This window comes from Streptomyces sp. NPDC029956, assembly GCF_055574655.1.
Map to the genome: position 1 here is coordinate 1 of NZ_JBVHZJ010000035.1, position 55,945 is coordinate 55,945.

Sequence of the window (55,945 nt, forward strand, 5' to 3'; positions counted from 1 at the left end):
ACACCCTTAGCTCACCTCTCGCTCCCTTCTGGGGTGGGGAGGGGGGTGATCCGGGCGGCGTCCTCTCTGGGGGGGGGGGCGCGCCCCCCCCCCCCCCCCCCCCCCCCCCCCCCCACGCCGTCGTCCGAGCGGACTCCAAGCCCCGACCGCGCCGTGTCAGATGGCACCGGTGCCGCCCGAGAACGGTCCGCCGATGCGGTAGTACTGGCCGATCTCCTCGCGGAACTGCCGGTCCGCGAGGTGCTTGTCGGAGACGAACTCAGGGGCGTCCTTCACCTGTTCCCTGGACAGGGCCAGGTGGACCGTGAACTCCTCCAGGTCCACCCGGGTCACCGCACTCGCCGGGATCAGCGCCTCCTTGCCGAAGATCCAGACGCCCGTGTCCACGACCAGGTAGGCGTCGTCCACCTCGTCGGAGTGCTTGTCCACCTTGCCGATGTGCCCGTCGGCCGCCTCGACACGCCATCCGGTGAGGTCGGTGCCCGCCAGGTGGCCGGACTCGCTGCTGTAGGACCAGATGTGCTCGGTCATCACTGTCACTCCTCTGTCGCTGTTCGTCGTGTGCGTCTCGGCACCGCCGGTGCGGACCCCCTCAGAGCAGGTCGCGCCGGTCCTGGTCCGTGACCGTGGGGGCCACGGGCGGAACCACCATCCGGCGGCGGCGAAGGACGCTTGTGTACACGGCGGTTCCGAGGAACCCGACCGCCATGAGGATCAGGCCGACCAGATCGAGATCGACCGCTTCGAGCTCCCAGTCGGACGCGAAGGTGAGGATGGCGCCGACGGCGATCATGATGATGAACAGTCCCAGACCCATGGTTGCTCCCTCCCATGCGGGTTGGACAGCGTCCGGGTACCCGGCCTTCCGGGGATCATGCCGCGCTCCCGGGCTCGGTCGGCTTCGCTTGCTCAGTCGGCTTCGCTTGCTCGGTCGGCTTCGCCCGCGCGCTCGCCGACCCGCGAGGGCCGGACGCGCCTCCCCCACCTCTCCTGGACGTGCCGTCCGGGGTGGGAGGCAGGCGGGCGGCTCGCCATGTCCCCGACCCGCCGGCCGGAGGACTTTGCGATCCGGCAGATCCCGATGGTGTGCGACGGCGACGACGGGCAACACGGAGTAACAGAACACGAAGTCACGAACACGAAGCCACCGACCCCGGTGGCCTCGTCCTCGACGGAAGAAGGTAGCCATGGCCTACGACATCTGGACCTACAGGGAGACCGCGGCCCATGCGGCGCATCTCGATCTGACCGGGTACGGGGTCGAGGCCACGGACGGGTTCGCAGGCACGGTCGACACGCACGAGCCCACGGTCGGCCGCGCCCACGTCGTGGTGGACACGGCCCCCTGGATCCCCGGCAGACGCGTCATCGTTCCAGCGGGGGTCGTGACCGCGGTCGACCCCGGCACGGAAAGGGTCCACATCGGCTGTTCCAAGCAGCAGATCGAGGCGTCCCCGCCGTTCGAACCCGGCCCCGACCGCGACCGCGACGACGAGCAGCCGCACCGGATGAAGCTCGTCGACTACTACCTGGCGTTCTTCCGGTAGGCGATCCCCGCAGGAACATCCCGCCCTCGCGATCCAAGGAGATTCCCATGAGCGCACTGCTGACCCGTATCAAGCGATTCACCCACAGTCCTCAGGGCCGTAGCGCGGCGGCGTCCGTCCGCCGGGCCGCCGCCGACCCCCGCAGGCGCACCCAGGTGCAGCGCCTCGTCTCCAAGCTGCGCGGCCGCCGCTGACGGCTGCTCACCCGGTCCGGCGGACCGGTCGAACGACGCCCCGCGCGACGTACGGCGCGGGGCGTCGCCGTGCGCGGCGACACCGCCGGACGAGGCAGCGAGCGAGCCTCGGCGGCGGCCGGCCTCGCGGAAGGGACCCGCCCAGGGCCGCTGCGTGCCGACGCCGGCGGAGGAGGACCGGGCTCGGGACCAGGCCGGGGCCGGGGTCGGGACCGGGCTCGGGTCTCAAGGTCGGCGACCTGACCTTCACAGCCTCACAGCCGACGTCGCAGCCCGCGACCGCGAACGGAGTCAGAAAGCCCGCTCTCGTGACCGAGGGGCCGGCTCGAGCAGGCCGTTGCCGAGCCAACGACGGAGCACGTTGTGGGTGGTGTCGTCGAGGGTGCACAGCACCTCGATGGCGTCGAGGTCGCCCGGCAGGGGTGCGATACCCGCCGTGGTGAGAGCGGCCTGCAGTTCCAGTCGGCGGCGGTCGGTCGGCTGGAGCCGGTCGGCCGACCGGCGGCGATCGGTCGACGGGAGGCAGTCGGACGGCTGCAGGCGGTCGGCCAGGTTGCCCGAAGGCGCGGGCTCCGGCTCGAGGTAGTCGTCATAGTCCATGATGCCGAAGGCCGCCGATGTCTCTCCGGTCCGGTCTTCGACGTACACGGCAGGGAATCGGTACGGGTCGAGATCCGACAGTGCGCGCGGAGTCGTGGTGAGCGCCTGGAACTCGGTCATGAGCGTCTCCTCGGTCGTCGTGCAACGTGCAGATGACGACGACGTGAACGCCGCGTTCCGTTGCGAAGCGGGGAGAAAGACACCCGGATGACCCCTATGGCATCTCGTCACAAGTGAGATGAGCCAATGGACGGCGGTATCACCGCCGGTAGCGATCCGCCGTGTCGAACCGGCCGAACCCGCCGAACCGACCGAACCGACCGAACCGGCCGAAGCAACGAGGCTCCGGCCGGCAACAGAAGAGCGGCAGGAAGAGCGGCATGCGCGCGCAGCGTCCTCAGCCGGGAGCGGGATGCCCGTACAGGGGAGGGCGGATCAGACCTCACGCCACTTCGACTGGCCGAAGGAGAACGCCCCGAAGAGCACGAGACCGGCGGCCACGGCGACCAGCAGCCACGGGCCCACCGGGGCCTCGGCGAACGAGCGGATCGCGTCGTCCATGCCCTTGGCCTCGTCCGGATCGGACTCACTCGACGCCTTCAGGCCGAAGAAGCCGACGGCGGCGAACACGAGCCCGCGTGCGACGCCGCCCGCTGTACCCGTCACGTCCATGAAGCGCCGCTGCAGCATGGACATCCGCTGCCACTCCAGATGCTCGCGATACTTCCGCAACGCGGCCCGGCCTCCGATCCACAGCCCCGCGCACAGGATTCCCGCGGCCACCGCCCCCACCCACCACGGGCCGCCCGGCAGCGCCAGGAGGCGGCTCGTGAGGTCATGGCTCTGTCTGTCGGTCGAGCCCGCGCCACTGTCCCGGTCCCCTGTCGCGAAGGACAGGACGAGGAAGCAGGACACTGCGTAGAACACGAACCGGCCACCGGACAGAGCGCGTTTGCCGGGCCGGTCGCCCTTCGGCCCCGAGGCCCCGAAGACCGCCTCCGAAAGCCGCCACAACGCCATCCCTGCGAGGCCGATGCCGAGGCTCCAGAGCAGGATGGACCCGAACGGCGTCGAGGCGACCTCCACGAGGGCCCCGCCTCGGTCGGCCTGCTCGCTCGTGCCTGTCAGGCCGATGCGTACCGCCAGGACGCCGATGAGAAGGTACAGCACCCCTCGCGCCACGAAGCCCGCGCGAGCACCTGCCCGTACGACCCGTGCGCTGTCCGCTCGCCCCACCACTGCCGTGGACGGCTCTCCTGTGGTCATGACCGGTCACTCCCCTCGGGTTGGAACCTTCGGCTGCCCCGTCCACGCCGGTCGAACCACCGCACTTCACTCGACAGCGTTCTCGACACGTCGCCGAGACGTGCTCTCCGGGGACCGCCAGCGCTGTCGTGACCATCCGACCGCGGATTCGACCCACGGGCTCGGCCCACGCCCCGGTGTCTGCTCGATGCCCCCGCTCGGAGCCGGTGAACAGACTCTCCCATCTGACCCGTACGGGTGGCATCTTTCGCTCGTGCTGGGTATCGCTGCTGCTCAGATGGGGTGAAAGAGCCGCGTGCCTCGAATCCCCACACCGTGCGCAAGGCGTTGATGGGTCTGTGAGTACCTCAAGCACGGCCCCGATACTGCCCGCCTCGCTCGCTGCCCCTGCCCTTCCCGTCGTGCGTGACTCGGGCGCGGACAACGCGCCCGGCGTCATAGTCGTCGACTCCTGCACGACGCTCGGCACCACGCTGGTCGTCCGCCTCATCGGAGAGATCGACTGCTACAGCATCGCTCCGCTGCGTGCGTTGTTGGCCTCGGCAGCGGCCGACGGCTACACCGGGCTCGTACTGGACACCGCGCGGGTCGCCTTCTGCGACTCCAGCCTCCTCGCCGTCCTCGACTGGTGGCCCCGGCACGGACGCCGCCTCACACTCGCCAACCGCTCTCGGGCCGTTCATCGCCTCCTGGCGGTGGCCGCGGCCGACCCCTCGGGACGGGCGACGGCACAGGCGGACCCGCTGACGGCAGCGGCCACGTCACGACCTCCATCCTCATGGCGTGCGGCCCGACGCCGGCAGCGGTCCTCGTTGTTCCTTGGCAACCCCGCACCTCTCGCCACGGCCGTCGCGCCCTCTCCGCCCCGCACACGCTCCGCAGAACGCTGATGTACTGCCGCGTTGCGCTCTCGATCGCGTACTCGGCTCCATAGACGAGGAAGGGAGTGGGGCCCGCACGAACCACCTGCGGGCCCCACTCCTGTGCCACCACCGGCACATGGCAACAGGCCGGTCGAAAGCAGCCCCGATGCTATGCAGTGTGGCGCGCGCTGGGTCAGGTGGATCAAGTGGATCCTCAACAGCAGCGTCCGGGGCCACGAGGAACGTGACGATGGTGCTCGCTCGCGCATCATCCCCCGACCGCCCACACCCGTGATCGACCGGACAGGTCCTGGCCGTTTCCTTCGGATCTTGATTCTGTGCGCGGGGCTGGCATCGTGAACCTGCCCGAGACTGCCGGAGCAAGGAAACGACACGTGGTGGCGGGTCTGCCACGCTGTGGACGGCAAGCGTGGCGCAAGGGTGGAGCAGGGAGTGCAGTGGTACGGACGGAGTCCACGGCCTGGCAGCATGCCGCGACGCGGAGCGGCTTCCGGCGGTACTGGCGCATCGCCTGGGTGTGGCTCGGGGCCGGCCTGGTCGGCACTGTCGGCAGTCCGGCGATCGGCGTTGCCGCCGGCCAGGCGGGCGTGGAGTGGCTCGGTTCGCTCATGGCTGTTCTCTGGGTGCTCTTCATCTCCGCAGCGATCTTCGGGGGGTGCACGGTGTTCAACGCGGTGCGCATACGCCGTCGGCTGCGCCACCATCCGTGGACCTCGCACCCGGTCGCGGTTCTGCCCTCTCTGTGGGGAGGCCCGGTGGTGCAGTTGCGCCCGGCGAACTCCGGAACGATCTTTGTGCGGTCTGTCGTGGCCCTGAACTTCCGCTGGGACCATGTGGCAGGCATGAACACCCTCTGGTTCTGCGGCGTGCCGGGCCGGGGCGGGGTTCTTGCTCGTCCGGGAGGAGTGCCGCTTCTCTGGGGCAGGCGGATTCGGATCCCCTGGATCCGGCACAGGTACGAGCGAACACCCTCCCCAGCCCGCACCATCAGCCCGACGATCCGATGAGCGGAAAGACAATCGCGGGTGACCACTCGCCTTCGTTGCCCGGGCAGGCCGTCCCGTTCGGATCCTGCGAGGCCCGTCATACTTCGCCGGTGGAGGTGCGAGGTACAGAGGCGGCGCGGCGTTGGCTAACCGATCAGGGCGTCCGGCAGGTGCACGAGGGATGGGTGTGCGACGAGGAGCCGGACGTGCTGCTCACCGCCGCCCAGGTGGCGCAGTCCTGGGCCGGCGATGTGTTCGCTGAAGACCTGGATCCCGCCGACCAGGTGAGTCTGGCCTTCGGGCTTCTCGACCTTCTCGACGCGTACTGGGTCACCTGTGAGATCCGATTCGCGGACCGGAGCGCTCAGGGTCCGCTGCCGGCCGACGTGCTGTGGGACGGCTACCGTCAGCGCCTGGAGGCGGACAGGGACGCCGAGGCCGTCACGTACTCGCTGTGGGTGGACTGGTTCGAGGACCACACCACATCCGCGACGGCCTTCGCCGAAGTGCTCGGCAATGACATCGACCGCGTGGTGGCCGAGCGTTCGGAAGCCGTGCTTCGCCGAGCCGGCCGGGTGCTGGAGTGCTCCGGCCCGGTGCGCTGGTCCGTGAAGGAGCCGACGTACCGCACCGCCGCGCGGCTCCCCGCCCTGCACCCGGCCCTGTTCCGCGGCCTGCGGGCGAGCTACCACGACGTCTACGGCGACCTGGAACCTGCCGTCGCATTGACCGTCCTCAACCAACTGGCTCTGCCCCGGGGCACCCCGCACGTCGCGGAACTCCGCCACGTCCTCACCGCAGGACACAAGAACCACTACCGCAACCCCGGCGCCTGGGACTACGCGCTGCGCCCCGGACCCTGAGTCGTGGCCCTGCCGTCCGGCTCCGGGTGCGCCCCTTGAGACGAACTCCTCAGAACAGCGTGTGGTCGTCCAGCCGGTAGCGCGGGAACCGTGCCCGTCCTGTCCGCGGCGCATGGGGAATGGCTCGTGACAGCGGTGACCGAGGCGATGACGCGTCCCCGGCGCTCGCGACACGGTGATGGGCCGCGTCGGGCGCCGGGTCGCACCCCCAGGTGTCAGATGGGTGTGGGGGCGGTCTTGTCCGTCGCCGTGCCGTCCTCGTCCTGTGCCTCCGCCTCAGCGGGCTGTTGCGGAGCGGGCGGCGTACGGACCAACAGCGCGACCAGCACGGCCAGGGCGCCGATCACGGCGCCGATGCCGAATCCCCATCGGATGCCCGTGGCCAGGGCGCCGGTGGCGCCGGCACCATCGGCTGCCGCCGTGGCGGCGTGTCCTGTCATCACGCTGATGACCAAGGCGGTACCGGCGGCGGCGGCGACCTGCTGGAGCGAGCCGAGGATGGCGGAGCCGTGGGGGTAGAGGTGCGGCGGCAGCACGGACAGGCCGGAGGTGAAGACGGGGGTGAAGACGAACGCCATCCCGGCACTCAGGGCCACGTGAAGGGCGAGTACCAGCCACGGCGAGGTCTGTGCGCCCGTGAGCGCGAACAGCGCGAGGCACAGCGCTGTGAGGACGGCTCCGGGTACGACGAGACGTGGTGCGCCGAATCGGTCGTAGAGCTTGCCGACCTGCGGTCCGAGCAGGCCCATCGTCAGGCCGCCGGGGATGAGGAGCAGCCCGGTCTCCAGCGAGCTGAGGCCGCGCACCTCCTGCAGATAGATCGGCAGCAGGATGAAGGCACCCATGAGCGCCATGAAGGACAGGCACATCAGGCCGAGCGCCACGGAGAAGTGACGGAATGTCAGGGCTCGCAGGTCCAGCAGTGGCGTGGACGAGCGCTGAAGCGCCAGCTGTCGCCATACGAACAGGCCCACCAGCAGGACTCCGGCCGGCGTCATGACCTCCGGCGGGATGGGGGCCTGCGCCGCGTCCCCGGCACCGAGCCCGCTCAGGCCGTAGACGAGGGAGCCGAACCCCGCAGCCGCCAGGGGGACGGACGGCCAGTCGATCGGCCCGGCCTGCGGCTCACCGATGTTGACCAGTTTGCGCCGACCGAAGATCGCCATGGCTCCGGCGATGGGCAGCACGGCCAGGAACAGGAGCCGCCAGGAACCCAGCTGCAGCAGCACGCCCGAGACCGCAGGGCCCAGTGCGGGTGCGACGGAGATGACGAGGGTGATGTTGCCCATGACGCGTCCGCGGTCGTGCGGGGGCACGAGGGTCATCAGCGTCGTCATGAGCAGCGGCATCATGACCGCGGTGCCGCCGGCCTGGATGACGCGGGCGGCCAGGAGCACGGGGTAGGCGGGCGCGGCCGCGGCCAGAGCCGTACCGGCGAGGAACAAGGCCATGGCCAGGCTGAAGGCGGTGCGTGTCGTCACACGCTGCAGGAACCATCCCGTCACCGGGATGACGACGGCCATGGTGAGCATGAAGGCCGTGGACAGCCACCCTGCGGCTGCTGCGGTGACCTCGAACTCGCGCATGAGCCGCGGGATCGCGTTGACCATGATCGTCTCGTTGAGGAGGACGACGAACGTGGACAGTACGAGAATCCGCAGCACGGCGGTGATGTGGGCGGGCGAGAGGGTGGGCGTTGCGTGTGGTGCGGGTGTTCCGTGTGATGCGGGCATGGCGCCTTCCGTCATGTGAGTGTCCTCCGCATGTGGCAGCTCACACTGACGGACCGCGGCGCCGGGAAGAACTCATGGGCGGTCCCGATCCTGTCGGGGGCGCCACCTGAGCACAAACCAATTTCCCGGTCCGGGATGGCGGGTCGGGCCGGTCGGGGCGCGTCACACGGGTCGGGTCGGGGCCTGTCGGGGTGCGTCACACGGGTCAAGTCGGGCCTGTCGGGGCGCGTCACACGGGTCGGGTCGGGGCCGGTCGGTTACGTCGGGTCGCGCCGCGCCGGGGCGCGTCAGGGCGGTCGCGTCTGGCCAGGGGTGTGCAGAGCTCACGAATCGTCGACTTGGACACCTGCCACCGACATGGTTCCGTCCGCCGAGGCCGGGACGTCTGAGGGCGGCGCCCTGGAAGCGCCGCGTCCAGGGCACCAGGCCGCCGGTGCGGTCAGGCGGTCACCCGTTCATCACGAGGACACGAGGCCGCGGTGGGGTCAGGCTGCGGGCGGGGAGACGAAGACTCGTTCCAGCAGGGTGTACAGGGCGTCCCGGTCCTGACCGCTGAGGCTGTCCAGGCCCTCCCGCGTCGTGCGCATCTTCGCGCGGATCGCGTCAGTGACGCGCTCTCCCTCGGCTGTGAGGATGACGTTCTTGACGCGCCGGTCGGAGGCGCCGGCCTCGCGGCGCACCAGGCCGCGCTTCTCCAGCCGGTCGATGATCCCGGTCATGTTGGAGGCGTCGCAGGTCATGGTCTCGGCCAGGGAGCGCATCGCGGCGGGTCCCCGGCGCAGCACGGTCAGGGCCCTGCCCTGGCTCGCCGTGAGGTTCTCGCTCGCCGCCGCGACGGTGAAGTCGCCGTAGTAGACGCCGAGCGACACGGAGAGCAACTCCATGAGCTGGGCCGTGTCGGGGCGGGGAGCTTCTGTCATGAGGTTCACTCTAGCCGGTGATACTTGACGATCTCAAGCATCGACCTCTACCGTCTTCGTGTTGCATGAAGTTCTCAAGCATCAAGGTTGTCAAGTAATTGCCACGAGGAGCGTCCCTGTGACCGTCACCGCGTCCCCCACCTCCCGCGCTGCCGAGATCCTGTCCCGGCCCGTGTCCCTGAACGGCCTGACTGTCCCGAACCGCATCGCGATGGCGCCGATGACGCGGATGTTCTCCCCCGGCGGAGTCCCCGGCGAGGATGTGCGGTCGTACTACGCCCGCCGCGCCGCCGCCGGCGTCGGCCTGATCGTCACCGAGGGTACCTACGTCGGCCACGAGTCGGCCGGGCAGAGCGACCGCGTGCCGCGGTTCCACGGCGAGGAGCAGCTGGCCGGATGGGCGAAGGTCGCCGCGGCCGTGCACGCGGCGGGCGGCACGATCGTGCCGCAGCTGTGGCACATCGGCATGGTGCGCAAGCAGGGCCAGGCGCCCTACGCCGACGCCCCGTCGGTCGGCCCCTCGGGCGTCCGCCCCGACGGCACCGAGGGTACGGGCAAGGCCATGACCCAGAGCGACCTGGACGACGTCATCGGCGCCTTCGCCGAGGCCGCCGCGGCCGCCGAGCGCATCGGATTCGACGGCGTCGAGCTGCACGGCGCCCACGGCTACCTGCTCGACCAGTTCCTGTGGGCGGGGACGAACCGCCGTACCGACGCCTACGGCGGCGACCCCGTGGCCCGTACGAAGTTCGCCGCCGAGATCGTGACCGCGGTCCGCGAGACCGTATCGTCCGACTTCCCGGTGATCTTCCGCTTCTCGCAGTGGAAGCAGGACGCCTACGACGCGCGGCTGGCCGAGACCCCGCAGGAGCTGGAAGCGATCCTGGCCCCGCTCGCCGCGGCCGGCGTCGACGCGTTCCACGCCTCCACCCGCCGCCACTGGATCCCCGAGTTCGAGGGCTCGGACCTGAACCTGGCGGGCTGGACCAAGAAGCTCACCGGCAGGCCCACCATCACCGTCGGCTCGGTCGGCCTCGACGGCGACTTCATCCACGCCTTCGCGGGCGAAGGCGCCCCGGTCCAGGGCATCGACGATCTCCTCGACCGACTGGAGCGGGACGAGTTCGACATGGTCGCCGTCGGCCGCGCACTTCTCCAGGACCCGGAGTGGGCGGCGAAGGTGCTGGCAGGGCGGACCGACGAGCTCAAGCCGTACGACGCGGCCGCGGTGCAGACGCTCAGCTGAGCCGTGTTCTGGAAATCGGTGAGCTGACTGGTCGGCCGTCCGGGGAAGGCGCGGGCGGCCGAACGGAGTTGAGGTCGTGGGCGATGCCGTTGATCCTGGTCGCTGTGGTGGCCTCGTGCTCGTTGCGGGTGGTGTCGCGACGGACGATCTCGTAGCCGCCCTCGTCCAGGACGGCCACCGACGCGAACCGGAGCGGGTCGTCCTCGTCGGGGGGGGACGAGGACGCAGGTGTTCCCGGCCAAGCTGGTGACGCGCCCGCGTTCCCCGATGTGACGGCGCGCCCGCGGGTGCCGCAGCCGGCCGGACGGCCCGGGACCACTCCGGATGTGGCCCTGGCCGACGCGGCGTACTCGTCCCGCGCGATCCGGACCCATCTGCGACGGCGTGGAATCCCTGCGGTGATCCCGCAGCCGTCGACCAGGCCACGTACCGCAGGTGAGCGTGGTGCCGGCTACCAGTGGTGCCAGACCGCTTCGGGGGCGTTGTCGCGCGTCACCGAGTGGTCGTCTCCCGCCACGAAGAACAGGGCCCAGGACACGACGTGGTCGCCGGCGCGCTGGGCACCGAGTTCGAGCTGGAAGCCGTCGCAGAAGAAGTCGCCGGTGGGGCCGAACCGCAGGTCGGAGTCGTTCTTGGTCGCGTAGGCCTCCATCTCCTGCGCGAGCTGCGACGGGACACGGCCGATGAGTCGAATTCCCTCGCAGGTCACCTGGGGGCCGAGACGTCCGTCGACGTGAACGTAGGCCAGCTCTCCGTCCGAGTAGAAGTAGCACTCCACCGCTGCCCGGCTCGTGGAGGCGGTTTCCTTGGCGAAGCTCACGGGGACCCACTCTGAGCTGCATCCGTCCGGCTGGGCGGTGAAGCCGTGCGCAGCCAGGGCTGCGATGACCTCTTCCTGGTGCATGTCCATGCGCAGCGGCCCCAGGGTCCGCCCGGGGAGGTAGTTCCACTGATCCCGTTCAGCGTCCGGGAGCACCGGCCACATACCCGTATCCATCGCATGATCATCGCTCACCCGGCTCGTGACCCGCGCGTCAGCCCTCTCAGGGCCCGTACGTGCGAGGCGTCGCTCGCGACATCGTCCATGTCCAGCAGACCGGCCTTGCGTAGCTCGGCCAGGAGCACTTCGTGCAGGCGGGGTCAGGCACCGGCTTCGGTCCAGCCCCCCGGCGCCGCCAAACGGTCCTGCCCTCTTCCAGCCGTGACGGCCGTGCTGGAACGGTGTCGATCATGCGCTCGTGCGGGAGGACAAGCGGATGAAGGCGACGTACGGGATCGTCACGGGATTCTGGGCAACCGGGCATGGGGGTACTCCGGTTCGGGCACCCCGGTCGTGCCCCTCACCGACGCGGCTGGCGCTTGAGGTACTCCTGGACTCGTGCGACGCCAGGATGATCCCGGGGCCTGACGCCCTACGAGATGACCGTGCTGGTCACAGCTCGGCGAGTGGCTGTGACCAGCACGCGGTCACAGCCGGCAGGCGGTCACGTCTCAGGCCCACACCGCCTTGACCACGGCGTGGCCTGCCGTAGCCGCCTGCCCGTAGAACTCTCGGAGGCCTCGGTGATGTTCGAGGTGCTCTTGCCTGGTCCAGCCGAGGTTACTGAACCGGGCATCGACGACGTTCCACAGGTCGTCGAAAGAGACTGTCTCCAGGAATCGCGCGGCCTGTGACACCTCGGGCGACTCCAACAGCATCATCGGGGGATCGAAGAGGTCGGCGTCAGCGTCGTGGAGCACAGGGCGACCGCCGTAGATCACCAGATTCCAGGGCTCGTCGGCGTCCTTGTAGAGGGCATCGGCTGCGGCATAGAGGTCGTTGACAGCGTCCCAGCCCTTGTTGATCGAGTGGGCTATGCCCGCCGCGTACTCGTCGTCGGCGTTTTCCCAGGTCTCCGACATGAACGCAGCGAGCCAGGTGTGGTCGTCCCGGATCTCGGACTCAGCCACAGCTCGAAAGTGCAGGTAGATGCTCACTACGACGAATCCCTCAGCTCATACGGTCACCGGTCGGGCCGAACGGACAGAACCTACCGGCAGACACTGACAGCCACGTTCCGGCGACATCGCTCTCGCCACCCCCGCCCGCAGGACCCTGCCGGCTGGGCGATCGGTCGGTCCGATACGGTCCTGGACGCGACCGGAGCAGCAAGACCCGCGTCCACCTGCCCCTCACGGCAGGGGAACAGCCACGGAGCGATGGCCACTCCGACCGCCGTCAAGGCCACGCCGAGGATGACGTTCAGGAAGAGCGCGGGAGTAGTGAGAGTTCATGGGAAGCGAGGCGACTCCGGCGTCACCGCTTGCATCACGTCTGGAGCGGATCTTGACCGAAAGCGCTAAGGCGAAGGCCTTCTACTGGGCGAGCCACTGTGATGCGCCACGGGGCATCGCCACGCCGGATGATGTGGACAGGATGATCGCCGATCTGGCTGCCACCGAATCACCTTACGGTCCTTCCGGAACCCTCGCCCAGGTCTTCTCCACGGAACGCGAACGCCTCGAAGGCGGACACTTCGACCACGAACTCATCGTCGGAGTGGACAGAGACACCGGGTTCGGCGTTCTCACCTTCATGGACGAGAAGGGCAATTTCGCGACGGTCGGATCTCCCGCGACCCGCGAAGAGCCCATCTACACTCTCGTGCACCACATGCGCGAACTGCCTGAGCACTGCGAGATCCCCGTGGATCTCGTCAGGGCGGCGACCAGGGAATTCATCGCAACTGGCGGACAGCGCCCTACCTGCGTCGCATGGAAGCCGGAGTGGTAGAGGTACATGGTCTTGTACCAGGATGAGGAAACCGCGTCGCGGAGTCGAATCGTCGACGTCGCCAGGCGTGACGAAGACGGTCCGGGGCAGGCTCCGGCCCTCGCAGACGAGGTGGACCTTGATGGTCAGCCCGCCGCAGGACCGGGCCCCACTCCCTGCAGCAGAACCGCTCTCCGCCCCCACGCCTCATCCGTCAGCTGATCACGACCCACCACAGGATCAATGACCCGAGCAGGTGTCGAGCTGTCCGGGGGTGTGGTCGGGTGGCAGGACCCCGTGATCTGTGAACGCCTTGGTGAGGGAGACGTACTGGTCGGCTGTCAGCCGGTCGCGCTTCCAGATCACCTGTGCCGTCAGCGTCGTACGGGAGATGGCCGATCGTAGCCCGCCCCGGCGCCCGGCACGGGTGACCGGTACACCGGCCGCCTCGACCCGGGCTACACCCGCCGCGGCCCCGCGGTCGCCGGCGCCTGCTTCGCCGAGGTCGGCCAGCGCGGCTCGTTCCGGGGTCTGCCCGACTGCGGCGATGTCACGAAGAGCCATGCCGCCCCTTGCTCGCCTTGTGTTGCCCACGTACTGCGGGAGCATGAACGGGATGAACAAGCTGTGGCCGGCAGCCCCGGAGAGATCCGGAGCGACCGAGCGGCGGCTAGCGTCCCTGTCAGAGCCGTTCCGAAGAGCCACCGCCACACGGAACCAGGGCCCGGCCGCACCATCGGCTGACGCCGCGTCGGCTCGTTCCACAACGTCCGCCGCTCCCCCACCACATCGGTAGCTCCCACAGCGCCCGGCACATTCGCAACGCCCGCCACACCCGAGGCACCCGCCCGCCTCACGGCGCTCGTCGGTGCCGTGCGCAGCTCGTCGCACTGTCCGCAGCGCAACATTCTTCAGCTTCTCCCTCCCCCTCTCCCGAGGATCCCCGATGCCGTTCTCCCCGCCCGCCGGCGGGCGCCTCGCCGCGCTCGCCCTCGCCCTCGCCGTGGCCCTCAGCGCCGCCGGGTTCACGGGCGCCCCCGCCTCCGCCGCCGACCCGGCCGCTCCGTTCGGTCCCCAGCCACCACAGAACCCGGTCACCGCGGCCAACGGCGCCGCGACGATGCACGGTGACAGTGCCTCCAGCGGCACCACGCCCCACCCGGGACCCGGTACTGCCGCCGTCAAGTACTCCCGTACGGCGCTGGCTTCGGCCTGCCCCACCGTGGTCGTGGGGAGCGACGGCTACGTGGTCACCCTCTGCACCACCATCTTCGGCCAGACGCCGACCGTCCACCTGCTCGACCCCGCCACCGGAGCGGACCTCGCCTCGCTCGCCCTGCCCAAGGGCAGTCTGTTCGGCGGCGTCTACGCCTACCTCGACAACGAGGACCGCCTGGTCGTCGTCGACGGCAACAACGATCTCGTCCGCATCGGCCACCAGCGCACCGGATCCGGCTGGACGCTCCGGGTCGACCAGAGGACACCCCTGGGCAACGCCGTCCCGGCCGGGGACAACATCGTCGGACTCACGCCCGCCTGGGACGGCAAGGTCTGGTTCGCCACCAGCGGCGGTGTGATCGGGACCGTCGACACCGGAACCGGTGCCGTACGCAGCATCAGCACCGGCGAAGGCGTGCAGAACAGCATCTCCACGGTCCCCGGCCGCACCGCCGTCGCCACCGACCACGCCCTCTACCTCCTGTCGTCCGCCCCCGACGGAACTCCCGTCGTGGACTGGAGGTCTCCCTACGACCGCGGCCCGGCACGCAAGCCCGGCCAGCTCAGCTGGGGCACCGGGACCACCCCGAGCTTCTTCGGACCGGGCAACGGCACCGAGTACGTCACCATCGTCGACAACGCCGCCCCGCACGGGAACCTGCTCGTCTACCGGGCGGCCGGCGGACCCGAACCGATCTGCCGGATCCCCGTGCTCACCCAGTACGCCCGCAGCGGCACCGAGGACGCTGTCATCGCCTCGGGCCGCAGCGTGTTCGTCACCAACACCTACGGATATCCCTACCCGGCCCTGCCCGAGGGCGCTCCCGCAAGCGAGCCGTCGTCCGCGAACTTCGACGGCGGTCTCAGCCGGATCGACGTCAACGCCCAGGGAACCGGCTGCGGCGTGGTGTGGAACAGCTCGGTGAAGTCCGCGGCCCTGCCGCGGCTCTCCCTCGCCGACGGGAAGATCTACACCGTCTCCGTGACCGGGCCGACCGGCAGCGCCGGACTGAACACCTTCGCCCAGTACCACCACGCCGTCCTCGACCCGACCACCGGTGTCCAGCTCGGCAGCTCCTATCTGGGCATCGGGCTGGTCTACAACCCGCTCCAGATGCGGGGGACCGCCGCCCCCGACGGCACCCTCCACCAGGGCACCGAGACCGGCGTGGTCCGCATCTCCAGGCGCTGACCGGGACACCCGGCCACCCTCGCCGCACCCTTCACCCCCCACCCCCATCACCCTCGTCCTTCGCCCGCATCCATCGCCCTCACCCCCACCTCCGAGGAGACCCATGAGCCCCTCCATCGACGCCCTCACCGCAGGTCACACCCCCGAGAGCGAGCCCGCCGGAGCCGGGACGCCGACCTGGTCCTTCGAGACCAAGCAGCTGCACGCCGGCACGTCCCCCGATCCGGCCACCGGCGCCCGTGCGGTCCCGATCTACCAGACCACCTCCTTCGTCTTCCGCGACACCCAGCACGCCTCCGACCTCTTCTCCCTCGCCGAACCCGGGAACATCTACACCCGCATCCACAACCCCACCCAGGACGCCTTCGAGCAGCGCATCGCCGCCCTCGAAGGCGGCGTCGCCGCCGTCGCCGTCGCGTCCGGGCAGGCCGCGGAGACCCTCGCGATCCTGAACCTGGCCTCGGCCGGCGACCACATCGTCTCCAGTGCCTCCCTCTACGGCGGCACGTACAACCTGTTCCACCACACCCTGCCGAAGTTCGGCATCGAGGTGTCGTTCGTCGAGGACCCCGACGACCTCGACGCCTGGCGAGCCGCCGTACGGCCGCATACCAAGGCCCTGTTCGCGGAGACCCTCGGCAACCCGCGCGGCAACGTCCTCGACGTCCGGGGCGTGGCCGACGTCGCACACGCGGCGGGCCTGCCGCTGATCGTCGACAACACCGTGCCCACGCCGTACCTGCTGCGTCCCATCGAACACGGGGCGGACGTGGTCGTGCACTCGGCCACCAAGTTCCTCGGCGGACACGGCACCACGCTCGGCGGTGTGGTCGTCGACGCGGGCACGTTCGACTTCGGCGCGCACCCCGAGCGCTTCCTCGATTTCACCGAGCCCGACGCCAGTTACCACGGTCTGCGCTACTGGCCCGATCTCGGGGCGGGCGCGTACGCGGTCAAGCTGCGGGTGCAGCTGCTGCGCGACCTCGGCCCCGCCATCGCGCCGCACTCGGCGTTCCTTCTCCTGCAGGGCGTGGAGACGCTGAGCCTGCGCCTGGAGCGGCACTCGGAGAACGCCCAGGCGCTGGCCGAGTGGCTCGAGCAGCGCGACGAGGTCTCGGCGGTGCACTACCCCGGTCTGCCGTCCAACCGCTGGTACGAGGCGGGGCGCCGCTATCTGCCGCGCGGCGCCGGGGCCGTGCTCTCGTTCGAGTTGCGGGGCGGACTGGAGGCAGGCCGGCGGTTCGTGGACGGACTGGAACTGTTCAGTCACCTCGCGAACATCGGCGACGTACGCAGTCTCGTCATCCACCCCGCCTCCACCACGCACAGCCAGCTCGACGAGGCGCAGCTCGCCGCCACCGGCACCACACCGGGGCTGGTGCGGCTGTCGGTGGGCATCGAGAATCCGGCCGATCTGACGGCCGATCTGGAAGCCGGCTTCCGCGCTGCGAAGGAAGCGTCCTGAACTCCGACTCAGCCACCTCGGTCACCTCAGCCACCTCAACCGAGTCGGCCGACTCGTCCGACTCAGTCGCCCCGGCAACCCCGATGACCTCAGTGACCTCAGTGACCTCGGCCAACGAAGTCCCCCTGCCCGCCACCGGCGCATGGCGGGAGGGGGATCCGCCCGGCCGACGTCAGTGGCACCAGCGTGCGCACCCACTGGCGTTGGAGGCGGGCGGCGAGCTCCCGCGAGTGCGGCTCGCCTACGAGACCTGGGGGCGCCTCGCGCCCGACCGTTCGAACGCCGTGCTCGTCCTGCACGCGCTGACCGGTGACAGCCACGTCGCGGGCGCCGCCGGCCCCGGCCACCAGACCGCCGGCTGGTGGGACGCGCTGGTCGGCCCTGGCCGGGCACTCGACACCGACCGGTGGTTCGTGGTGGCGCCGAACGTACTGGGCGGCTGCCAGGGAAGCACCGGGCCCGCCTCCACGGGGCCCGAGGGGCGCCCCTGGGGCGGCGCCTTTCCCCGACTGACCCAACGCGACCAGGTGCGTGCCGAGACAGGACTCGCCGACGCGCTCGGCATCGAGCGCTGGGCCCTGGTGATCGGGGGTTCCATGGGCGGGATGCGCGCGCTGGAGTGGGCGGTCGGCGAACCCCGGCGTGTGGCCTCGCTGTTGCTGCTGGCCTGCCCGGCGGCGGCGAGCGCGGACCAGATCGCCTGGGCGACCGCGCAGCTCCACGCCATCCGCGCCGACCCCCACTGGCGGGGCGGTGACTACCACGATGCCGGACCCGGGCACGGACCGCACGCAGGGCTGGGGATCGCCCGCCGTATCGCCCACATCACCTACCGGGCGGCCTTGGAACTGCAGGACCGCTTCGGCCACGAGGCCCAGGAGGGGGAGCAGCCCTGGCTCGGCGGCCGGTACCGCGTCGAGTCCTACCTCGACCATCAGGCCGTCAAGCTCCTCCGGCGGTTCGACGCGGCCAGCTACGTCACCCTGGTCGAGGCCATGAACACCCACGACATCGGGCGGGACCGCAACGGTCGTCGTGCGGCCCTCGGCCGTGTGCAGGCGCGGACTGTGGTGGCGGGGGTGGACTCCGACCGCCTCTATCCCCTCGCCCAGCAGGAGGAACTGGCGGACGGGATTCCGTCCGCGGACGAGGTCCGGGTCATCCGGTCCCCCTCCGGGCACGACGGTTTCCTGCTGGAGACGGACCAGGTCGGCGCGCTGGTACGGGAACTCCTCGACGGCGCACCGGACTCACTCGCCCGCCTCACCGGATAGGACCGTCCGCGCACCCGAGCCGCTCCCCTGTTCCACGGGACGACCCATCCCCTCGTGGTCCCCTCGTAACCTCCCGTAGTCCCCCCTGTAGTCCCCTCGCAGTCGCCTGAGCGTCCCCTCAGCGCCCCTCGCCATCCCCCGCCCCAAGAGCCACGAGGCGGCGCACCGCCGCACCCCCGCTCGATCAGGGCAGGAACGTCACGGCCGGGAAGGCCGGGGACGGCCCGTCGAGCAGATGCCCGCGGCGGTGGCGCAGGTGCTCGTCGAAGAACGCGAGCGGGTACGCCTGCTGGATCTTCACCGCCTGGTCGGGATCGAGGGTCCCGATCACGTCCTGGAGTTGTTTCCCGCTCCATCCCAACAACTTCGCCACCTGCGGGAACAGCGCCTCGTTGTCGCCGTACGAGAGGTGGGCGGCGCCCTGGGCCCGGATGTCCAGCCGCCTGCCCCGCAGGTGCGACCAGAACGCGGCGACCTCGGGAGCCGTGGCCCGGGTGAACTCGGCCGACATCATCATGAACGGCCGGTGCAGGTCGCCCGCGAGGGGCGGGTTCATCTGCATCGGGCCGTCGAGGCTCAGCCCGGCCCGGATGCGCTCGTCCGCGAGCATGGCGCAGGCGGTGGCCGTCCCGCCCTTCGACCAGCCGAGCGCGCCGATGCGCCGCGGGTCGAGGGAGCCGAGGAGCCCGGTCGGCAGGTCCTTGCGGTCGACGTCGGGGTTGCACCCGGCGGCGAGCCGCCCGACGCAGTCGAGGAGGAAGCGCAGGTCGGCGGCGAAGTCCCCGGGCAGTGTCGGGGCCTGTCTGTCGCGCCGCGGGACGGCGACCCGGCCGTCGGGGAACTCGGTGTACGTGTCGTACTGGTGAGCGACCGTCACCACGACGTACCCATGGCTGGCGAGCTCCTGGACCATGATCGTGTGGTCGCCCTGGTGGCTGTGCGCGCCGTGCGAGAACACGACGACGGGCAGCCGACGGCCCGTTCGCAGCAGGGGAGCGCCCACATGGCCGGCGGTCAGCGGTCCGATGGGGGCCAGATCGCCGAACCCCGCGTCGGCGAGGAACACCTGGAGCGCACCGGCCGGCATCCAGGGCGCCACCGGGTACCGCTGGACGTTCCGGGCGGGGTACCAGACGGTGGCCATCAGCTCGCGGAAGTGACCGGGGCCCGCGATGCCGTCCGGACGGGACCGGTCGACGAGGTGCAAGGGGACCGTTCCCACCGGATGCGGCCCGGTCGGCGGCGGCAGCATGAGCCGGGTCCCGGTGGGGGCGGCCGGGGCCGGCCCGGCCCACGCGGGGGCGGCCGCGGCCAGCGGTACGGCGGCGCCGGCGGCCAGCGCGGCTCCCAGCACGCTGCGGCGCGTCACGCCCCCGCGGCTGATGAACGGTGTGGTGGTCATGGGTCGGCCTCCTGTGGTGACGGATCGTCATATGTGCCTAGACCGACGGTCCGTGGGCACAGGGGAACGCTGCCACGTGCCCCTCCCCCGCGGCATCGGCCCACCGTCTGACCGGGCCGCGCGAGCATGGACCCACGGGTTTACACCCTGGGGCTGACGCGGTCGGCCGCTCAGGCGTAAACCCGCTGCGGGAGCGCTCCCATTCTGAGATCGTCGCCCCCATGGAGACAGCACCGTTCATCCGCCGCTACCAGCCATCGGACCGCGTCGAACTCGCGGACATCTGCGTGAGGACGGCCCACGAGGGAGGTGACTCCTCCCCTCTCTACCCCGATCCCGAGCTGATGCCCGTGATCTTCGCCTACCCCTACGTGGAGCTGGAGCCGGAGTTCGCCTTCGTCCTGGACGACGGCGCCGGGCGGGCCGTCGGCTACGTCCTCGGGGCGCCGGACACCGCGGACTTCGCCGCCCGGTTCCGCGACGAGTGGCTCCCCGGGGTGGCGGAGCGGTTCCCCGCGCCCGCCGGGGAGGCCGCCACTCCCGCCGAGTCGATGGCCGTCCTGCTGCACACGCCGGAGCGCATGGTCCGCGGCGAGCTGGCCGCCCATCCCGCGCACCTGCACATCGACCTCCTGCCCTCCTGGCAGGGGCGGGGGTACGGGCGCGCCCTCATGGACACGCTCCTCGCGGCGCTGCACGCGGACGGCGTGCCCGCCGTGCACCTGTGCATGGTGCAGGCGAACACAGCGGCCCGGGCGTTCTACGACCGGCTGGGGTTCGAGCCGCTGGACGTGCCCGACCCCGGGCCCGTCTGGTATCTGGGCCGCCCGACGGCCCGGGACCTGCCGTCCCGGCCCCCGGCGACCGTGGAGCCGGACGCCGGGCGCCTGGGCGGTCTTCAGCCGAGCCGCAGGGCGAGCCGGTCGAGTTCCGCATAGCCGGTGCACCTCGCGAGCCGGTCCCGGTGGACGCCCTCGCGCGGGGTCACCCGGACGGTCGCCGACCCGCCGCCCGGGCCCCGTACGGGAGCCGTGGCGGCGACACCGAGGCCGGGCACGGCCGCGGCGAGCAGAGTGCCGCGGCCCGCGGGGAGCACGCGGCGTCTCATCGCAGGTCCCACTTCATGTTCTCGCCGCCCCAGCAGTCCCAGAGCTGGATGCGGGCGCGGTTGCCGGTGTTCTGGCCCGCCGCCTCCAGACAGCGCGCCGAGTGGGGGTTGCGCAGGGTGCCGTCGGCGTTCAGGACCCACTTCTGGTTGGCGCCGCCCCAGCAGTCCCACAGGATGACGGGGGTGCCGTCGGCCGCGTTGCCGTCGACGACGTCGAGGCAGCGCTTGCTCTGGCGCCCGACGAGGGTGCGCGAACCGGTGGAGCCGCCGTCGGCGGTGAAGGAGAAGTCGTCCACGGCGAGGCCGGCGCCGCCGATCCACGGCTCGAAGCCCGCCTGGACGCTGGTCATGTACCAGGAGGACTGGATCCGGCCGCGGGAGATCGCGTCGTCGGTGAAGGAGCTGATCGCGAAGTCCAGGGAGACCCCACGAACAACGTGCCCGCCGGATACCCCTCGATCTACGCCGGCTGCCACTACGGCAACTGCACCACCGGCAGCGGACTGCCCCGCCGGGTCTCCGAGTCCGGCTTGTCGTGCTCGGCGACCGTGACGGCGAAGCCCCGATCACGGACGTCGACGCACTGACGCGTGGCGGCGCCCCAGCGGTTGTTCTGGACGACGTACCGGCCCTCCTTGATCGTCGTGGAGGCGTACTGGTCGCAGAGGACGGGAGCCGCCGCTGCGGGCGGCGCGGCCGTCACGAGCGAGCCGAGGAGTGCCGCGAGGGTGCGAACACGGCTGCCCACGGGAGCGTGCGGCGGCCGGTGGGGGTCGGTGTCCGAGGTGGCATGCGTGTCACCTTTCGTGGGGGTGAAGGTGGACGGTCGGTTCTCGGGGTGCCGCGGGGAGGTCAGAGGTGCCGGAGGATCCAGAGCTGGGGCTGGAGGCCGTTGCAGGGCCACTGGCGCACGTCCGCGCCGGGGAGCCGCGAGCCGGTGGCGACGTCGAGGCACTGGCCACTGGGCCGGGAGACCAGCCGGTAGGCGCCGCGCGCTGCCGCTGACGGCGGCGCGTCGCTCATCGGGACCGGGCCGCTCAGCGCTCGCTCAGGCGTACGGCCAGGGCGGCGATGTCGTCGTCGAGACGCCCCTGGGTGTAGCGAAGAAGATCACGGTGAAGCGACTTGAGGAGTTCGCGGGGTGGCGTCAGCGGCTGTCGGCGTGTCCAGGCTGCCAGGGGAAAGAACTCGCCGCGCCGATCGCGGGCCTCGGCGATCCCGTCGGTGTAGAGAAGGAGCAGGTCACCCGGCTCAAAGGCGCAGGTGTCGACGTTGTAGTGGTCGCCGAGCAGGTCCGCGAGGCTGAGCAGGGGCGACGGGGTCGGCGACTCGAGGACGCGCAGTGTCGAGCGGGTCAGGATCAACGGGGGCGGGTGTCCGCAGTTGAGGACGTCGATCCGCCCTCCGGCCTCCGGGATCTCGACGAGGAGCGCCGTGGCGAAGCGCTCCATCGTCCCCTCAGGAGGGAAGGCGCCGTTGTACCTGGTGCACGTGGCGTCGAGCCTGCGTGCGACGTCGACCATGTCCGTCTCGCTGTAGGCGGCCTCGCGGAAGGCGTTGACGATGGCCGCGGCCGCCCCCACCGCCGGCAGACCCTTGCCCCGCACGTCACCGATGAGCAGCCTGACGCCGTACGGCGTGTCGACGGCCTCGTAGAAGTCCCCGCCGATGCGTGCCTCGGCCGCGGCCGCGAGGTACAGCGACTCGATCTCCACGTTTCTGAAGCGGCGCGGCATCGGACTCAGCACCACCTGCTGCGCCGCGTCGGCGACGAGCCGTACCTGGAGGAGGGTGCGCTCCCGCTGGAGCCGCACATGGCTGCCGTACGCCGCGGCGACGGTGACGGCGATGATCCCCGCGGCTGTCCACCAGGTCCCGAGGTCGGGGAAGACGAGGCTGAGGCCGATCATCAGCACCAGGCAGACCGTGCCGAGCAGGACAGTGGGGAGAACCGGCCACATGGCGGCGGCCAGGGCCGGTGCGGCCGGCAGGAGGCGGCTGAAAGCCATCTCCGGCGGCGTGTTGTAGGCCAGTGCGGCGATCACGACGGTCAGGAGGACCGGCGAGAGGCGCACGAACATCCCTGGGCCATAGCGCCGGCGTAGCCCCAGCCGTAGCCGTCCAGACTCGATCACATCGGACAGAATATCCACATAAGAGGGACAAAGCGCCTCGGGAGCCGGAGGGGGCCGCAGAGGGTGGCAGAGGTCCGGCACGGGTCAGGCGCAGGTCCGGCGCAGGGCGCAGGTCAGGGAGGCGTCTGCCCCCGGCAGCCGCTATCGGGGGCTCGGCCGACACGCCTTCGCGGCCGCGCACCGGCCGACGGAAGACAAGGGCCGCAGCCACCACGTCAGCCTGGACGGAAGAGCAGGCCGCGGTGTCACCCGGCGGTCCTGCTCACACGGATCAACGTCTGCTGGCCGTTGGCGACCAGCTTCCGCTCGCCGTCGCCCTGGACGCCGTAAACCTCCAACTGGCACAGGGTCAGGGTGCGTCCGGACCTCAGGACGGTGCCGATCGCTTCGAGGTGGTCGCCGGCGGCCGGCGCCAGAAGGTTGATCTTGTACTCGACGGTGAGGACGTCCGAGTCCTCGTCGAACAGGGTGAGCGCCGCGTAGCCGCCGGCACTGTCCGCGATGGCGCTGGTGGCACCGGCGTGGACGAAGCCGTGCTGCTGGGTCACCTCAGGGCGGGCCGGGAGCACGATGTGGACGCGACCGGGGCCGATGTGGGCGAGACGCGCGCCGAGGTGGGCCATGAGGCCCTGAAGCTCGAAGCTGTCCTGGATGCGCTTCCGGAGTGCGGGGCTCGCGTGTTCCTGCCGCGCCCGGGCCTGTGACTGGTCTTCCACGTGCATGCTCTCCTTCGGGACCGTGTCGGGCGGAGCTCGGGTGAGTTCGGGCGGAGCGGGACGGGGCCTCAGCCGGCCAGGCGTTCCACCAGTAGGAAGGCGCCCAGGGTGATCATCATGGCACCGCTGACGCGAGTGACGATCCGGGCAGCCGAGGGCCTGGTCCTGAGAACCGTGCGGGCGAGGACGCCCACAGTGAGGTAGACGACGGCGCACGCGGCCAGGTGCATCGTGCTGAGCAGACCGGTCTGCGCGGCGACCGGCCAGCCGTCGGCGGTGTCGATGAACTGCGGGAACAGTGAGAAATAGAGCAGCAGGGCCTTCGGGTTCAGTCCACTCGTCCCGGCCCCCTTGAGCATGACCTGCATGCGGGAGGCCTGCGGGTTCCCTCCCGCCGCCTCCGGCACGGCCGGCTGCTTCAGGACACCCCAGCCCAGCCACAGCAGGTAGCCGGCGCCCGCCACGGTCAGGGCGGTGAGCGCGGCCGGGGAACCCGCCACGATCACCGCCAGGCCCGCCACGGCCACCAACGCGTAGGCCGCATGCCCGGCGAGCAGCCCCGTGACGGCAGGGACGACCGAACGCTCCCGGAGACCGGCGGTGATCGCGTACGCCCAGTCCGCGCCGGGGGTGAACACCAGGAGCAGGTCCACGGCCAGGAAGGCCGCCAGCGTCGTCGTATCCATCGTCGTTCCCTCTCACACTTCTTGCTCTGGAGGGAAGGCTAGGCCGGATATGCCCGAAGGTGTTTGCGTCTTTACCCCATGATCGCGCGCTGTGAGGGAGAATCTTCTCCATGGACGCCCTGGACCGGAAGATTCTTACCGAGCTGCAGCTCGACGGCCGCCTGACCATCACCGAGCTGGCCGCTCGCGTGAAGCTCAGCGTCTCGCCGTGCCACCGTCGGCTGCGCGACCTCGAACGTGAGGGCGCGATCCGCGGCTACCGCGCCGTCGTCGACCCGGCCGCCGTCGGCCTGAACTTCGAGGCCCTCGTGTTCGCCACCCTGCGCTGGGAGGACGCCGACACCGTGACGGCCTTCGAAGAGGCCGTGGCCGCCGTTCCGCACGTGCTTCAGGCACAGCGTCTGTTCGGCGAGCCCGACTACCTGCTGAGGATCGCGACGGCCGACCTGGTCGCGTTCCAGGAGCTGTACGACCGCCAGCTCGCCCGACTGCCCGGGGTGCAGCGCCTGACCTCCACCCTCGTCATGAAGAACGTCATCGACGACCGCCCGCTGCCCGAGTAGGCGAGCCTCCCCGAGTGGCCGGGCCTTCCGGATCAGCGGGCCTCCCGCGGAGCCGAGCCCTCCCGAGTGGCCGGGCCCTATGAATCCGCTGCCCCCCGAGCCGCGGGCCTCCCGGGCCGGGCCGTCCGTGAGCCGGGCGGTCCGCGAGCTCCGGCACCCCGGCGGAGACGTCACCGATCGCCCTGCGCGGACGTCATCCGTCGGCGGCGTCTTCGATCTCCCAGCGCAGCAGGTCGCCCGGCTGGCACTCGAGCACCTCGCAGAGCGCGGCGAGCGTCGCGAACCGCACCGCCTTGGCGCGGCCGTTCTTGAGCACCGCCAGGTTCGCAGGCGTGATCCCCACGCGGCCGGCGAGCTCGCCCACGGACATCTTCCGCCTGGCCAGCATCACGTCGATGTCGACGACGATCGGCATCAGATGACCTCGTCCAGCTCGGCCTGCATCCGCGCGGCTTCGCCATCGCGCTCGACGGCCTGGGCGAGCAGCATCCGCAGCACGAGGACGATGAGCGCGACCCCCAGAATGGCCAGGCCGATCCCGCCCATGATGACGGTGACGCCCGGATCCTCCCGCTGGCCCGGCGCGTTGAGGACCGTGACCGCGAACCACAGGACGGCGACCGCCACGATCGCGCCGATGACGCCGTCCACGTACCGGAACGCGGCATGGGAGAAGACGGTTCCGCGTCGCACCATCGCCACCAGCCGCCACACGGAGACCAGAGCGACCTGCGCCGACAGCATCCCCAGGACGACGATGACCCGCATCGGGGTGAGCGGGAGCGAGCCGTCCTCCGGGTCACTCCCGCTGACCAACATCCACATCATCAACACCTGTACGCCCACGGTGCCGGCGAGCACCACGGCAAGCACGGCACGCAACGCACGCACTGTCAGCTTCCCCATGACCCCTCCTTACATCGATTCACGATGGGAACCTATCGAGATTCGATAGGCAAGGCAAGGCTTGAGCGGAGGGCGGACGGCGGCATCGCGCAGGGCGGGGCGCCGCCGGGTCGAGCCGACCACCCGCACACTCCGTGGCCCGCGCGACGTCCGGCCGTCACTCGATGCCGGTGTCGCCGAGGGCCTCCAGTACCTGCCGCAGGCCCGCACCGGTGTTCGCGACCAGGTCGCGGTCCACATCGGCGAGCAGTCGCGCGTAGTTCGCCAGGTGGTCGGCGAAGGCGGCGCGGGTGACCTCGTGGCCGTGCTCGGTGAGACGGATCCTGATGGTGCGGCGGTCCTCGCCGTCGCGGACCCGCTCGACCAGGCCCTTCGCCTCCATCCTGTCGATCCTGTTCGTGATCGCGCCCGAGGTGACCATGGACGCCTTCAGGAAGGCCCCTGCGGTCAGGGCGTAGGGCGGACCCGAGCGCTGCAGCGTGGTCAACACGTCGAACTCCCCGTGCTCCACCCCGTGCGCGGCGGCCGAGGCCTTGGCGGACTTGTCGATCACCCGGGCAAGCCGCTGGATCCGCCCGAAGAGCTCCACCGGCCACAGGTCGTCCGCCACGTCGGGGCGCTCCTTGACCCACTGCCCGATGATCGCGTCCACGGCATCGCTCATCGCCGCACTCCCCTCCAAGGAGACCTCTCAACATTAAGACACTTGACGTTGAGAGAATCTCGCTGCTTTTATCTCAACGTTGAGATTATCAAGGTTGAATGACGGGAGCATCTCATGCCCGAACACGCCCTGCGCCCCTCCGAGGCCCCGCGACCGGCCTACGACGACGGCCCCCACACCTCTCCTCCGGAGTCCGCCGCGTCCCCGCTCGACCGCGCCCGTCCGCTCCGGCCCACCCACCAGGCACCCCGTCGTATCCCCGCCCTGTGGCTCGCGCTGCTCGCCACGCCCCTCGCCGCGAGCGCCAACAGCCCCGTCCTCATCCTCCCCGACATGGCCGCATCGTTCGGCGTCCCCACCGCCACGGCGACCTGGCTCGTCACCGTCTTCGGCGGGGCCGTCGCCGTCGGCACGCCCCTGATGGCGGGACTCCTGCGCCGCCGCGGACTGGGCGTCACACTCCGGCTCGCGGCCGTGCTCATCACGGCCGGCACCGCCGTCGTCGCCGCGGCACCCTGGCTCCCCCTCGCCATGGCCGGCCGCGCCGCACAGGCGATAGGCGGCGCCGGCCTCGTAACCGTCGCCATGAGCCTGGCGGGCTCGGTCCGCCGCATGGGCGTGATCACCGCGGGCTTCGGGATTCTCGGCGCCGTCGGCCCGCTGCTCGGTGCCACCATCGCCGGTGCCGTCTCCTGGCGCCTCTCCCTCGTCGTCGGAGCCGTCGCGCTTCTCGCCGTGCCGGCCGTCGCACGCCGCGCCGACCTCTCCGCTCCCCGCGACACCACCCCCTTCGACGGCCGGGGCGCCGCCCTCCTCGTCCTCCTCGCCACGTCCCTGGTCCTCATCCCCCGCTTCCCGCTCCCCGCGATCGCCGGCTCCCTCGCAGCCGCCGCGCTGCTGGCCCTGCACGTCCGCACCCACCCCACCGGCTTCGTTCCCGTATCACTCCTGCGCACCAGGACCTTCGTCCTGTCCACCCTGCTCGCCTGCACCTTCTCGACCTCGTACTTCACCCTCCTCTTCACCGTCCCTCAGCTGCTCGGCGACCGGACCGACTGGTCCACCTCCACCATCGGCACCGGCCAGCTGGTCGCCCTCCTGACCGGCTCCATGCTCTCCATGGCCCTGGCCGCCGCCGCGGGCCGGTGGGGCCGACCGCGCATCCTGACCATCCTTCTCACCACCGGAGCGCTGGCGCCGCTCCTTGCACTCCTGACCCCCTGGCCGTCGCTGCTCCTGCCGGCCGCGACGCTCGCCGTCCTCACCACGAGCGCCGGCCAGGCCACCCTGGCGGTCTACGCCACCCAGGCCGCCCCCGCCGCGCAACGCCCCACCGCCATCGGCCTGTTCAACCTCGGCTACCAGCTCGGCGGCGCCTTCGGCCCCGCGATCGCCGCCCTCATCACCCTCAGCGTCTGAACCTCACCGCCCGACGCCCCGCCGCAGATACACATGCGGGCGTACGAGCCCACCGACAGCAGCGGCACGGACAGCAGCGACTAGGATCTACAGCGACATCGCGTGCCGGTCACCAACCGGGTGCGGCATGGAGGTGTCGGGAGATGCCCTCGGAGGCATTCCTTGTCAGTCGAGTTGAACCACACGATCGTCCACGCCCGGGACAACCGGGAATCCGCGGAGTTCTTCGCGAACCTTCTGGGTCTCGAGATCACCGCCGAGTGGGGGCCGTTCGTCGCGGTCGATCTGAGCAACCACGTCACTCTGGACTTCGCCACGATCCCAGCGGACAGGATCACCCCCCAGCACTACGCCTTCCTCGTCTCGGAAGAGGAGTTCGCCGCGGCGTACACACGGATCAGGCAGCACGGCATCGAGCACTACGCCGACCCCCACCGGAAACAGCCCGGCGCGATCAACCGCCATGACGGCGGGCACGGCGTGTACTTCATCGACCCGGCGGGCCACCTGATGGAACTGATCACCGTGCCGTACGGCGGCAGCCCCTCCTGAGACGCGTATCGAAAGTGCTGGTGATCGTGGGCGGATCTCACCGGTCCGCCGTCACCCGGCCGTCATCTCACCGGGGAGACGACACCCTCCAGTGTCCGGGGCATCGGATAGACGCGCTCCGCAGGAATCAACCGCTGCGCCTTGGTGGCGTGCCCGGTCCGTATCAGTGTCGAGGCTTTGCGGATCTGAGGGGTGAGGTCGGTCAGACCGACGATCCAGTCGTCGGTGAACGTACGGATCAGGTGACGACCGATGCCGACCTGGATGCTGTAGTGGTTCAGAGCCGCCCCGCGCGGCGAACGCTCCGGGTCCCACTGGACATGTACGGCCGCCTGGGCCGTCGACACCGGGTCGGCGGTCGTCAGCACGGCCTGGGACAGGGCCTCCTCCCAGCCCTCCCGGGTGATCCGCACCGCGAGAACGCGTTCCTGGCCAGGCTTGCGGGCCCAGTTGCTGCGGTGCATCAGCCACATGAACGACGGCTTGATCCACGTCATTCGGCGGAACGAGAACGGCGCGACGAAACGGCCGGCGCGCAGTGCGGCGTCGGCGATGGCAGGCGAGTAGGCCTGATAGACCACGATCGTGCGAGCGTCGTAGTCGGCACGAATCTGGTACGGGGGCGTCATGCTCCGCACCCTGCCATCCGGCCCACCGGCGCGGCGAGGAGTTTTCGCCTCACCCACCCGGGGTCATACGGTGACCGCGGCGGGAGCGTCGTCCCAGGCCAGCGAGGACATCCTCCATCCCCCCGGAGTCAGCAGGTACTGGGTGGTCTTGTGGCCGGAACCCTCGAACCACTCACCGTCGCGGTAGCCGGACTTGCGGTACTCACTGAACCGGTGGGCGATCGATCCGAAGATCTCGGTGCGCGCGGCGACCTCCCGTTCGGAGAACTCCGTCAGGGTTCCGTCGGTGAGCATCCGTTGCCGGGGTTCGATGAACGCGTCGAGATCGTAGATCACGGGTTCGCCTCCGACGTTCGCGATGATCCGTCCCTGCGGGATGAACACCTCGCGGATGACGTCGAGGTCGGGCCGCCTGCCGCCGGTGTTCGTGAAGGCACCGACGAACACACCCATGAGCCGGTCGAGTTCGGCCTGGACGCCTGACGCGGACCCTTCCCCGGCGGTCGGCCACTCCTCGGAGAGGACGGCCCAGACCTCGATGTCGTGCCGCACACCTCGGTACGGAGAATGCCGCCGCAGCACACCGTCGCGCGTCATGCCGAGGCGGCGCGCGGCCCCGATGCTGCGGGCGTTGTGCGCCGCGACCCACCACTCGACGCGGCTCATCCCCCGCTCGGTGAAGGCCCAGTCGATCAGAACCCGGCAGGCCCGGTTCACCAGGCCCCGTCCCTCTCCCGCCTTCTCGAGCCAGCAGCCGATCTCACACACGCCGGAGGCGCTGTCGAAGCGGGTGAACATGACGCCACCGACCAGGGTGCCGTCCAGCCAGATGCCGAAGATCCCGCCGTTGTCCGTGGCCAGCCGGTCCGCGTAGCGCTGGAGGGTTGCGGTGGCGGAGGGCAGGTCGGTGCTGAACGTCGCCCAGGGGATCCACGGGTCGACGGCGTCCCGCGCCCGGTCGATGTGGGCGAGGAACTCCGGTGCCTGCCAGGGCCCCAGGGGGCACAGCCGGGCATGGTCGCCGATGGGAAGAGTGAACACGTGGGCATCGCTCCCTCGGTACGTGACTGACGTTCGGTACGCTCCGGACAGGGCCTAGCCTTCCGCCGGTCCTTCGCTCTTGGCCCAGCGGGAACGGACGTGACCCAGGTGCCGGGTGATGCAGGCCTCCGCGCCCTCGGCGTCCCCGGCGAGCATCAGGTCGAGGAGTTCCAGATGCTCCTCGGCCGACGGAACGAGGTCACCGCTCTCGTCGAGCGCGGTGAGCCCGTACAGGCGCGACCGCTTGCGCAGATCGCCGACGGTCTCGACCAGGCGCTCGTTGCCCGCGAGGCCGAGCAGGGTGAGGTGGAAGAGGCGGTCGGCCTCCAGGTAGCCGATGAGGTCGTGCTCGCGGGCGGCGCGCACGATCTCCACGGCCGCCGGCCGCAGCGCCTCCAGGTCCTCGCGCGTGGCGGACCGGGTGACACGGCCGACCGTCGGGATCTCGATGAGCGCGCGGATCTCGGTGTACTGGTCGAGGTCGCGTTCGTCGACCTCGGTGACCCGGAACCCCTTGTTGCGGACGGGCTCGACCAGCCCTTCACGGGCCAGGTCGAGCATCGCCTCACGTACGGGAGTGGCGGAGATCCCGAAGTCCTCGGCCAGGGTGGGGGCCGAGTACACCACGCCCGGCCGCAGCTCGCCGGAGATCAGAGCGGCGCGCAGGGCGTGGGCGACCTGGTCGCGGAGCCGCTCCCGGGAGGCGTTCAGGTCTCGGTGGGTCAGGTGCCCCATGGAGGTGGTGATCCCTTCGGCTCGTTCTGCGTCACCACCGTACGATGTCACGTCGCGGCGCCCGCGGGTGCCAGGGTGTACGTCCGGGAGGACGTGTAGAACTCGAGGGCCGCCCTGCCCTGCTCGCGCGGGCCGTGACCGGACTGCTTGGCACCGCCGAACGGCAGGTGGAAGTCGACGCCGGTGGTCGGGGCGTTGATCCGGATCATGCCGGTGTCGACGAGGTCGAGTCCGTACAGGGCCGCGTCGAGGTCGGCCGTGTGGACCGAGGTGACGAGGCCGTACGGCACCGAGTTGGTGATCCCTACCGCGTGGGCGAGGTCGTCGGCGGGGAGCAGCGCGGCGACGGGCCCGAAGACCTCCTCGTCGAGCAGTCGGTGCCCCGGCGGGACCTTCTCGACCAGCGTCGGGGCCGCGTACCAGCCGGGTGTCGTCGGTACGGTGGCGCCGGCGAGGACGGAGAGCCCCTGCCAGGCCTCGACCACGCGCTCGCGCGCGCTCTCGTGGACGAGCGGTCCGCACACCGTCCCCGGGTCGGCGGGGTCGCCGACCCGGACGGCCCGGAAGGCCTCGGAGAGGGCTTCGCGCAGGGGGTCGAGGGCGGCTCCGACGGCGACGATCCGGCTGGTGGCGGTGCACTTCTGGCCGGCGAACCCGGCCACGGCGGCGGCGATGTGGGCCGCCGCCTGCCCGATGTCCGCGTCGGGCAGGACGATCGCCGCGTTCAGGCCGCCCATCTCGGCCTGCGCGGGGATGCCCCGCGCCGTCGCCGCGCGGACGACGGCGCGGCCCACGGGGGTGGAGCCGGTGAAGGAGACGACGTCGGCCGCGGAGACGAGGGCGTTGCCCTCGGTGGGGCCGCCCGGCAGGACGGCGAACACGTGCTCCGGCAGGGCCTGTCGGACGATCCCGGCGAGGCGCAGGGCGCACGCGGTGGCTTCGGGAGCCGGTTTGAGGACGACCGTGTTGCCGACCGCGAGTGCAGGAGCGGCCTTCCAGCTCGGGATGGCGAAGGGGAAGTTCCAGGGCGTGACGAGCCCGGCCACGCCGTGGGGTCGGCGCCGGTTCAGGAGCAGCCCGGGGCCCGCCGCGGTCTCGTGGACGGAGCCGGTGGGCGCGAAGGGCGCCTGGGCGTAGTAGCGCCAGATGGCGACGGTGCGCGCGATCTCGGCCCTGGCCTCGGTGAGGGGCTTGCCCACCTCGCGTACGGCGAGGGCGGCGAGCTCGTCGGCCGCGGCCTCCAGGGCCGCGGCGACGGTGCCGAGCCCGGCCGAACGGGCGGCAGCGCCGGCGCGCAGCCAGCCGGGCTGGGCGGCCCGGGCCCGCTCGACGGCGTCGGCGGCCGCGAAGGCGCCGGGTGCCGGGAGGCTGACGAGCACGTCGGCCGGGTCGGACGGGTTGTGGGAGACGAGGGTGGACACGTCGGGGATCACAGGAGGAAGCCTCCGGGGAAGGGGTCGTCCGGGTCGAGGAAGTACTGGGCGGTGCCGGTGATCCAGGCGCGGCCGGTGACGGTGGGGACGACGGCGGGCAGCCCGCCGACCTCCGTCCCGGCGGTCAGCCGGCCGGTGAACCGGGTGCCGATGAAGGACTCGTTGACGAAGTCGCGGTCGAGCGGGAGTTCGCCCCGTGCGTGGAGCTGGGCCATCCGCGCGCTGGTGCCGGTGCCGCACGGGGATCGGTCGAACCAGCCGGGGTGGATGGCCATCGCGTGCCGTGAGTGCGTGGCGTCGGAGCCCGGTGCCGTCAGGTAGACGTGCTTGAGTCCGGAGATCTCGGGGCGGGTGGGGTGTGCGGGGCGGTCCGGGGAGGCGTTGATGGCGTCCATGATCGCGAGTCCGGCGGTGAGGAGGTCGTCCTTGCGGTCGCGGTCGAAGGGCAGCCCGAGGTCGTCGAGGTCGACGAAGGCGTAGAAGTTGCCGCCGAAGGCGAGGTCGTAGGTGACCTTGCCGAGGCCGGGGACGTCCACCGCCCGGTCCAGGCCCACGCAGAAGGCGGGCACGTTGGTGAAGGTGGCGGACCTGGCCGCGCCGTCCTCCACCAGGACGTCGACGGAGACGAGACCCGCCGGGGTGTCGAGGCGGACCGTGGTGACCGGTTCGACGACCGGCACCATGCCGGTCTCGACGAGGACGGTGGCGACGCCGATGGTGCCGTGGCCGCACATCGGCAGGAGGCCGGAGACCTCGATGTAGAGGACGCCGTAGTCGGCGTCGGGGCGGGTGGGGGGCTGGAGGACGGCGCCGCTCATGGCCGCGTGCCCGCGCGGCTCGAACATGAGGAGCGTCCTGAGGTGGTCGAGATGCTCGATGAAGTGGAGCCTGCGCTCGGCCATGGTGGCGCCGGGGATCACGCCGACGCCTCCGGTGATGACCCGGGTGGGCATTCCCTCGGTGTGGGAGTCGACTGCGTGGAAGACATGACGCGTACGCACGGAGTTCCTTTCGGTCCGGTCGGTGGGTCCCGTCGGTGGGGCCGGAGGGCGGTGACCGTCGGTGGGTCCCGTCAGCAGGTCCGGTCAGCCGGGGCCGGGCAACGGTGACCGTCGGTGGGTCCCGTCGGTGGTCCGGTCAGCGGTGGCCGTCGGCGACGGCTTTCTCGGTGGCGGTCCGTACGGCGGTCTCGGTCGCGCCGGTGAGCGGGAGACGCGGGGGGCGGGTGGGGCCGCCGCGGCGGCCGGCGATGTCCATGGACAGCTTGATGCACTGGACGAACTCGACCTTGGAGTCCCAGCGCAGCAGGGAGTGCAGCGAGGAGTAGAGCGGCCGGGCGGTCGCCAGGTCGCCCGCGACGGCGGCCCGGTACAGCTCGACGCTGCTGGCGGGCAGGGCGTTGGGGTAGCCGGCGATCCAGCCGACCGCGCCGGCCAGGGCCAGCTCCAGGAGGACGTCGTCGGCGCCGATCAGCAGGTCGAGTTCCGGGACGAGTTCGGCGATCTCGTAGGCCCGGCGGACGTCGCCGCTGAACTCCTTCACGGCCACGATGCTGCCGGCGGCGTGCAGCTTCGCCAGCAGGCTCGGGACGAGGTCGACCTTGGTGTCGATGGGGTTGTTGTACGCGACGACCGGGATGCCGACCCCGGCGACGTCCGCGTAGTGGGCGACGACGGAACGCTCGTCGGCCCGGTAGGCGTTGGGCGGCAGCAGCAGGACGGAGCCGCAGCCGGCCTCGGCGGCCTGTTCGGCCCAGCGGCGGGACTCGGCACTGCCGTACGCGGCGACGCCCGGCATGACCCTGGCTCCGTCGCCCGCGGCCTCGACGGCGGTACGGACGACCCGGGCGCGCTCGTCGGCGGTCAGGGTCTGGTACTCGCCGAGGGAGCCGTTCGGGACGACGCCGTCGCAGCCGTTGGCGATCAGCCAGGCCACGTGTTCGGCGTAGGCGTCGTAGTCGACGGAGAGGTCTTTCTTGAAGGGCAGGGTGGTGGCGACCATGATGCCGCGCCAGGGACGGTCGGTGGTCCAGGTGGTGGTGGTGGTGTTCATCTCGACGGCCTTTCGGTGAGGTGTGAGGTCTCAGGAGGGGACTGGGTCTTCCGGACCGTCGGACGCGGGAGCCGGGTCCGGCGGTCCGTCGAGCGCGGCCAGCGTCGACAGCGGGACGGGGACGGCGAACGGGCGGCGTTCGGCCGGCGGTTCAGGGATGGCTCCGGTGGCTCCGGCGCCCCCGGCGGCTGCGAGGCACGCCACGGCCGTCCCGCACATGCGGCCCTGACACCACCCCATGCCGGCCCGGGTGAGGAGTTTGGCGGTCCGGGCGTCGCGCGCGCCGCACTCGGCGACCGCCTCGCGGATCCTGCCCGCCGGGACCTCCTCGCAGCGGCACACGTCCGTGTCGTCGCTCAGCCATCCCGTCCAGCCGGGGCCGGGGGCGTGCGCGGCGGACATGACGTCGGCGAAGGCGCGCATGCGGTCCCGGCGCCGCCTGAGTCCCGCGGCCGCACCTACTCGGGCGGGGCGGCCGAGGAGCCGCTCGGCGATCGCCCTGCCCGCCAGTTCCCCTTCGGTCAGGGCGAGTTCGGCCCCGCCGACGCCTCCGGTCTCGCCCGCGGCCCACAGACCGGGCACCGAGCTCTCCTGGAGGTCGTCCAGGGCCAGGCCGAGGGTGCCGTCGGGCAGTGCGCGGGTGGTGCAGCCGACCGCCACGGCCAGCTCGATCTGGGGCACGAGGCCGTGACCGACGGCGAGGGCGTCGCAGGCGATCCGGCGGCCCGTCCCCCGTACGGGCCGCCACTCGCGGTCCAGGCGGCTCACCGTGACGGCTTCCACCCGGTCGGTGCCGTGCACCTCTGTCACCGCGCTGCGGAGCCGGACGGGCACCCGGTGACGGGCCAGCGCCGCGGTGTGGACGAGGGCCTCGACCGCCTTGCGCGGGTTGGTGACGAGCGCCCGGGGGGAGCGCCCGTACCGCAGGTACCCCGCGGCCTCGACCACCGCCGGCACCCTCGCCCCGGCCGAGGCGAGGGACGAGGCCACGGCGAGGAGCAGCGGGCCGCTGCCGGCCACGACGATGCGGCGGCCGGGCAGCACGAGCCCGGACTTGAGCATCGCCTGCGCTCCCCCGGCGCCCACGACTCCGGGCAGGGTCCAGCCGGGAAAAGGGAGTTGGCGCTCGTAGGAGCCGGTGGCGAGGAGCAGGGCGCGGGCCCGGATCCGGACGGGCGCGTCCGCGCTGCCGTCCGCGCCGGTGAGGGCGTGCGCCGTCCATGTCCCGTCGGTGTCCTTCGCGACGGACCACACATGATGTGCGGTCAGGTGGTCGACGCCGCTCGCGTCCAGGCGTCGGCGCAGGTCGGTGAAGGCGGACCAGCCGTGGTGGAGGGCCTCGGGCCGCAGCGCGCCCAGGCCGGGTGACGGGTGCCGGTAGAACTGCCCGCCGGGCTGGGCCGACGAGTCCAGCAGGGCTACGGTGAGGCCGAGTTCGGCGGCGGTGACGGCTCCGGCGAGCCCTGCGGAGCCTGCTCCGATGACGACGAGGTCGTACAGCGCGTCTGCGGATCGACGCGCGTCGGGCACGGAGTCGGCGGCGGTCCGGGGCGGGTTCGCCGGTTCGGGCGCCGGAGGCGTCCCGGCCGTGCCTTCGGGGGCGGGCGCCGGACAAGGCCCGGCCGCGTCTTCGGGGGCGGGCACCGAACGGGACCCGGCGGACACCGAACCGGCCCCGGTCGTCCCGGCCGCGTCTTCGGGTTCAGACGCCGAGGCGGTCATGGCCGTGCCCTTCCTGGGTGGTGATCACGTCGCCGGGGCGGGCCGGGACCAGACAGGCGCGCCGGTTGGGCACTGCGTTGACGGTGGCGAGGCAGTCGTAGCACTGGCCCATGCCGCAGAACGCGCCGCGCGGGCGGCCTCCGTCCCGGGTGGTGCGCCAGGCCAGGATGCCCGCGCCCCACAGGGCGGCGGCGAGGGTCTGGCCCGGCACGGCGGGGACGGGCCGGCTGTCGAAGGTGATCTCGAACGGCGGATCGGGCTGTGCCCTGACCAGGTCGATGGGGGTGCGGGCCACGGGCCCTCCTCTCGTGACGGTGGGTGCGCGCCTCAGGGGGCGGTGGCGTCGAAGCGCTCGGGGCGGAACGGGTGGAGGTCGAGGGGAGGTTCGGCGCCGGTCATACAGGCCGCGACGATCTGTCCCGTCACCGGTGCGAGGCCGATTCCCGCGCCCTCGTGGCCGCAGGCGTGCAGCAGTCCGGGGACACGCGGGTCGGGCCCGATGGCGGGCAGGTGGTCGGGCAGGTAGGGGCGGAAGCCGGGGTAGGTGCGGATCGCCCGTACGGTGCCGAGGACGGGGAACAGTGCGGTGGCCCCGGTGGCGAGGCGGCGCAGCACCTCGGTGGAGAGGGTCCGGTCGAAGCCGACGCGCTCGCGGCTGGCGCCGATGAGGACGGGCCCGGCCGGGGTGCCCTCGACGACGGCCGAGGTCTGGAGCGCGGCGGAGCCGCTGGCCACGTCGGCCACGTAGTCGGCGGCGTACACCTTGTGGCGGACGACGCGCGGCAGGGGTTCGGTGACGAGGACGAAGCCGCGGCGGGGCAGGACGGGGAGGTGGACGCCCGCGAGGTCGGCGAGGGCGCCGCCCCAGGTGCCCGCGGCGTTCACGACGTACGGGGCGTGGAGTTCGCGGGTGGCGGTCCGCACGCCGCGGACCGCTCCGCCCGCGCCGGTGAGGAGGCCGGTGACCTCCTCGCCCAGCGCGAGGCGGACCCGGTCGCCGACGGCTCGGAGGAGCTGCGCGGCGGCGTGGGCGGGCATCACCTGGGCGTCCTGGGGGTAGTGGAAGCCGCCGGTGAGGCCCGGTGCGAGGTGGGGTTCCAGGTCGTGGAGCCGGTCACCGGGCACCTCGTGCGCGACGACACCCGCTTTCTCCTGGCGGGCCGCGAACTCGCGCAGGGCGTGCAGTCCCGTCTCGCCGGAGGCGACGACGAGGCCGCCCTTGGCCTCGTACTCGACGGCGGGCGGGAGCCTGTCGGCGAGTTCGGTCCACAGCGCGGTGGAGAGGAGGGCGAGTCGGAGTTCCGGTCCGGGTTCCTTGTCGGAGACCAGGAGGTTGCCCTCACCCGCTCCGGTCGTGCCGCCGGCGACGTAACCTCGGTCGACGACGGTGACGGAGAGGCCGGCGAGGGCCGCGTAGTGGGCGCAGGCTGCGCCGACTACGCCGGCGCCGATGACGATGACGTCCGAGGTCTGTCTCGTGGGCACGGCAGTAATATTTCACATTGCACTCCCTCTGCCAAGACCCCCAGTCGGACATCCTCAAGCACTCGCTCCACCCCACCCGATCCCACACTCGCCCCCAGCGACCCCTTCCGGACACGGATGGGTAACGGCCCTCCCGATACCTTGTCAGTACAATTTCACATTACTATGTTACCGGTCACATTCCAGCCGCCTCAGGCTGTCCGACTGCTCCCCCGGAGTGACCCGCATGAACAAGCGCACGCGCACCCTGGCCACGGCCCTGGTGACGACCCTGACCCTCGCCGCGACCGGCTGCTCCGGCGGCGGCACGTCCGCGAGCGACAGGAACGGCAGGAACCCCGCGACCTCCAACACCGGGGCGGTCCTCGGCGGCACCCCTCAGAAGGGCGGCACCCTCACCGTCCTGTCCAACCAGGACTTCACCCATCTCGACCCGGCCCGCAACTGGGTGATGGGCGACATGGACTTCGGCACCCGCCTGCTCTACCGGACCCTCGTCACGTACAAGGCCGAACCCGGCGCCCAGGGCGGCGAACTGGTCCCCGACCTCGCGGAGAGCCTGGGCGTCTCCTCCGACCGCGCCAGAACCTGGACCTTCAAGCTCAAGCCGGGACTGAAGTACGAGGACGGCACCCCGATCACCTCCCAGGACATCAAGCACAACGTGGAGCGGTCCTTCTCCCCCGACCTGCCCGGCGGCCCCGACTACGCCGCCCGCTACCTCGCCGGCGCCGAGGGCTACCAGGGCCCGGCGGGCGGCAAGCACCTCGCCTCGGTGAAGACCCCCGACGACCGCACGATCGTCTTCGAACTCCGCACGCCCTTCGCCGAGTTCCCCTACGCGGCCACGCTGCCCACCTTCGCACCCGTGCCCCCGTCGCAGGACAAGGGGCCCCAGTACGACAACAGGCCCTTCTCCTCGGGCCCGTACAAGATCGACTCCTACGCCCGCGACAAGCAGCTGGTCCTCGTCCGCAACCCCCACTGGGACCCGAAGACCGACCCGGTGCGCAAGGCGTACCCGGACAGGGTCGTCGTCACCATGGGCCTCAAGGCCAACCAGATCGACGACCGGCTCATCGCCGCCACCGGCCCGGACGCCTCCGCCGTCCCCTGGGACAAGCTCCGCCCGGAGTCCACCCCCAAGGTGCTCACCAAGCCGGACGTCAAGGCCCGTCTCCTCGCCGAGTCCACCAGCTGTACCGAGATGGTGCAGATGCACACCGGGCGCGCGCCCTTCGACGACCTCAGGGTCCGGCAGGCCGTGCAGTACGCCCTGGACCGCGAGGCCGTCCTCACCGCCTCCGGCGGCCCCGCCCTCAACGACCCGGCCACCGCGCTCATGCCCGGCTTCCTGTTCGGGGGCAAGCAGCCCGACACCCTCGGCATCCCGCTCACCGGCGACGTACCGAAGGCGAAGAAGCTCCTCGAGGAGGCGGGCAGGGCGGACGGCTTCACCACCCGCATCACCGTCTCCAACGGCGACAAGGCCGTCGGCGAGGCGATCCAGCAGTCCCTCGGCCGGGCCGGGATCAAGGTCACCATCGAGACCGTCGACCCCTCCGCCTTCTACGACACGATCGGCGACACGGAGAACCGCACCGACCTCGTCTACACCGGCTGGTGCCCCGACTACCCCTCCGGCTCCACGTTCCTGCCGTTCGTCTTCGACGGCCGGTTCATCAAGGAGAAGGGCAACTCGGGCAACCACTCGCTCTTCCGCGACGACGCCACGATGAAGCGCATGGACGAGATCGCGGCGATGGCCGACGCCACCCGGGCCGCCGAGGCCTGGCAGGAACTGGACGGGAAGATCCTCGCCAAGGCGCCCACCGCGCCCGTCGTCGTCGAGCGCAAGCCCCTCCTCATCGGCACCAACATCGCCGGCGCCTTCGGCCACACCTCCTTCGGCGGCCAACTCGACTACGCCACCGTCGGCCTCAAGGACCCCTCGAAGAGCGGGAACTGAGGCCGAACGTGACCACCACCCCGCCGCTCCCCGCGACCACCGGCGCCTCCCCGCCGTCCGTACCCACCGCCCGGAGCCCCTGGCAACTCGTCCGCACCGAACTCCGCCGCCGCCCCACCGCCCGCCTCTCCCTCGGCGTGGTCGCCTTCTTCGCGCTCCTCGCCGCGGCCGCCCCGCTGATCGGCGCGCTCGGCGGCTGGGGCCCCGACGAGTTCGACAAGAGCGCCGTCGACCCGTACCTCGGCGGCCTGCCCATCGGGCCGCTCGGCGGCGTCTCGGCCGAGCACTGGCTCGGCGTCGAACCCGTCACCGGCCGCGACCTGTTCGCCCGGGTCGTGCACGGCGCCCAGGTCTCGCTCCTCATCGCCTTCTCCGCGACGGCGGTCGTGGTCGTGGCGGGGACGGCGGCCGGTATCGCCGCCGGCTACTTCGGCGGCCGCACCGACACCGCGCTCTCCCGGCTCATGGACCTCACGATGTCGTTCCCCTCCCTCATCTTCATGATCGCGATGATGTCGGTGGCCCGGGACGTCAACCGGATCGTCCTCATGACCGCCGTGATCGGCCTCTTCGGCTGGCCGGGCATCGCCCGGATCGTCCGCGGTCAGACCCTGTCCCTCAAGCACCGCGAGTACGTCGACGCCGCCCGCGTCGGCGGCTCCGGCCCCCTGCGCATCCTCGTCCGCGACATCCTCCCGGGCGTCGCCGGGCCCGTCATCGCCTACACGACGCTGATCGTCCCCGGGATGATCGCCACCGAGGCCGCCCTCAGTTACCTCGGTGTCGGCGTCCGCCCGCCGACGCCCTCCTGGGGCCAGATGATCGCCGAGAGCGTCGCCTACTACGAGACGGACCCCATGTACTTCGCCGTCCCGAGCCTCTGTCTCTTCCTCACCGTGCTCGCCTTCACCCTGCTCGGCGACGCGCTGCGCGACGTCCTCGACCCGCGAGGAGGCGGCGCGTGATCCTGTACCTCGGCCGGCGTCTCCTCGGCGTGCTCGGCGTGCTGATCGCCATCGCCGCCGTCACCTTCGCCGTCTTCTACGTCCTGCCCTCCGACCCCGCCGCCGCTGCCTGCGGCAAGGCGTGCAGTACCGAACGCCTGGAGGCCATCCGCGCCCACATGGGCCTGGACGCCCCGCTGTGGCGTCAGTTCGCCGACTTCGTCACCGGCATCTTCACCGGCCGCACGCTGGGCACCGGCCAGTACTCCCTGCACTGCGACTTCCCGTGCCTCGGCTACTCCTACGAGAACAGCCAGGGCGTGTGGGACCTCCTCGTCGACCGGCTGCCGGTCTCCGCGTCGCTGGCCGTCGGCGCCGCCGCGATCTGGCTGCTCCTCGGCCTCTCGGCGGGCGTCACCGCCGCGCTCCGCAAGGACACGCTCACCGACCGCGCCCTGATGGTCGGCGCGGTCGCAGCCGCCTCGCTCCCCGTGTACTTCACCTCGGTGATGCTCATCTACGGTCTGATCCGCGTCACGGGCCTGCTCCCCTACCCGCAGTACGTGCCCCTCGGCACCGACCCCCTCTCCTGGGCCTCCAACCTGCTGCTTCCGTGGCTGGCACTCGCCCTTCTCTACGCCGCGATGTACGCGCGCCAGAGCCGGAACTCGATGATCGAGTCCATGGCGGAGCCGTACATCCGCACCGCGCGCGCCAAGGGTCTGCCGCGCCGCACCGTGGTCGTCAAGCACGGTCTGCGCGCCGGGATGACGCCGATCCTGACGATCTTCGGAATGGACCTCGGCGGGCTCCTCGCGGGCGCCGTCATCACCGAGTCCATCTTCGGGCTGCCCGGCATCGGACGGCTCTTCTACGGCGCGCTGTCGACCGGGGACCAGCCGGTCATCCTCGGGGTGACCCTGCTCGCCGCCACCTTCATCGTCGTCGCCAACCTGGCCGTCGACCTCCTGTACGCCGTCGTCGACCCGCGAGTGAGGTACTGATGGGCGACTCAGCCTCCCTCCTGTCGGTACGGGACCTCACCGTCACGTTCCCCACGAAGCACGGCCCCGTCAGGGCCGTCGACTCCCTCGCCTTCGACGTGCTGCCCGGCCGGACGCTCGGCATCGTGGGCGAGTCCGGCTCCGGCAAGTCGGTGACCTCGCTCGCCGTCATGGGCCTGCACACGGGCGCCGAGGTCTCCGGCTCGGTCACGCTCGCCGGACAGGAGCTGATCGGCCTGTCCGACCGCGAACTCAACGGGCTCCGCGGCCGACGGATGGCCATGGTCTTCCAGGACCCGCTGTCCAGCCTCCACCCCTACTACACCGTCGGCGAGCAGGTCGCCGAGCATCACCGGGTCCACTTCGGCTCGCGCCGGGCAGCCGCCCGCGCGCGGGCCGTCGAGGCACTCGCCGAGGTCGGCATCCCCGAACCGCGGCGCCGGGCCGGCGAGTACCCGCACCAGTTCTCCGGCGGCATGCGCCAGCGGGTGATGATCGCGATGGCCCTCGTCTGCGAACCCGACCTGCTCATCGCCGACGAGCCCACCACTGCGCTCGACGTCACCGTCCAGGCCCAGATCCTGGAGCTGATCGCCCGCCTCCAGCAGGAGCGGGGCCTCTCCGTCGTCATGATCACGCACGACCTCGGGGTGGTCGCCCGGGTCGCCCACGACGTGCTCGTCATGTACGGCGGCCGGGCCGCCGAACAGGCCCCGGTGGACGCCCTGTTCGCCTCGCCCGCCCATCCGTACACCCGTGGCCTGCTCGACTCGCTGCCCCGCCTCGACGACCCCGACGACGCCCCGCTGCGGGCGATCCCCGGCAGCCCGCCGTCGCTGCTCGAACCGGCTCCGGGCTGTGCGTTCGCCCCCCGCTGTCCCCGCGCCGCCGCCGGCTCCGAGGAGGAGCGGGCCCGCTGCGCGTCCGAGCGCCCCTTCCCCGTCGGCCCGGACGGACACCCGGCCGCCTGCCACTTCCCCGCGTACGAAGGCGTCGCCCCATGACCACGAACGCACCACCCCTCCTCCGCGTACGGGACCTCACGATCACGTTCCCCGGCCGTCGCAGGGGCTCGGCCCCGATCCGGGCCGTCGACGGCATCGGCTTCGACGTGGCGGCGGGCGAGACCCTGGGCCTCGTCGGCGAGTCCGGCTGCGGCAAGTCGACCACGGGCCGCGCGATCGTGCGGCTCCTGGAACCCACCTCCGGCACCGTCTCGTACGGGGGACGGGACATCAGCCATCTGTCGCAGCGGACGCTCAAGCCGCTGCGCCGCGACCTCCAGATGGTGTTCCAGGATCCGCACTCCTCCCTCAACCCCCGGCAGACCGTGGCCCGGATCATCGCGGACCCGCTGCTCGTCCAGGGCGTCACGGCGGCCGACGCGCGCAAGCGCGCCGTGGAGCTGATGGAACTGGTCGGCCTCATCCCGGAACACATCGACCGCCATCCCCACGAGTTCTCCGGCGGACAGGCCCAGCGCATCGGCATCGCCCGCGCCCTGGCCACCGGCCCCCGGCTCGTGGTGGCCGACGAGCCGGTCTCCGCCCTCGACGTCTCCGTCCAGGCGCAGATCGTCAATCTGATGGAGAGGCTCCAGCGCGAACTCGGACTCGCCTACCTCTTCATCGCCCACGACCTCTCCGTCGTGAAGCGGGTCTGCGACCGGGTGGCCGTGATGTACCTGGGCCGGATCGTGGAGATCGGCGCCAAGGAACGGGTGTACGCAGCCCCGGCCCATCCCTATACACGGGCGCTGCTCTCCGCCGTGCCGCTGCCGGATCCGGCGGCCGAGCGGAGCCGGGAGCGGATCACCCTGCTCGGCGACCCGCCGAGTCCGGCCGCTCCCCCGCCGGGCTGCACCTTCCATCCGCGCTGCCCGAAGGCGCGGGAGATCTGCCGGGGCGAGGCACCGCCGCTGCGGACGCTCGTGCCGGGCCAGGCGCGTGAGGTCGCCTGCCACTTCCCCGAGGGCGTCTGAGCACGCGAACGCCCCGGTCCCGCGCGCGGGACCGGGGCACCGGTGTGTTCAGGACGAACGGGCCGCCTCGTACAGGGCGGTGGCGACGGCGAGGTCCTCCCAGGCCATGCCCACGCTCTTGAAGAAGCGCGGCCGACCGGCGGACGGTTCCCTGCGACCGGTCACCAGATCGGCGAGGTCGCCCGCGATGTGCTCGGCGTCGATCGCCCCCTCCGCGAGGGGGACGAGCAGGTCACCGGCCTCCCTCAGCGCGGCGGAACGCGCCTCGACGTACACCTGGGACCGGACCACGAGCGCGGTGTCGGTCTCGCGGGCGGTCGGCTCGTGCGAGCCGACGGCGACGACGGTGGCGTCGGGTGCCACCAGGGTCCCGTCGAAGAGCGGTTCCCGGGCCGTGGTGCAGCAGACGACGAGGTCGGCCCCGGCCACCTCGTCGGGCGTGCCGGTGCGGGCGAGCACGCCGAGGGTCCGCGCGTACCCGGCGAGGGCGCGCCCGCCGACCGGTTCGCGTGCGACGACGACGGCCTCGGCGACCTCCCGGACGGCGACGAGGGCCTCCAGATGGCCGTACGCCTGGGGGCCCGCTCCGAAGAGGACAAGGCGCAGGGGCCGGTCGGCGGGTGCGAGGGAGCGGACGGCGAGGGCGGAGACCGCCGGTGTACGCAACTCGGTGAGCGCGGCTCCGTCGAGGAGGGCGAGCGGCCGGAGGCCCGCGCCGTCGAGGAGGAGGTAGGAGCCGGTGATGCGGGGCAGACCGCGCCCGGGGTTGCCGGGGGCGACTCCGGCGACCTTGACGCCGGCGAAGGAGCCGAAGGCCGCGGGCATCAGGAGGAGTTCGCCGGCGGGCACGGGCACGGCCGTGCGGGGAGGTCCGGCGTCGGGGTCGAGTCCGGCCCTCAGGACGTCGGCGAGGACGTCGGTCACCGCCGCCGGCCCCATGAGGCGGGCCATCGTGGCGGCGTCGAGGAAGAGGGGCGGGCTCACAGGAGGAACCCCGCTCCCAGTGCGTCGTCGGGGTCGAGGACGAAGGCGTGGGTGCCGGTGCGGTGGGTGGTTCCGCTGACCTCGGTGACCCCCGCGGCCAGGAGGCGTCCGGTGAAGACGGTGCCGACGACGGACTCGTGCCGCAGGGTGTCCCCGACGGCGAGACGGCCGTCCTCACCGAGCAGGGCGAGGCGTGCGGAGGTGCCCGAGCCGCAGGGAGAGCGGTCGACCTGCCCGTCGGCGAAGACGGTGACATTGCGCTGGTGGAGTCCTTCGGGGGCGTCGGGGAGCTCCTCGTACAGGATGACGCCGTACACGTCGTGCGCGGGGAGCGCGGCGCGGATCTCCCGTCCGGCACGGACGAGTTCGGGCAGGGCGGGCACGGAGACAACGAGGCCCAGGTCGCGGGCGGCGACGGAGACGTAGAGGGCGCCGGAGTGGGCGAGGTCGGCGCCGACGGTGCCGAGCGTCGTGGTCACCTTGACGTCGCGAGCGACGATGCGGGTGGGGACGTTGCGGAAGGTGACGCCGGCGGTGCGGCCGGCCGCGCGGTGCACTGCGGCGGTGACACGGCCGGAGGGCACGTCGATCCGTACGGAGACGTCGCCGTCGTCGGGGGCCGGGACCCGCCCCGTGTCGACGGCCCAGGCGCCGAGGGCCATCGTGCCGTGGCCGCAGGCGGTGGAGTAGCCGTCCTTGTGCCAGAACAGCACGCCGAAGTGGGCGCCGTCGTCGTCGGGCGGCACGATGAAGCCGCCGTACATGCCCGCGTGCCCGCGCGGCTCCCGGGACAGGAGGCGGCGCAGGTCGTCGAGGGGGCCGGGGCGCGGGTCCGTGCCCGATCCCCCGGTCGTGAGGGCGGTGGCCCGGCGCTCGGCGACGGTGTCGCCGGGGACCGGGGGCAGGTCCTCGTCGACGATCCGGAAGGGTTCGCCGGCGGTGTGGTAGTCGGTGGTGCGGACCGTGTGCGGGGTGGTGCTCACGAAGTACGGCCTCCGGGAGGGGATTTCGGGATGTGCGCCGGGCGCCCGGGTGCGGACGCCGGCGGCGCGCCGGGCCGGGTCCCTCCCCGTGGAGGGACCCGGTCCGGACAGGGTGGGTCAGCTGCGGAGGGGGCCCTCACAGCTGAAGCTCGACGTGCCGGCGACCCTGGTGGACCAGATGTCGATCGGCCCGAAGGAGCAGTTCATGTCGGCCAGGTTGTTGGAGGCGGCGCCCGCGCGGTCGAGGATGAAGTAGTCGACCGTCTCGGACATGTCCTTGAAGTTCTGGTCCGCGCTGCCCGCGTCGGACAGGTTGGCGGTGATCCGGCCGGTGCAGACGAACCGGCGCTTGCCCGGCTCGCCGTTCTCGACGCAGTCGGGGGTGTTGTAGGTGGCGGTGGCGAAGGTGGACTTCACCGTGGCCAGGGCCGCGTCGCGCAGCTGGGCGTTGGGGGTGAACGTGGTGTGGGGGACGTACAGCGTGTCGACCTGGGCGATCTGGGTGTCGAGGAAGCGGTCGTAGTCGCGCTGGAGGTTCGTGTCGGAGCCGAGGCGGACGCGCCAGGCGTCGTACGCGGCGACGTCGTTGTTCCGCAGATGGGTGTACATCTCGCGGATCAGGGAGGGCTTCTCGTTCCAGAGGAACTCGAAGAACGTTCCCGCGTAGTTGTAGAAGCGGAAGCCGTCGCCGTCGTAGGTGGCGTTCAGGATCTGCCGGAGGTTCATCCGGGGGCCGCCGCCCGCGGTGTCGTTGATGACGCCGCGGACCAGGGACTTGCGGACCTTGATGCCGTCGCTGCGGGTGGCGCCGTCGAAGAACTCGGCGGTGCCCTCGTCCATGAAGGTGGTGCGGTCGCCCTGGTACCAGGGGCCCTCGCCGAAGAAGCCGGGCACCGCGTAGCGGCCGTTGAGGTAGTGGGTGTACTCGTGGCGGAAGAGCTCTTCGAGCGTCAGCGACGAGTCCTGCGGGACGCGGCGCTGGTAGGTGTAGAAGGTGGCGCCGCGCTCGATGTAGATGCCGCCGTTGTCGGTGTCCATCCCGGTCAGGATGGGGTGGTAGTTCTCGTAGTCGGCCCGCGAGCCGTACAGGACGATGGTGAGGGTGGTGTTGGGGTCGCCTGCGAGCGGCTGCTCGGTGCCGACCACGCGGTGGAACTGCGCCTTGACCTGCTTGCTCGCGTAATAGAGCTGGTCGACGGTGGCCCGGTCGAGCCCGGTGCGGACCTTGATCGCGCCGTTGTCGTAGGTGTACGTGTACGGGAAGATCTGCGCTTCGATGTCCGCCTTGCAGACGCCGTACGGCTTGCACGCGTCGAAGTAGTTGAGCCAGGAGACGATCTTGGCCCACTGCTGGCTGCCGCGGCCGAAGGTGGTCACGACCTGGCCGAGCAGCCCGCCCAGTTCGGCGGTGACCTCCGTCTTCAGACTCGGGATCTCACCGAAGCGGCCGTACTCGCTCAGCGCGTCGCGGGCGACCCAGTCGTTGGCGGTGCCCTTCAGGTGGCCGTAGCCGGCGAAGGCCTTGAAGAGGGCGCGGTACGCCGGGTCGGCGGCGGCCGCCGCCTGGAAGGCGGCGTCCTGGTTGCCCGGGTAGACGCCCAGGTAGTTGACGGAGAGCGCGGCGAGCGCGGCCCCGGCCCAGGACGGGTCGTGGTGGGTGGCGGGGTGCGAGGGGTCCATGGTGGCGAGGACCCGCTTGATCAGACCGAGCTGGTGCTGCCGGAGTCCGGGAGCGCTGGCCGCGTAGAGGGCCTCGCGCAGGGTGACGGCGTTGTTCTTGGTGACGTCGAAGGTGCGGGCCGCGTTGCCGAAGTCGGCGACGGCCTGGCGGACGGCGTTCACGGTGGGCGCGTCGGTGGTGTCGATCTCGTCGCGGGAGTAGTCGTGGTACGCGACGGCGTGCAGGTAGGTGAACATCTCCTCCAGGTGGGAGGAGTTGCGGCCGTCGTGGGAGGCGGCGAGGCCGGATATTCGACGGGCGACGGCCTGGACGTGGGCGTCGGACATGACGGGCGCGAGCCGGGCGTCCCAGGTCCAGACGAGTCCGCGCAGACAGTCGTCGGCGAGGACCGCGGGGTCGGCGAGGAAGTCGGCGAACTGCTCCGGGCCGAGCCCGGTGATCCCGTCGAGCGTGCAGGGAACGCCTGCGGCGGTCGTCCTGGCCTCGACCGCGAGGGTCCGCGCGGCAGTTGAGGTGACCGGGGCCCGGCCGGGGACGCGCCCGGTGGCGAGGCCGCCGGGCGCGGGCGCGGGCCCGAAGGTCTTGCGGGGAGCGGTGGCGAGGCGCTCCACCTCGTCGAACGGGTTGGTTCCGTGCTCGGCCCGCGGGGCCGGAGCGCCGGTCGCCGCTGCGGGGACAGCGGTGGCGCGGGCGTCCGTGTCGGCCGCGGAGACGCCGGTCTGGCCCGAGGAGGCCAGGAGGGTCACGGCGATGGCGGAGGTGAGCAGGGACGAACGCACACGTCTGTGGATGGACAACAGAACTCCATGAGTGGTGGGGGAACGTCAATGGGGTGTGACGAGAACTGTTGTGGTGCGCACGGTGTTTGACGAAGGTTCATCGAACCGTGTGCGGTGTAACATAGTAATGTGAAATTGCACTGACAACCCCTCTGCGGCTACGAGTTACCCGAGGTTCGTCCCGAGCCGCCCGTCGCAGCGGTCACCGAAGCCCCAGCCGCTCCCGGCGCCGGGCACCCGAACCGTCAGCGACGCGCGCCGCGGCCCCGGCGCGACGCAAGCAGAGCCGCCCGCCTCGGTCGTGACCTCGGCACAACGGAAGCAGGGCCGCCCGCCACGGCGAACGGCCCTTTCTCAGAGGGGGCGTGGCCGAAACCGACCCTGCCGGGGGCGGTTCGGCGAACTGCCCCTGGACTGCGCCGGGGCCAGGACCTGCCGATGCGGCGCCAGAAACCGGAGCGCCTCTCCTCGGGGGCGCTTCCGGGCGGGCGGACTTCCGGCGACCAGTCGCCCGCTCCTTCGACGACCGCCACGAGCAGCGGGCCTTCCGGCATCGCTCGCGCGTCCTTCGGGCTCGGGTCGAACCTGCCCGCCGGCGTGGCCCGGAACGGGGCGGGGGCACCGGGGCGACGCGGCTGGTACGCCTTGACGCTCAAGGCCCCGGATGCCTTCGTCGGACGAAGACGACTGACCAGCTCGGCTGGGTGCGGCAACTGATCCCCCGTGTCGTGGACCAGGACGGGCGCCCTCTGGCGCCACCCGTGGACGCCTCACCACAGGTGCAGGAAGCTCCGGACGTCGTCATAGCCGTCGAGAGCCCGACCGTCGACGTCCGACGGGTCCGCCTCGGCCCGCGCCGCCAGCGACTCCGCCAGCGCGAGCGCGTCATCGCTCAGATGGCCGAAGCGTCGAGCGGCATGTCCCAGGCACAGGCCGGCCGGCCGGCCCGGGCAGAGGACTGCCCGACACGGCCCGCGTCCCGACCTCCCTGCACCAGTGCTCGACGAAGTCCGCATCGCAGTCGTTCAGAGCGGTCCCGACCAGGACGCTCGCCGCCTCATCCTCCGCCGAGCGGTCCCCCAAGGCTCGTTCCAACGCCTCCACCACCGCCTCGTGCGGCAGCGCGGGAGGGTTCTCGAAGCTCCGATGAGAGTGCATCCCGCCAGGCTGGGCCGCCCACTCGGTCCCGTCGGTTCGAGTGTCCCCTCGGTCCTCTCAGTCCTCGCGGTCGCGCAGGCCGACGCAGTCGAAGGCCCAGAAGGCCTCCGAGTAGACGAAGGTACCCGTCATCCACGGTTCGTGAGCGGACAACCGGGCGACCTGAAAAGCGGGTTCAGGGATCCGCAGCGACGGCGAACGGAAGCCCGCCGCGCCGGCACCCTCGAAGCCGCGCGCGCCGTAGTAGTGCGGCGAACCCTCCAGGAAGACCAACGGCACACCCTGACTCTCGGCCGCCTCGAGGGCATGGGCGACGAGTTGCGTACCGATGCCTTGACGCTGGAACTCCGGGACCACGCCCAGCGGCGAAAGCGACAGGACATCCACGATCCGGCGCGGAGCGTCCAACCGCGTCGCGCTCAGCAGGACATGCCCGACGACCCGGCCGTCGACGACGGCCACGAAGGACATCGGCGCCAACACGGCCTCCGCCACGCGAAGTGCCTCCACGAGCCCGGGGACCCGCTCGCTGTCACCGAAGGCGCGCGTATGGACGTCGCGTACGTCTCGGTGATCGTCAGCGGTCTCCTGCCGGATCACCAGACCGGCACCACCGGGAGCGATCCGGGAGCCGACGGACACATCGTGTGATGTCATGGCCGCGAGGATAGATCGCAAGGCTGCCCCTACGCGAGGCAGTTACGAACGGTCTCGAGGAGGCGGGTCGGCGCCGATCCGATACCGGTGATCGCGGCACGTACTCGGGCCCCGCCCCCCCGACCTCACTTACGTCCGACGCCCGCGTACATCGCAACGTCCGGCATCACGGTCTCGGGCCGCCACGCCGAGCAGGACACCACCCCGGGGTCGAGCAGCTCCAGGCCGTCGAAGTAGCGCGCGACGGCGGCAGGAGTCCGCTGGGTGAGCTTCGGCGTGCCGTGCTCGTTCCAGAAAGCGACCGCCGCGTCGACATCCGCCATGTCGGGGTGCGTGACCGTGTGGGACAGGACGAGGTGGCTGCCGGGCGGCAGTGCGTCCATGAGCCGGCGGACGATCGCGTACGACTCCTCGTCGTCCTCGACGAAGATGACCACTCCGAGCAGCATCAGAGCGACGGGCTGCGAAAGATCGAGCGTCTTCGTCGCGGCGGCCAGAATGGTGTCGACGTCCCGGAGGTCGGCGTCCAGGTAGTCGGTGCGGCCCTCGGGAGTCCCGACCAGGAGGGCACGGGCGTGCGCCAGCACGAGCGGGTCGTTGTCCACGTACACGACACGCGCGTCGGGGGCGACCCGCTGGGCGACCTCGTGCGTGTTGTCGGCGCTCGGCAGCCCCGTGCCGATGTCCAGGAACTGCCGGATGCCCTCGCGCTCGGCCAGGTGCCGCACCGCCCGCCCCAGGAACAGCCGGTCCGCCTTCGCGTACTCCCCGATCCCGGGGTGCAGCTCCCGGATCCGGTCGCCGGCCTCCCGGTCGACCGGGTAATTGTCCTTGCCGCCGGTCCAGTAGTTCCATATCCGGGCGGTGTGCGGCCGGGAGGTGTCGATGCGCGATTCGATGTCGGTCACGCCCTCAACCTATCGCGGCCCTCCGGCAACTCCCTTACGTCGATGGCTCATTGCCCCCACTGTTCACCTTGTGTGGCGTTCACTGCACCGCACCCCACCGCAGAAACGGTCATCCCCTCGGATGCGGGCGGGCGGGCGCCTTGGCGGCGCCCGTGGTTTGATCACCCTGCTTCGGCTGCCGTCCGTCCACGCTGCCGTGCCGTGACGTGTCGGGGGTCCGTGCAACACTGCGGCACATGCGCATGCCCCTCGCCGATATCCGTCTTGACCAGTGGCGGTCGTTCGACCTGTCGACCGCACGCCGGGTCGCCCGCGAGGCCGCGGAGTCGGTCGACGGCCTGGTGACCGCCGTCGAGACCGTCGAGCACCTCGACGCTCCGCTGCATCGTGTCCGGATCGAGCGGAACTCCCAGGAATTCGCGCTGATCCCCGGCGGCACCGTGACGCTCGGATTCGACCTCGACGCCTGGCAGCCGACACCGGCACAGGCCGCCGACTACGCGGAGAGCGTGGACCAGGGCTTCGGTCACGGTCCTGATCTCCAGGCCCATCTCGCCCAAGTGCTCAGCCCCCGTCGGAACGTCACGCTTGCCACCGTGCTCATGGCAGTGGAGGACGAGGGCCTGACCGAACGCCCGGCGGACATGCCGGCCGTGCTCGCGTCTCGCGGCCTGCGCATGCCGAGCTCGGACGAGTGAGAGCACGCCTGTGGCGCCGGCGCCGCGACCCTGTTCCGATGGGGGAACGACTGCCCCCTCGACCGCATCCCGTACGGAGACTCGGACGGGCCGCAGAACCAGCCGAACGCCTTCGGCCTGCGCATCGCCTACGACACCTACCGCACGGAGTTGACCGGCGACGCCACCGCGGTCCACGGCGGGGACGGTGGCGAGTCGGTGTGCGGCGGGTACGGATGCCTTCTCGGATGGCTCCCCCTGGCCACTGCCAACCGCAATCCCTCCATGGCCGAGTTCGTGTACGGCCCGGACGGCGAGGGACTGTGCGAGGACTTCTCCACCCGCCCCGTGCTCCCGCTCTGAGTCCAGGCGCCGGACAGAACGTTGGACAGAGCATCGGTCCGACTGCTCTATCGGACGGGCCCGCACTCATCGACGACCACGGTCGGCTCCGAGAGGAAGACGTCTCGGTCGACGGGACCGTAAGCGATGTTGAACGTATCGAGCCAGTACGACCAACCGCGGATTCCCGCGGCGCTGGTGAACCGGTAGTTCAGCTGCCAGCGGACCCACTGCCCGGGAAGCAGCCGAACCGCCGGCGGCCTGCGTGGCCTGGGAGGCAATCCGTAGAGCGGCTCCACGCGAGCGAGTACGCGGAGTCGATCCCCTTCCTCCCTCAGGCTGACACCGATCTCGCGAAGGTCCTTCTGGCTCGAACGCGGCTCGAAGTCGTCACGCTCGGCCATCACGACGCAGTGGGCGAAGCCAGGGGGCACCTGAGGCAGGGTGAAACCGACGGGTGCCGCGTTCCTGCGCGCAGCGGCCTTCCCGCCCCGGGACTCCTTCGTCCACGACGACTGAATCCACTGCACCGTGATGTCCACCGCGCCTGCCTTTCACCGAGAGCCTACGGCCACCGGCATCCGGGCCGACGACGACGTGAAGATCCCACGATGCGGGGCCGGGCCGCTCGACCGCCGCCCCAGGATGCGGTTCCGGCCGGGACGGGCGAACGGCGACCTCGGCCGACGTATGCCTGCCGGCTGTCCCGCGCGGCGAGGCATTGCCTTGGCAGGGGTGACAGGAGTCGAACCTGCGACATCCGGTTTTGGAGACCGGCGCTCTGGCCATCTGAGCTACACCCCTTCGGTGTGCAGACAGCTTGACACTGAGGTGGATCTCCACGCCACTCGATTGACGGACTCGCGCCCGCCGGCCCCGCGTGATCACGGGAGCCGTCAGACCGACGCGCCCGTCTTGGCGCCGCGAACGTCACCGTCGGCGTTTCGGCCAACCTCCTTATCCCGTGGCCCTGTTGCGGGACACGGGTCGATGCATTCTCCACGCTCCGACACGCGCCGAATCCCGGGATTCCGACAGAGACCGAAAAACACCAGTTCGATATACCGGCAGCGTCGTTGAGCTTCACAACCCGCCCGACGACCGTCCAGGAGGACCCGCCGTTGACCTCGACCGCCAGTAACGACCAGCAGGACACTGCTTCACCGCCCTCAGCACCCCCACCGCCCCCAGCGCCCGCGGAGATCACCTACAGCGGGCAGTACGCCATCAATCCGCTCGCCGAAGTCTCCTTCCGCCGCATGTGCGCGCAGATCCCCGCCGTCCTGGGCCGGATCGCGCGGCTGTCGTGGCGGATCGACAGGCGGGCCGTGCAGCTCCTCCTCGGCTGCCAACTGGTCACGGGCGTCTCGGCCGCCGTGCTGCTGACCTTCACCGCCCGCGCCATGGAGCCCGTCCTCGGGGCAGGCACCGCCGGGGACCGGCTGCGCGGCGCACTGCCTGCTCTGCTGGTGGTGGCGCTCGCCGCCGCGTCGGCTCGTACGGCGGGGGCGGTGGCCGCGTACGCGGAGCGGCGGATCACGCCGCGGCTGACGACGGAGACGGACTCGGCTCTGGTCGAGGCGGTGTGCCGGGTGGAGGCGGTGGCGTACGCGGAGGACGGGTTCTCCGACCGGCGGGAAGCGGCCGAGATGGGTGTGATGCGCACCCACGTGATGGTGACCGACGCGCAGCGGCTCGTGTCCGCGGTGATCCGCATGGTCACCGCCGGGGGTGTGCTGTCGGTGCTCAACCCCCTGATGCTGCCGTTGCTCCTGCTCGCCGTCCTGCCTGCCGGTGTCGGGGCCGTCCTCAGCGCGCGGGTCGACTACGAGATCCACTACGGCAACATCGCCGACCGCAACGTGCGCGGGATGATGCGCTGGTGGGCGACCGAGTCGAAGTACAGCGACGAGGTCCGCGCGAACTCGATGACCGACTATCTCGTCCACTGGTACCGGGCTCTGTCGGACCGGTGTGACCGGCGCACCCTGGCCGCCGCACCTCGGACCCTTCGGATCGGCCTGTCGTCCGCGCTGGCCGGCGGTGTGTTCCTGCTGGCGACGTGGGGTGCTCTGGCGTGGCTGGCGGTGTCCGGCCGGATCGACCTCGCGGTCGCCGCGACGGCCGTCGTCGCCGTACAGACCACGCTCGCCGCACTGTCCCAGGTCGTCATCCACGGCGCCGCGGCCTTCCACACCAGCCTGTATCTGGGTGACATGCAGACCTTCCTCGACGACGCCGCCGCCCGCGCCCCCAAGCGTGGCCCGCACCGGCTCACCGCACCGGTCGACGAGATCCGCCTGGAGGAGGTCGTCTACCAGTACCCGGGCAAGAACAAACCCGCCGTCGACGGCGTCTCCTTGACCCTGCGGCGCGGCCAGATCCTCGCGATCGTCGGGGCCAACGGCTCGGGGAAGTCCACCCTCACCCGTCTGCTCACCGGGATCTACCAGGCGGACAAGGGGGCGGTCACGTGGAACGGCACGGATCTCACCGGTGTGGACCCTGCCACGGTGTGGGCGCACACCGGTCTGGTGCCGCAGATCTTCGCGCAGTGGCCCCTGCGCGTCCGCGAGAACGTGACCCTCGGCCAGCCGCGGACCCACGACGACGTTCCGGTGTGGGAGGCCATCGAAGCGGTCGGTCTGCGTGACGCCGTCGACGATCTCCCCGCGGGCCTGGAGACCCTCCTCGCCCGGGACATCTTCGGCGGGACGGAACTCTCCGGCGGCCAGTGGCAGCGCATCGCGTGCTCCAGGGCGCTGTACCGCCGGCCAGGGCTGCTGATCCTCGACGAGCCCACCTCGCAGATGGACCCGCGCGGTGAGCACCAGATCTTCGAACGGATCAAGGCCATCGCCGCCGACCGCATCACCATCGTGGTCACCCATTGCCTGGAGAACACCAGGATCGCCGATCACATCATCGTGATGGAGCACGGCCGGATCACGGAGCAGGGCCGGTACGACGATCTCGCCCATGGCGGCGGAACCTTCGCCGAGTTGCTGGAACTGTCCCGGGACCGCTGATCGATCGCGCCACCGTCCGTCCTGCCCCCACGGCAGGACGGACGCCGCTCCGGCGAATCCGCGCCCTCCCAGCGAGGCCAGTGGCGCACCCTCGCCGAACGGGCGCCACCCGGCCCGCCCCCATGACCACCGAGTGAGGAGAGCTTCGTATCAGCGGCCGGAGACCTCACGCAGCCACCGCGCATGCTCACGGACGCGCGATGCGTCCTCGGGGAAGTAGCCGGCCCAGTCCCGACGGCGAATCCCTCCTGGCCGGTGGCGTCCTGGCGCCACGCGCCGCCGCCTCGCCGGGACGCACTCCCGTGCGTCCCGGACGGCGGTGCTAGAAGACGACGTCGTACCGGGCCCAGCTCGTCACGTTGGTCTTCGTCCCGGCCTTGAAGGGCGACTTCCAGTTGCCCGTGCCGGGGTAGAAGGTGACGCCGGTGGCGGCCCCGGGGGTGACGGCGGCCATGAGGTCGGCGTGTCCGTCGCCGTTGGCGTCGCCGACGCCGACGAGGTTCAGGAAGCCGCTCCAGCCGCTGCCGACCCGGGTGCGGGCGGCGAAGGTGCCGTCGCCCTTGCCGAGGTACAGCCAGAGGACGCCCTCCTTGTCCCGGGCCAGGATGTCCCCGGCCGGGCCTCCGGCGAGGTTCCCGACGGCGGCGACCTCGTTGTAGACGGCCCAGCCGCCGCCGACCCGCTTGCCGGCGGAGAACGGCGCGGTGGCCTTCCCCGTACCCGGGTAGAGCCACAGCACGCCGGACCTGTCGGTGGCGAGGAGGTCGGGCCGGCCGTCGCCGGTGACGTCGCTGCCGGCCGCGAGCCGGTCGAAGGTCTGCCAGCCGCCACCGATCCGGGTGCGGCCGGAGAGCTGCTTCGAGCGGTTCCCGCTGCCCTGGTAGAGCCACAGGACACCTGCGGTGTCGCGGGCGAGGACGTCGGGGGCGGACGTACCCGCGATGTTCCCCGCCGTCTCCAGACGGTCGTACGCCTGCCAGCCGCCGCCGACCGACGCGAACTCGGTGCCCGTGACAGCGCCGCCCGTCGCGACAGGGCGGCTCCCGAAGGTCCGCAGGAGGCCGCCGGGCTCCCGCCCGAAGAGGTCCACGGTGCCGTCGTCGTCGAAGTCGTGCGGCGCGGGGGGACGGTTCACGGTGAACCGACCGGAGGTGACGAGGTCGGGGCCGATTCCCTCGTCGGGGGAGGCCGTGAGCCGCCACTCGTACGTTCCGCCCCGCGCCGGGCGCGGCGTCTCCGACCCCAGGTCGTGGCCGTCCCAGCGCCAGGAGAGCCTGCGGGCCCCGGTGCCGGCGGGCTCCCATGTTCCGAGGGTCCGGGCGCCGCTGGCGATGTGGGTGAGGGTCAGCGTCGCCCGGACGTCGCCGCGGGAGAGGTCGAACGCGAAGGGGGTGCCGCCCGCGACCTGCGCGCCGGTGAGCGCCGTCGGGACGGTGGAGCCGGTGAGGGTCACATCGGTGG

The 55,945-nt window shown here is 71.4% G+C and carries 56 protein-coding genes, 1 tRNA gene and 3 pseudogenes (1 of these 60 cut by a window edge); 22 read left to right on the forward strand and 38 right to left on the reverse strand.

The window, feature by feature from the left end:
* Positions 1-156: 156 nt before the first annotated feature.
* Positions 157-531, reverse strand: coding sequence for a PRC-barrel domain containing protein (locus tag ACZ4XX_RS25390; RefSeq protein WP_468510165.1), 375 nt, complete (start codon positions 529-531; stop codon positions 157-159).
* 61 nt (positions 532-592) lie between these two features.
* Positions 593-817, reverse strand: a complete 225-nt coding sequence (locus tag ACZ4XX_RS25395) for a DUF6458 family protein (RefSeq protein ID WP_468510166.1) — start codon at positions 815-817, stop codon at positions 593-595.
* Positions 818-1,187: 370 nt separating this feature from the next.
* Here ACZ4XX_RS25395 and ACZ4XX_RS25400 point away from each other — a divergent pair, with 370 nt between their 5' ends.
* Together ACZ4XX_RS25400 and ACZ4XX_RS25405 are read left to right on the forward strand one after the other, a co-directional pair.
* Positions 1,188-1,547 (forward strand): PRC-barrel domain containing protein, encoded by a 360-nt coding sequence (locus tag ACZ4XX_RS25400; RefSeq protein ID WP_468510167.1) that lies wholly within the window; start codon positions 1,188-1,190, stop codon positions 1,545-1,547.
* A 47-nt stretch (positions 1,548-1,594) separates the two neighbouring features.
* On the forward strand, positions 1,595-1,741 hold the full coding sequence (locus ACZ4XX_RS25405) for a hypothetical protein (RefSeq protein WP_468510168.1): 147 nt from the start codon (positions 1,595-1,597) through the stop codon (positions 1,739-1,741).
* Positions 1,742-2,032: 291 nt separating this feature from the next.
* Here the strand turns inward: ACZ4XX_RS25405 and ACZ4XX_RS25410 are convergent, their stop codons facing one another.
* Positions 2,033-2,461: a hypothetical protein gene (locus tag ACZ4XX_RS25410; RefSeq protein ID WP_468510169.1), complete on the reverse strand. Its 429-nt coding sequence runs from the start codon at positions 2,459-2,461 to the stop codon at positions 2,033-2,035.
* A 315-nt stretch (positions 2,462-2,776) separates the two neighbouring features.
* The gene (locus tag ACZ4XX_RS25415; RefSeq protein WP_468510170.1) at positions 2,777-3,607 is read right to left on the reverse strand and encodes a DUF1206 domain-containing protein; all 831 of its coding nucleotides are present in this window, start codon (positions 3,605-3,607) and stop codon (positions 2,777-2,779) included.
* A 401-nt stretch (positions 3,608-4,008) separates the two neighbouring features.
* Here ACZ4XX_RS25415 and ACZ4XX_RS25420 point away from each other — a divergent pair, with 401 nt between their 5' ends.
* The 3 genes from ACZ4XX_RS25420 (at position 4,009) to ACZ4XX_RS25430 (ending at position 6,340) form a co-directional block, all read left to right on the forward strand.
* Positions 4,009-4,497 (forward strand): STAS domain-containing protein, encoded by a 489-nt coding sequence (locus ACZ4XX_RS25420; protein ID WP_468510171.1) that lies wholly within the window; start codon positions 4,009-4,011, stop codon positions 4,495-4,497.
* A gap of 431 nt (positions 4,498-4,928) precedes the next feature.
* A complete protein-coding gene (locus tag ACZ4XX_RS25425; protein WP_468510172.1) occupies positions 4,929-5,498 on the forward strand; it encodes a hypothetical protein in 570 nt (189 codons plus the stop codon).
* A gap of 185 nt (positions 5,499-5,683) precedes the next feature.
* The gene (locus ACZ4XX_RS25430; protein WP_468510173.1) at positions 5,684-6,340 is read left to right on the forward strand and encodes a hypothetical protein; all 657 of its coding nucleotides are present in this window, start codon (positions 5,684-5,686) and stop codon (positions 6,338-6,340) included.
* Between the two features lie 215 nt (positions 6,341-6,555).
* Here the strand turns inward: ACZ4XX_RS25430 and ACZ4XX_RS25435 are convergent, their stop codons facing one another.
* Complete coding sequence (locus ACZ4XX_RS25435; RefSeq protein ID WP_468510174.1) at positions 6,556-8,073, reverse strand: DHA2 family efflux MFS transporter permease subunit; 1,518 nt, start codon at positions 8,071-8,073, stop codon at positions 6,556-6,558.
* Positions 8,074-8,558: 485 nt separating this feature from the next.
* The gene (locus tag ACZ4XX_RS25440; protein WP_468510175.1) at positions 8,559-8,993 is read right to left on the reverse strand and encodes a MarR family winged helix-turn-helix transcriptional regulator; all 435 of its coding nucleotides are present in this window, start codon (positions 8,991-8,993) and stop codon (positions 8,559-8,561) included.
* A 118-nt stretch (positions 8,994-9,111) separates the two neighbouring features.
* Here ACZ4XX_RS25440 and ACZ4XX_RS25445 point away from each other — a divergent pair, with 118 nt between their 5' ends.
* Positions 9,112-10,239: an NADH:flavin oxidoreductase gene (locus ACZ4XX_RS25445; protein WP_468510176.1), complete on the forward strand. Its 1,128-nt coding sequence runs from the start codon at positions 9,112-9,114 to the stop codon at positions 10,237-10,239.
* Positions 10,240-10,253: 14 nt separating this feature from the next.
* Here ACZ4XX_RS25445 and ACZ4XX_RS25450 read toward each other — a convergent pair.
* Positions 10,254-10,450, reverse strand: a pseudogene (locus tag ACZ4XX_RS25450) (hypothetical protein); the annotation flags it as partial.
* 25 nt (positions 10,451-10,475) lie between these two features.
* Here ACZ4XX_RS25450 and ACZ4XX_RS25455 point away from each other — a divergent pair.
* Positions 10,476-10,655, forward strand: a pseudogene (locus tag ACZ4XX_RS25455) (IS5/IS1182 family transposase); the annotation flags it as partial.
* A gap of 35 nt (positions 10,656-10,690) precedes the next feature.
* On the opposite strand, the gene ACZ4XX_RS25460 reads toward ACZ4XX_RS25455, so the two are convergent.
* On the reverse strand, positions 10,691-11,236 hold the full coding sequence (locus ACZ4XX_RS25460) for a hypothetical protein (RefSeq protein WP_468510177.1): 546 nt from the start codon (positions 11,234-11,236) through the stop codon (positions 10,691-10,693).
* Positions 11,237-11,730: 494 nt separating this feature from the next.
* Complete coding sequence (locus ACZ4XX_RS25465) at positions 11,731-12,216, reverse strand: DUF1877 family protein (protein ID WP_468510178.1); 486 nt, start codon at positions 12,214-12,216, stop codon at positions 11,731-11,733.
* A gap of 349 nt (positions 12,217-12,565) precedes the next feature.
* Here ACZ4XX_RS25465 and ACZ4XX_RS25470 point away from each other — a divergent pair, with 349 nt between their 5' ends.
* Positions 12,566-13,012 carry an Imm1 family immunity protein gene (locus tag ACZ4XX_RS25470; protein ID WP_468510179.1) on the forward strand — a complete coding sequence of 149 codons (447 nt, stop codon included), beginning with the start codon at positions 12,566-12,568 and terminating at the stop codon, positions 13,010-13,012.
* Between the two features lie 219 nt (positions 13,013-13,231).
* Here the strand turns inward: ACZ4XX_RS25470 and ACZ4XX_RS25475 are convergent, their stop codons facing one another.
* Entirely contained in the window at positions 13,232-13,555 is a 324-nt protein-coding gene (locus ACZ4XX_RS25475; RefSeq protein ID WP_468510180.1) for a hypothetical protein, read from the reverse strand.
* Between the two features lie 382 nt (positions 13,556-13,937).
* On the opposite strand from ACZ4XX_RS25475, the gene ACZ4XX_RS25480 reads away from it, so the two are divergent.
* From ACZ4XX_RS25480 to metX, 3 genes are all read left to right on the forward strand, one after another.
* The gene (locus tag ACZ4XX_RS25480; protein ID WP_468510181.1) at positions 13,938-15,401 is read left to right on the forward strand and encodes a hypothetical protein; all 1,464 of its coding nucleotides are present in this window, start codon (positions 13,938-13,940) and stop codon (positions 15,399-15,401) included.
* A 103-nt stretch (positions 15,402-15,504) separates the two neighbouring features.
* Positions 15,505-16,866, forward strand: coding sequence for a bifunctional o-acetylhomoserine/o-acetylserine sulfhydrylase (locus ACZ4XX_RS25485; RefSeq protein WP_468510182.1), 1,362 nt, complete (start codon positions 15,505-15,507; stop codon positions 16,864-16,866).
* A gap of 92 nt (positions 16,867-16,958) precedes the next feature.
* Positions 16,959-18,140, forward strand: coding sequence for a homoserine O-acetyltransferase MetX (gene metX / locus ACZ4XX_RS25490; RefSeq protein ID WP_468510183.1), 1,182 nt, complete (start codon positions 16,959-16,961; stop codon positions 18,138-18,140).
* 184 nt (positions 18,141-18,324) lie between these two features.
* Here metX and ACZ4XX_RS25495 read toward each other — a convergent pair whose 3' ends face one another.
* Positions 18,325-19,542 (reverse strand): alpha/beta hydrolase family protein, encoded by a 1,218-nt coding sequence (locus ACZ4XX_RS25495; protein WP_468510184.1) that lies wholly within the window; start codon positions 19,540-19,542, stop codon positions 18,325-18,327.
* Between the two features lie 221 nt (positions 19,543-19,763).
* Between ACZ4XX_RS25495 and ACZ4XX_RS25500 the strand changes: the two genes are divergently transcribed.
* A complete protein-coding gene (locus tag ACZ4XX_RS25500; protein WP_468510185.1) occupies positions 19,764-20,480 on the forward strand; it encodes a GNAT family N-acetyltransferase in 717 nt (238 codons plus the stop codon).
* Here the strand turns inward: ACZ4XX_RS25500 and ACZ4XX_RS25505 are convergent.
* From ACZ4XX_RS25505 to ACZ4XX_RS25535, 7 genes are all read right to left on the reverse strand, one after another.
* Entirely contained in the window at positions 20,441-20,650 is a 210-nt protein-coding gene (locus ACZ4XX_RS25505) for a hypothetical protein (RefSeq protein WP_468510186.1), read from the reverse strand. The two genes, ACZ4XX_RS25500 and ACZ4XX_RS25505, sit on opposite strands and share 40 nt — an antisense overlap.
* Complete coding sequence (locus ACZ4XX_RS25510; RefSeq protein ID WP_468510187.1) at positions 20,647-21,126, reverse strand: RICIN domain-containing protein; 480 nt, start codon at positions 21,124-21,126, stop codon at positions 20,647-20,649. The genes ACZ4XX_RS25505 and ACZ4XX_RS25510 overlap by 4 nt, the downstream gene beginning before the upstream one ends.
* Positions 21,126-21,398 carry a hypothetical protein gene (locus ACZ4XX_RS25515; RefSeq protein WP_468510188.1) on the reverse strand — a complete coding sequence of 91 codons (273 nt, stop codon included), beginning with the start codon at positions 21,396-21,398 and terminating at the stop codon, positions 21,126-21,128. Before ACZ4XX_RS25515 ends, ACZ4XX_RS25510 begins: the two co-directional genes overlap by 1 nt.
* A gap of 104 nt (positions 21,399-21,502) precedes the next feature.
* Positions 21,503-21,673, reverse strand: a complete 171-nt coding sequence (locus tag ACZ4XX_RS25520; protein WP_468510189.1) for an RICIN domain-containing protein — start codon at positions 21,671-21,673, stop codon at positions 21,503-21,505.
* Between the two features lie 14 nt (positions 21,674-21,687).
* Complete coding sequence (locus tag ACZ4XX_RS25525) at positions 21,688-22,731, reverse strand: PP2C family protein-serine/threonine phosphatase (RefSeq protein WP_468510190.1); 1,044 nt, start codon at positions 22,729-22,731, stop codon at positions 21,688-21,690.
* 299 nt (positions 22,732-23,030) lie between these two features.
* Positions 23,031-23,501, reverse strand: a complete 471-nt coding sequence (locus ACZ4XX_RS25530; RefSeq protein ID WP_468510191.1) for a PaaI family thioesterase — start codon at positions 23,499-23,501, stop codon at positions 23,031-23,033.
* 68 nt (positions 23,502-23,569) lie between these two features.
* Positions 23,570-24,187 carry a LysE family translocator gene (locus ACZ4XX_RS25535; protein ID WP_468510192.1) on the reverse strand — a complete coding sequence of 206 codons (618 nt, stop codon included), beginning with the start codon at positions 24,185-24,187 and terminating at the stop codon, positions 23,570-23,572.
* Between the two features lie 110 nt (positions 24,188-24,297).
* Between ACZ4XX_RS25535 and ACZ4XX_RS25540 the strand changes: the two genes are divergently transcribed.
* Positions 24,298-24,750, forward strand: coding sequence for an Lrp/AsnC family transcriptional regulator (locus ACZ4XX_RS25540; RefSeq protein WP_468510193.1), 453 nt, complete (start codon positions 24,298-24,300; stop codon positions 24,748-24,750).
* A gap of 193 nt (positions 24,751-24,943) precedes the next feature.
* On the opposite strand, the gene ACZ4XX_RS25545 is transcribed toward ACZ4XX_RS25540, so the two are convergent.
* From ACZ4XX_RS25545 to ACZ4XX_RS25555, 3 genes are all read right to left on the reverse strand, one after another.
* Positions 24,944-25,165 (reverse strand): helix-turn-helix domain-containing protein, encoded by a 222-nt coding sequence (locus ACZ4XX_RS25545; protein WP_468510194.1) that lies wholly within the window; start codon positions 25,163-25,165, stop codon positions 24,944-24,946.
* A complete protein-coding gene (locus tag ACZ4XX_RS25550) occupies positions 25,165-25,656 on the reverse strand; it encodes a DUF2975 domain-containing protein (RefSeq protein WP_468510195.1) in 492 nt (163 codons plus the stop codon). The genes ACZ4XX_RS25545 and ACZ4XX_RS25550 overlap by 1 nt, the downstream gene beginning before the upstream one ends.
* Positions 25,657-25,813: 157 nt before the next feature.
* A complete protein-coding gene (locus ACZ4XX_RS25555; RefSeq protein WP_468510196.1) occupies positions 25,814-26,320 on the reverse strand; it encodes a MarR family winged helix-turn-helix transcriptional regulator in 507 nt (168 codons plus the stop codon).
* A gap of 114 nt (positions 26,321-26,434) precedes the next feature.
* On the opposite strand from ACZ4XX_RS25555, the gene ACZ4XX_RS25560 reads away from it, so the two are divergent.
* Positions 26,435-27,739, forward strand: a complete 1,305-nt coding sequence (locus ACZ4XX_RS25560; RefSeq protein ID WP_468510197.1) for an MFS transporter — start codon at positions 26,435-26,437, stop codon at positions 27,737-27,739.
* A gap of 162 nt (positions 27,740-27,901) precedes the next feature.
* A complete protein-coding gene (locus tag ACZ4XX_RS25565; RefSeq protein WP_468510198.1) occupies positions 27,902-28,291 on the forward strand; it encodes a VOC family protein in 390 nt (129 codons plus the stop codon).
* Positions 28,292-28,353: 62 nt separating this feature from the next.
* Here the strand turns inward: ACZ4XX_RS25565 and ACZ4XX_RS25570 are convergent, their stop codons facing one another.
* From ACZ4XX_RS25570 to ACZ4XX_RS25610, 9 genes are all read right to left on the reverse strand, one after another.
* On the reverse strand, positions 28,354-28,920 hold the full coding sequence (locus ACZ4XX_RS25570; protein WP_468510199.1) for a DUF4291 domain-containing protein: 567 nt from the start codon (positions 28,918-28,920) through the stop codon (positions 28,354-28,356).
* A 63-nt stretch (positions 28,921-28,983) separates the two neighbouring features.
* Positions 28,984-29,961, reverse strand: a complete 978-nt coding sequence (locus tag ACZ4XX_RS25575) for a GNAT family N-acetyltransferase (protein WP_468510200.1) — start codon at positions 29,959-29,961, stop codon at positions 28,984-28,986.
* Positions 29,962-30,015: 54 nt separating this feature from the next.
* Complete coding sequence (locus ACZ4XX_RS25580) at positions 30,016-30,696, reverse strand: GntR family transcriptional regulator (RefSeq protein ID WP_468510201.1); 681 nt, start codon at positions 30,694-30,696, stop codon at positions 30,016-30,018.
* 47 nt (positions 30,697-30,743) lie between these two features.
* Positions 30,744-32,129, reverse strand: a complete 1,386-nt coding sequence (locus tag ACZ4XX_RS25585; protein ID WP_468510202.1) for an aldehyde dehydrogenase family protein — start codon at positions 32,127-32,129, stop codon at positions 30,744-30,746.
* Positions 32,126-33,130, reverse strand: a complete 1,005-nt coding sequence (locus tag ACZ4XX_RS25590; protein ID WP_468510203.1) for a proline racemase family protein — start codon at positions 33,128-33,130, stop codon at positions 32,126-32,128. Before ACZ4XX_RS25590 ends, ACZ4XX_RS25585 begins: the two co-directional genes overlap by 4 nt.
* Before the next feature lie 136 nt (positions 33,131-33,266).
* Complete coding sequence (locus tag ACZ4XX_RS25595; protein WP_468510204.1) at positions 33,267-34,181, reverse strand: dihydrodipicolinate synthase family protein; 915 nt, start codon at positions 34,179-34,181, stop codon at positions 33,267-33,269.
* Between the two features lie 30 nt (positions 34,182-34,211).
* Entirely contained in the window at positions 34,212-35,903 is a 1,692-nt protein-coding gene (locus ACZ4XX_RS25600) for an FAD/NAD(P)-dependent oxidoreductase (protein WP_468510205.1), read from the reverse strand.
* On the reverse strand, positions 35,884-36,198 hold the full coding sequence (locus tag ACZ4XX_RS25605) for a (2Fe-2S)-binding protein (RefSeq protein WP_468510206.1): 315 nt from the start codon (positions 36,196-36,198) through the stop codon (positions 35,884-35,886). Before ACZ4XX_RS25605 ends, ACZ4XX_RS25600 begins: the two co-directional genes overlap by 20 nt.
* 32 nt (positions 36,199-36,230) lie before the next feature.
* Positions 36,231-37,388 (reverse strand): NAD(P)/FAD-dependent oxidoreductase, encoded by a 1,158-nt coding sequence (locus ACZ4XX_RS25610; RefSeq protein WP_468510207.1) that lies wholly within the window; start codon positions 37,386-37,388, stop codon positions 36,231-36,233.
* A 226-nt stretch (positions 37,389-37,614) separates the two neighbouring features.
* On the opposite strand from ACZ4XX_RS25610, the gene ACZ4XX_RS25615 reads away from it, so the two are divergent.
* The 5 genes from ACZ4XX_RS25615 to ACZ4XX_RS25635 are packed head-to-tail and all read left to right on the forward strand — an operon-like array spanning position 37,615 to position 43,286.
* Positions 37,615-39,357, forward strand: coding sequence for an ABC transporter substrate-binding protein (locus ACZ4XX_RS25615; protein ID WP_468510208.1), 1,743 nt, complete (start codon positions 37,615-37,617; stop codon positions 39,355-39,357).
* Positions 39,358-39,365: 8 nt separating this feature from the next.
* Positions 39,366-40,322 (forward strand): ABC transporter permease, encoded by a 957-nt coding sequence (locus ACZ4XX_RS25620; protein ID WP_468510209.1) that lies wholly within the window; start codon positions 39,366-39,368, stop codon positions 40,320-40,322.
* The gene (locus ACZ4XX_RS25625; protein WP_468510210.1) at positions 40,319-41,305 is read left to right on the forward strand and encodes an ABC transporter permease; all 987 of its coding nucleotides are present in this window, start codon (positions 40,319-40,321) and stop codon (positions 41,303-41,305) included. Before ACZ4XX_RS25620 ends, ACZ4XX_RS25625 begins: the two co-directional genes overlap by 4 nt.
* Positions 41,305-42,309, forward strand: coding sequence for an ABC transporter ATP-binding protein (locus ACZ4XX_RS25630; RefSeq protein WP_468510211.1), 1,005 nt, complete (start codon positions 41,305-41,307; stop codon positions 42,307-42,309). Before ACZ4XX_RS25625 ends, ACZ4XX_RS25630 begins: the two co-directional genes overlap by 1 nt.
* A complete protein-coding gene (locus tag ACZ4XX_RS25635; RefSeq protein WP_468510212.1) occupies positions 42,306-43,286 on the forward strand; it encodes an ABC transporter ATP-binding protein in 981 nt (326 codons plus the stop codon). The genes ACZ4XX_RS25630 and ACZ4XX_RS25635 overlap by 4 nt, the downstream gene beginning before the upstream one ends.
* A 48-nt stretch (positions 43,287-43,334) precedes the next feature.
* Here ACZ4XX_RS25635 and ACZ4XX_RS25640 read toward each other — a convergent pair whose 3' ends face one another.
* From ACZ4XX_RS25640 to ACZ4XX_RS25660, 5 genes are all read right to left on the reverse strand, one after another.
* Positions 43,335-44,270: an ornithine cyclodeaminase family protein gene (locus ACZ4XX_RS25640; protein WP_468510213.1), complete on the reverse strand. Its 936-nt coding sequence runs from the start codon at positions 44,268-44,270 to the stop codon at positions 43,335-43,337.
* A complete protein-coding gene (locus ACZ4XX_RS25645; protein ID WP_468510214.1) occupies positions 44,267-45,253 on the reverse strand; it encodes a proline racemase family protein in 987 nt (328 codons plus the stop codon). The genes ACZ4XX_RS25640 and ACZ4XX_RS25645 overlap by 4 nt, the downstream gene beginning before the upstream one ends.
* 117 nt (positions 45,254-45,370) lie before the next feature.
* On the reverse strand, positions 45,371-47,731 hold the full coding sequence (locus ACZ4XX_RS25650; RefSeq protein ID WP_468510215.1) for a collagenase: 2,361 nt from the start codon (positions 47,729-47,731) through the stop codon (positions 45,371-45,373).
* Between the two features lie 1,197 nt (positions 47,732-48,928).
* The gene (locus tag ACZ4XX_RS25655; protein WP_468510248.1) at positions 48,929-49,471 is read right to left on the reverse strand and encodes a GNAT family N-acetyltransferase; all 543 of its coding nucleotides are present in this window, start codon (positions 49,469-49,471) and stop codon (positions 48,929-48,931) included.
* A gap of 182 nt (positions 49,472-49,653) precedes the next feature.
* Positions 49,654-50,436, reverse strand: coding sequence for an SAM-dependent methyltransferase (locus tag ACZ4XX_RS25660; RefSeq protein WP_468510216.1), 783 nt, complete (start codon positions 50,434-50,436; stop codon positions 49,654-49,656).
* Between the two features lie 242 nt (positions 50,437-50,678).
* Between ACZ4XX_RS25660 and ACZ4XX_RS25665 the strand changes: the two are divergent.
* Positions 50,679-51,476: pseudogene (locus tag ACZ4XX_RS25665) on the forward strand (hypothetical protein).
* A 47-nt stretch (positions 51,477-51,523) separates the two neighbouring features.
* Here the strand turns inward: ACZ4XX_RS25665 and ACZ4XX_RS25670 are convergent.
* Positions 51,524-51,997: a hypothetical protein gene (locus ACZ4XX_RS25670; RefSeq protein ID WP_468510217.1), complete on the reverse strand. Its 474-nt coding sequence runs from the start codon at positions 51,995-51,997 to the stop codon at positions 51,524-51,526.
* A 185-nt stretch (positions 51,998-52,182) separates the two neighbouring features.
* Positions 52,183-52,259, reverse strand: a tRNA-Trp gene (locus ACZ4XX_RS25675).
* A gap of 455 nt (positions 52,260-52,714) precedes the next feature.
* Between ACZ4XX_RS25675 and ACZ4XX_RS25680 the strand changes: the two genes are divergently transcribed.
* Positions 52,715-54,484: an ATP-binding cassette domain-containing protein gene (locus ACZ4XX_RS25680; RefSeq protein WP_468510249.1), complete on the forward strand. Its 1,770-nt coding sequence runs from the start codon at positions 52,715-52,717 to the stop codon at positions 54,482-54,484.
* A gap of 322 nt (positions 54,485-54,806) precedes the next feature.
* On the opposite strand, the gene ACZ4XX_RS25685 is transcribed toward ACZ4XX_RS25680, so the two are convergent.
* Positions 54,807-55,945: the 3' portion of an FG-GAP repeat domain-containing protein gene (locus ACZ4XX_RS25685; protein WP_468510218.1), read on the reverse strand. It continues 1,135 nt past the right edge of the window; only the last 1,139 of its 2,274 coding nucleotides appear in the window; its start codon lies off the right edge, out of view; it ends in the stop codon at positions 54,807-54,809.

Bases quoted from the DNA above. Each gene is read 5' to 3' on its own strand.
- ACZ4XX_RS25390 (WP_468510165.1), bottom strand. From the start codon at position 531: ATGACCGAGCACATCTGGTCCTACAGCAGCGAGTCCGGCCACCTGGCG.
- ACZ4XX_RS25395 (WP_468510166.1), bottom strand. From the start codon at position 817: ATGGGTCTGGGACTGTTCATCATCATGATCGCCGTCGGCGCCATCCTC.
- ACZ4XX_RS25400 (WP_468510167.1), top strand. From the start codon at position 1,188: ATGGCCTACGACATCTGGACCTACAGGGAGACCGCGGCCCATGCGGCG.
- ACZ4XX_RS25405 (WP_468510168.1), top strand. From the start codon at position 1,595: ATGAGCGCACTGCTGACCCGTATCAAGCGATTCACCCACAGTCCTCAG.
- ACZ4XX_RS25410 (WP_468510169.1), bottom strand. From the start codon at position 2,461: ATGACCGAGTTCCAGGCGCTCACCACGACTCCGCGCGCACTGTCGGAT.
- ACZ4XX_RS25415 (WP_468510170.1), bottom strand. From the start codon at position 3,607: ATGACCACAGGAGAGCCGTCCACGGCAGTGGTGGGGCGAGCGGACAGC.
- ACZ4XX_RS25435 (WP_468510174.1), bottom strand. From the start codon at position 8,073: ATGCCCGCATCACACGGAACACCCGCACCACACGCAACGCCCACCCTC.
- ACZ4XX_RS25440 (WP_468510175.1), bottom strand. From the start codon at position 8,993: ATGACAGAAGCTCCCCGCCCCGACACGGCCCAGCTCATGGAGTTGCTC.
- ACZ4XX_RS25460 (WP_468510177.1), bottom strand. From the start codon at position 11,236: ATGGATACGGGTATGTGGCCGGTGCTCCCGGACGCTGAACGGGATCAG.
- ACZ4XX_RS25475 (WP_468510180.1), bottom strand. From the start codon at position 13,555: ATGGCTCTTCGTGACATCGCCGCAGTCGGGCAGACCCCGGAACGAGCC.
- ACZ4XX_RS25480 (WP_468510181.1), top strand. From the start codon at position 13,938: ATGCCGTTCTCCCCGCCCGCCGGCGGGCGCCTCGCCGCGCTCGCCCTC.
- ACZ4XX_RS25485 (WP_468510182.1), top strand. From the start codon at position 15,505: ATGAGCCCCTCCATCGACGCCCTCACCGCAGGTCACACCCCCGAGAGC.
- ACZ4XX_RS25495 (WP_468510184.1), bottom strand. From the start codon at position 19,542: ATGACCACCACACCGTTCATCAGCCGCGGGGGCGTGACGCGCCGCAGC.
- ACZ4XX_RS25500 (WP_468510185.1), top strand. From the start codon at position 19,764: ATGGAGACAGCACCGTTCATCCGCCGCTACCAGCCATCGGACCGCGTC.
- ACZ4XX_RS25505 (WP_468510186.1), bottom strand. From the start codon at position 20,650: ATGAGACGCCGCGTGCTCCCCGCGGGCCGCGGCACTCTGCTCGCCGCG.
- ACZ4XX_RS25520 (WP_468510189.1), bottom strand. From the start codon at position 21,673: ATGAGCGACGCGCCGCCGTCAGCGGCAGCGCGCGGCGCCTACCGGCTG.
- ACZ4XX_RS25525 (WP_468510190.1), bottom strand. From the start codon at position 22,731: ATGTTCGTGCGCCTCTCGCCGGTCCTCCTGACCGTCGTGATCGCCGCA.
- ACZ4XX_RS25535 (WP_468510192.1), bottom strand. From the start codon at position 24,187: ATGGATACGACGACGCTGGCGGCCTTCCTGGCCGTGGACCTGCTCCTG.
- ACZ4XX_RS25540 (WP_468510193.1), top strand. From the start codon at position 24,298: ATGGACGCCCTGGACCGGAAGATTCTTACCGAGCTGCAGCTCGACGGC.
- ACZ4XX_RS25545 (WP_468510194.1), bottom strand. From the start codon at position 25,165: ATGCCGATCGTCGTCGACATCGACGTGATGCTGGCCAGGCGGAAGATG.
- ACZ4XX_RS25550 (WP_468510195.1), bottom strand. From the start codon at position 25,656: ATGGGGAAGCTGACAGTGCGTGCGTTGCGTGCCGTGCTTGCCGTGGTG.
- ACZ4XX_RS25555 (WP_468510196.1), bottom strand. From the start codon at position 26,320: ATGAGCGATGCCGTGGACGCGATCATCGGGCAGTGGGTCAAGGAGCGC.
- ACZ4XX_RS25560 (WP_468510197.1), top strand. From the start codon at position 26,435: ATGCCCGAACACGCCCTGCGCCCCTCCGAGGCCCCGCGACCGGCCTAC.
- ACZ4XX_RS25570 (WP_468510199.1), bottom strand. From the start codon at position 28,920: ATGACGCCCCCGTACCAGATTCGTGCCGACTACGACGCTCGCACGATC.
- ACZ4XX_RS25580 (WP_468510201.1), bottom strand. From the start codon at position 30,696: ATGGGGCACCTGACCCACCGAGACCTGAACGCCTCCCGGGAGCGGCTC.
- ACZ4XX_RS25595 (WP_468510204.1), bottom strand. From the start codon at position 34,181: ATGAACACCACCACCACCACCTGGACCACCGACCGTCCCTGGCGCGGC.
- ACZ4XX_RS25600 (WP_468510205.1), bottom strand. From the start codon at position 35,903: ATGACCGCCTCGGCGTCTGAACCCGAAGACGCGGCCGGGACGACCGGG.
- ACZ4XX_RS25615 (WP_468510208.1), top strand. From the start codon at position 37,615: ATGAACAAGCGCACGCGCACCCTGGCCACGGCCCTGGTGACGACCCTG.
- ACZ4XX_RS25630 (WP_468510211.1), top strand. From the start codon at position 41,305: ATGGGCGACTCAGCCTCCCTCCTGTCGGTACGGGACCTCACCGTCACG.
- ACZ4XX_RS25635 (WP_468510212.1), top strand. From the start codon at position 42,306: ATGACCACGAACGCACCACCCCTCCTCCGCGTACGGGACCTCACGATC.
- ACZ4XX_RS25680 (WP_468510249.1), top strand. From the start codon at position 52,715: ATGTGCGCGCAGATCCCCGCCGTCCTGGGCCGGATCGCGCGGCTGTCG.